Here is a 55,255-nt window from a genome sequence, read left to right on the forward strand (position 1 = left end):
ACCCTCGTTGTAGGGCGGATCCAGCTGGGCGAACATCATCAGTCCCAGGTAGACGCCGGAGATCGAGTTGCCGGCGTAGGAGTTGATGAAATAGGGAATCTGGGGCGGGCTGGAGATGCGGATGCTGCAGGTATCGCCCCGGATGTCGACCTGGGCGCCGATGGTCAGATCGCCGTAGCCGTGGCCGGCGTCTTCGAGCACCGCCTCGGCCCGGTAGCTGCCGTCCGGCACCGAACGGATGATGTCGCGCATGTGGCGGTCGGCCATGTCGAGCAGCTCGTCGATACAGGCCTGCACGGTCTCGGCACCGTACTTCCTCAGCAATGCGCTCAGGTTGCGCGCGCCTACGTTCACCGCGCCCAGTTGGGCCCTCAGGTCGCCTTCCTGGTCGCGCCGTGAGCGCATGTTGGTGAGCATGAAGTTGATGACGTCTTCCCTGGGCCTGCCCTTTTCCCAGAGCTTCACGGGCGGGATGCGCAGTCCCTCGGCGAAGATTTCCCTGGCGTCCGGGTTGTAGCCGGCCGGCACGGGGCCGCCGATGTCCGTCACGTGGCCCTTGCAGACCGCCCAGAAGACCAGTTGGCCCTCGTGGAAGACGGGTTTGTACATGCAGCAGTCGAGGATATGGCTGCCCATGTAGGCCGGATCGTTGTGGTAGATGATGTCGCCTTCGTGGATGTCGTCGCCGAAGTACGCGGCCACGGCCTTCATGGCGGGGATCAGGCCGCCCAGGTGGATGGGGATGTCCTGGCCCTGCAGGATCATTTCAGGCCGGTGGTTGAAGAGGGCGTTGCTGTAGTCGTGGGCCACGTTGAAGACGCTGGAGCGGGCGGTTTTCTCCAGCGTCATCGTCATTTCGCGCTGTGTGGTTTCGAGCGCGCCCCGGACGACGGCCAGGGTGATGGGGTCGAGTTGCTGGGTCATGCATGTCTCCAGGAGAGTTCTTGGTATGAGCAGCCGCACGATTCGTTTCCGCCGCGTGCGGCTCGGTACCTCCTAGGTTAAAGATTTGGTCCTGGAGAAAATTGGCGCCGGAGGAAGGACGGGTTGCCGCTGAAGGAACAGCCATGCGAAGACCTGTCCGGGCTATTCCCCTGCGGATCGGTTTCACCTATACTGTCCATATGGTTCTGTATTTAAACCATTTTAAATTATATTAATGGAGCCAATTTGGAATCCTTTGTTCTTTCGGAATGGCTGCAGCAGCACTTTGATCCTGCGGGCGATAGTCCTGCCTATCAGCGGCTCTATGCGTTGATCAGTAGGGCCATTCTCGAAGGCCGCATGGCGGCTGGCGCGCGGCTGCCGTCCACGCGCGACCTGGCGGCCGACCTGCGCATCGCGCGCAACACCGTGCTCCAGGTCTACGACCAGTTGACCGAAGAAGGCTACGTCCACGCCGGCGTGGGGCGCGGCACCTTCGTCCAGGACATCAGCCAGGACCTGGTCGAAGCGCCCGTGGCCCCCGAAGACGCCCGCGAAGAGCAGGCGCCGCACGGCGCGGGCCGCGACGCGCACCTGTCGCGCCGCGGCAGCCGGCTGCTGGCGCACCTGGGCTTTTCCAACCGCCAGTCGGGCGCCTTCATGCCCGGCATCCCGGACGTGCGCGAATTTCCGCTCAAGACCTGGGCGCGCATCCAGAACCGCCAGTGGCGCGAAGGTCCCTGGGACCTGATGCGCTACGCGCCGGCGGGCGGCTACGGGCCCTTGCGCCAGGCGCTGTCCGACTACCTCGGCAGCGTGCGGTCCGTGCGCAGCACGGCCGCGCAGGTCGTCATGACCACCGGCATCCACCAGGCCATCGACGTCACCGTCCGGCTGCTGTGCGATCCGGGCGACACCGTCTGGATCGAAGAGCCGGCCTACTGGGGCGTGCGCAACCTGCTGGCGTCGGCGGGGCTGAAGCTCGTGCCGATCCGGGTCGACGACGAGGGCCTGTGGCCCGGCGAGGCCGAGCGCGCTCAGCCGCCGCGCCTCATCGTCGTGGCGCCTTCGCACCAGTATCCGCTGGGGATGGTGATGAGCCTGGCGCGCCGGCGCATGCTGCTGGACTACGCGCGCCAGGTCTCGTGCTGGATCCTGGAAGACGACTACGACAGCGAATTCCGCTACGGCAGCCGCCCGCTGCCGTCCCTGCAGGGCATGGACGAGGACGGGCGCGTGCTGTACGCCGGCAGTTTCAGCAAGACCCTGTGCCCGGGCCTGCGCGTGGGCTTCCTGGTGGTGCCCGAGGCGCTGTCGGGCGCCTTCGCCAACGCGGTGGCGGAACTCTACCGCGAGGGCAACATGATGCTGCACTCGGTGCTCGCCGAATTCATCCGCGAGGACCACCTGAGCTCGCACATCCGCCGCGTGCGCCGCCGCTATGCCGAACGGCGCGCCTGCCTGATCGACGGGATCCGCCGCCATTTCGGCGACACGCTGGAGATCGTCGGCGACGCCGCCGGCCTGCACCTGGTGCTGGCCCTGCCCGAAGGCGTGGACGACGTCCTGGTCGAGCGCGACGCCCTGCAGCAGGGCGTGGTCACGCGCGCCTTGAGCACCTACTACATGGATCGGACGCATGCCCGGCCCGGCCTGCTGCTGGGCTACGCCGGCGCCACGCCCGAGGAGATCCGGCCGGCCTTCGACGCCCTGGCGCGCGTCATCCGCCGCTACGTCTGACGCCCCGCGGGGGGCGCGCCGCCCGGTTTGCCATATTGCCCGCACGGGTCCGCACAGGCCCGCGCGGGCCGCATCACCCGCATCACCCGCTTCACCCCCGCATCACCCGCATTGCCCGATCGATTGATTATTTCCACGGACGGAACTTGAAGGAAACCCTGACATGACGACGAACGAGACCCTGGCCCGCAACGACGTGGCCTATCAATTCCATTCCTACACCAACGCGCCGCGGCTGCGCGAGGAAGGCCCCTGCATCATGGCCCGGGGCAACGGGATCCACGTGTACGACACCGAGGGCAAGGAATACATCGAGGGCATGTCGGGACTGTGGAGCGTGGCGGTCGGCTTCAGCGAGCCGCGGCTGGCCGAGGCCGCGCGCCGCCAGATGGAGTGCCTGCCCTTCTATCACACCTTCAGCCAGAAATCGAACGTGCCCTCGATCGAGCTGGCCGAGAAGCTGATCGGCCTGACCGGCGGGCGCATGGCCCAGGCCTTCTTCACCAATTCGGGCTCCGAGGCCAACGACACCATCGTCAAGATGGTCTGGTACTACAACAACGCCCTGGGCCGCCCGGCCAAGAAGAAGATCATCGCCCGCAAGCGCGGCTATCACGGGGTGACGGTGGCCTCGGCCAGCCTCACCGGCCTGGAAGGCAACCACCGCAGCTTCGACCTGCCGCTGCCGCAGATCCGCCACGCGCGCTGCCCGCACTGGTACCGCGAGGGCCTGCCGGGCGAGACCGAGACCGCATTCGCCGACCGCCTGGCCGCCGAACTGGAGGCCCTGATCCTGGAAGAGGGGCCGGACACCGTGGCGGCCTTCATCGGCGAGCCGGTGATGGGCGCGGGCGGCGTGGTCGTGCCGCCCGCGACCTACTGGCCGAAGATGCAGGCGGTGTGCCGCAAGTACGACGTGCTGGTGATCGCCGACGAGGTCATCACCGGCTTCGGCCGCACGGGGAAGATGTTCGCCTCGGAGCTATACGGCATCGAGCCGGATTTCATGACCCTGTCCAAGCAGCTCACCTCCTCGTACCTGCCCCTGGCGGCGGTGCTGATGAACGAGCGCGTGGCCTCGGTGCTGGCGCGCCACAGCGGCGAGCTGGGCACCTTCGGCCACGGCTACACGGCCAGCGGCCATCCGGTGGCGGCCGCCGTGGCGCTGGAGAACATCCGCGTGATCGAGGAGCGCGGCCTGGTGGCCAATGCCGCCGCGGCCGGCGCCGTGCTGCAGCGCCGGCTGGGGGAGCTGGGGGATCATCCGCTGGTGGGCGAGGTGCGCGGCGTGGGGCTGATCGCGGCGGTGGAGCTGGTGGCCGACAAGGCGGGCCGTGCGCCGTTCGATCCGCCGGGCCGGGCGGGTGCGCAGGTCGTGCGCCGCGCCCAGGACAACGGCCTGATCCTGCGCGGCATCCAGGACAGCCTGGCCTTCTGCCCGCCGCTCATCATCACCGAGGCGCAGGTCGAGACGCTGGCGGACCGTTTCGCGCAGTCGCTGGAGGAGGCGGCGCGGATGCTTTGAACGCGCGCCCGGCCTGGCTTCCATGCTTCCGGACGGAGCCATCCGTCCGCCGCGGCCCCGAAAACGGCATGCGCCCCTTTGCAGGCGGGCGTGGGCTGTTTCCGGGGCCGTGCGTTTTTCGTTCGACGCGGGGGGTTATTCTGCGCCGGGTATTTTTCTCGCGCTCTTTTTGATTCGTCATGAAAAATCCGCCGATTGAAAAAGACTGGGCGCGATGGGCGATTGCCGCGAGGCCCGATGATCGAAGAGCGGTTTTGATGCAGGTCAATTCGCTCCAGGGAGAGCTTGTTGAATGCCGATGATTTACTGCATCGCCAGGCGGCGCATGCACGCAAATATGCAGCAATTTCCAGGTTTGAAACCCTGATGTTTTCCGGATCTTCCAGCCGAAAAAATATTTCCGATGTTGGCATGGGTTTTGCTTTGAATGATCGTGAAAGGAATCGTCCTCGTTCCTTGCCGTGCATCCGACCATCGGCGGCGCCTGCGATCATTTTGAGAGCGGGCGCCGCAGGATGCAGGGCCGTTTTCCCAACCAGTACATTGGAGACAATTCATGGCTCGCGATCCCAAATACGACATTCTCTTCGACCCCATCCAGATCGGCCCCAAGGTCTCGCGCAACCGGTTCTTCCAGACTTCGCACTGCGCGGGGCCGGGCTCGGAGCGTCCGGGGACCCAGGCGCATTTCCGCGCCATGAAGGCCGAGGGCGGCTGGGGGGTCGTATTCACCGAATACTGTTCGATCCACCCGGAAGCCGACGAATATCCCTATACGTCCGCCAGATTGTGGGACGAGGGCGACGTGATCAATCTGCGCTACATGTGCGATATGGCGCATCGGCACGACAGCCTGGTGGGCGTGCAGCTCTGGTACAGCGGGATCCATGCGCCCTGCCTCGAATCGCGGGAAGTCGGGCGCGCGCCCACCGGCCTGGTGTCCAATATGTTTCCGTCCCGCACGGTGTATGGCAGCGAGATGGATCATGACGACATCAAGGCCGTCATCAATATGTACGTGCTGGCCGCGAAACGCGCGGAGCAGGCGGGTTTCGATCTGCTGGAGGTGTCGGGCGGCGACAGCACCGTGCCGATCCAGTTCCTGGAACCCCGCTACAACCACCGCACCGACAAATACGGCGGCTCCCTGGAAAACCGGGCGCGCTTCTACATCGAGCTCATGACGGCGCTCAAGAGGGAACTGGGGCACTCCTGCGCCATCACGACCCGTTTCGAGGTCGATACCCTGCATGGTCCGGACGGCGGGATCGAGGCCAAGGAGGACGGGGTCCGCTTCATGGAGCTCATGCACCGCGAGGGAGTCTGCGATCTCTGGTCGGTCAAGATCGGTGATTACGAGGAATGGGGAGAGGACGCCGGCGTATCGCGCTATCGCAAATCGGGCTGGATGACGCCCTTCGTCAAGGACGCCAAGAGCGTGGTGGAGGGCGTGCCGGTGGTCGCCAACGGCCGGTTCACCAGCCCCGACGACATGGTCGCCATCATCCGCGGCGGCGTGGCCGACATCATCGGCGCCGCGCGTCCCTCGATCGCCGACCCGTTCCTGCCCAACAAGATCTCCGAGGGCCGGCTGGAAGATATCCGGGAATGCATCGGCTGCAACATGTGCGTCTCGAAGTTCAATCAGGTCGGGCAGCTGCAATGCACGCAGAACCAGACGGCGATGGAGGAATACCGGCGCGGCTGGCACCCGGAGAAATTCGAGCCGGCGCGGGATCCCTGTTCCGTGCTCGTCGTCGGCGCCGGGCCGGCCGGCCTGGAATGCGCGCGTGTCCTGGGCGAGCGCGGCTATACGGTGCATCTGCGCGAGGCCGAGGCCGAGCTGGGCGGACACTGGCGCTGGGTCAGCAAGCTGCCTCGCCTGAACGAGTGGAGCCGCGTCATCACCTATCGGGAAATCCAGCTGCGCAAGATGAAGAACGTGGAGATCCATCTGGGCGTCGGCAAGATGTCGGCCCAGGATATCCTGGAATACGGCGCGGACCGGGTGGTCGTCGCGACCGGTTCCCATTGGCGCACGGATGGGGTGGGGCCGGAGGGCCATCGGCCGATCCCGGGTGCCGACACTTCGCTGCCGCATGTCTTCACGCCGGAACAGATCGTGGCGGGCAAGCCGCTGGTGGGCAAGCGGGTCCTGGTGATGGATGCCGAGGGCCATTTCCTGGGCATCACGCTGACCGAAATGATGGCGGATCTCGGGATGCAGGTCACCTATGTCACGAACCTTTCGGAAATCGCCGACTACGGGCAGTTCACCCTGGAGGTTCAGAACAACAAGCGGATGCTCAATGAGAAAGGCATCCCCACGATCCGCAATCATTGGATCGACAGGATCGAGCCCGGCAAGGTGACGCTCGGCTACATGTACCGCCATGGCCCCGACCTCGCCGGCCCCACCACGGGCGCGGTGCCGCGCCGCCTGAATCCCGGAACGATGGAGGTCGAGGCGGATTCGGTCATCCTGCTCACGTCCCGCATCTCGGAGGACGCGCTGTATCGCGAACTGAAGCAGCGCAAGGCCGAGTGGGCGCCCAACGGCATCGAAGCCGTCTACCGGATCGGCGACTGCAAGGCGCCGATGCAGGCGCTCCAGGCGATGTTCGAAGGCCACCGCCTGGCGCGCGAGTTCGATGGCCCGCATCCGGAATATCCGCTGCCGTGGATTCGCGAGCGCCAGGTGTGGGGACACGACACCTTCCCGAAGCTGGGAGATCCGCGGCCCAAGGTCGAGGTCGATTGAGTCCGGCCGCCTGAGGGCCGCACCCCCGGGTCCGTCCCGTGACGGACCCGGCGACCTCCATCATTCGGAAAGAGAGCAATGGAAACCAGGGAGCTTTTTTGGGCGCTGCCGTCGTCCGGGCTGTTCTTTTTCTACCTCATCGGGATCGCCGCCATGGGTGCGGCGGTCCTGGGGGTGGCAAGGAGCATCCTGAAATATGCGCGCGGCAGGGCTTCGCCCGTACCGCTCGATCTGTGGCGAGGCGTCCGGCGCATGGTCGCGGACATGCTGACCCATCGCACGGTCCGCCGGCGCGACCGGTATGCGGGCATGGCGCACGCGGGCATATTCTTCGGCTTCGTGCTGCTGTTCATCGGCACGTCCGTCATCACGCTGGACTACGACATCGTCCGGCCTCTGTTCGGCGTGTCGTTCTGGAAGGGCGGGTTTTTCCTGGTCTTCAGCCTGGTCCTGGACCTGGCGGGCGTGGCGGTCGCCACCGGGCTGGCCATGATGATGGTGCGGCGCGCCCGGTTCGGCCTGCCCAAGCTGAATTATCTGCGCAGCTATGCCGGCGAGGACACGCTCAGGAAAGCCGCCGCCGCGTGGCGGATCGAGGACTGGATCTTTCTGAGCGCGCTGCTGGTCATCGTGCTGACGGGCTTCCTGCAGGAAGGCGTGCGCCATGCGATGGAGAGCCCCTCGTGGGCTGCATGGGAGCCGGTGGGCCGGGCGATCGGCGGGTCGCTGCGGGCGCTGGGCCTCGATGCCGGCGCCCTGTCGCGCCTGCGGGCCGTCAACTGGTGGGTGCACGGCGTGGCCGCGCTGGCGTTCGTCGCCACGATCCCCTGGTACAAGGCCAAGCACATGATCGCCGCCCTGGGTTCGCTGGCTTCGCGCGATCCCCTGGCGCTGCGCCGCCTGCCGAAGGTCGATCCCGGGGCGGCGGCGGTCGGGGTGGGCGACATCGCCGAGTTTTCCTGGAAGGACATGCTCGATCTGGACGCCTGCACCAAGTGCGGCCGCTGCCATGAGGCCTGTCCCGCCCGGACGGCGGGATATCCGCTCAGCCCCAGGGATTTCATCCTGGACCTGCGTCTGCACAATGACCGCGCCCAGTCCTGCACGCAGGAAAAGGGCCTGCTGGAAGGGGGTGTGATCCATCCCGACACGCTGTGGGCCTGCCGCATGTGCGGCGCCTGCCTGGAAATATGCCCGGTGGGCGTCGAGCATCCGGTGAAGATCCTGCAGATGCGCCGCCGGCTGGTGGAAAACGATCAGTTGGACCCCTTGCTGCGCAATGTCCTCAATACGATCGGCGTCTGCGGAAACAGCTTCGGGGAGCCCGCCCGCAAGCGGGGAGCCTGGACGGCGGAACTGGAATTCCATGTCAAGGACATCCGCAAGGAGCCGGCGGATTCCCTGTGGTTCGTCGGCGACCAGGCGTCGTTCGACCCGCGCAATCAGCGCGTCAGCCGCACGGTGGCGCGCCTGCTCAAGGCGGCCGGCTTCGACTTCGGCCTGCTGTACGACGGCGAGAGAACGGCGGGCAACGATGTGCGCCGGGTCGGCGAGGAAGGCCTGTTCGAGTCCCTGGTCGAGCACAACCTGGACCAGATGGCCAGGGCCAGGCCTTTCCAGCGGATCTTCACGACGGACCCGCATGGCTACAACACCCTGCGCAACGAATATCCGGAGTTCGGCAGGATGGCGCCGGTCCTGCACTACACGGAAGTGCTGTGCGAACTGTTCGAATCCGGCGCCCTGAAGGCGGTACGGCCGCTCGGGTTGCGCGTGACCTATCACGACCCTTGCCATCTGGGCCGCCTGAACAAGGTCTACGAGGCGCCGCGCCGGCTGCTTGGCCTGATCGGGTGCGAATTGGTGGAAATGCCGCGCCATGGCGACAACTCGTTCTGCTGCGGCGCCGGCGGCGGAAGGTTCTGGATTCCCGATCAGCCGGGCGCCGCCAAGCCGTCGGAGCTGCGCATGCGGGAAGCGGCGGAGCTGGGCATCCAGGTTTTTGCGACCTGCTGCCCGAAAGACCTGACGATGTTCGAGGATGCACGTAAAACGGCTGGATTGGAGGAGATGCTCGTCGTGGAAGACATTGCGGAACTGGTTGCCAGAGCCATCGATCTGGAGGAGTTCGACTTGCGGGACCTGCCCGTCCTGATGGAAAAAATCGCCGATTCGATGGCGGACCGGGTGATGGTATCGGTGCAGCACCGCCTGGATGCATGGCTCGAGCAGCATGCCGCGGGGCTGCTGGCCGCACCTCGTGCGGAAAGCATCGCGGCGGGGGAAGGGGCGGCCATGGCGGCCCCCGCGGCGCATGAGGCGTCTCCCCCGGAGGCGGCGCCGTGGCGCGTCGCGCCCGTCGAGCCGGTCGCCCTGCCCGGCTACCAGGCGCCCGCCAAGGAGGGATTGCGCATCGTCGTGCCCATCAAGCAGATCGGCAAGCTGAGCGATGATTTCCGGTTCTCCGGCGATGGCAGGACGATCACGCCCGAATCTTTCGAGTACCTGCTCAACGAATGGGACGACACGGCGCTCGAGCAGGCGCTGCTGTTCACCGAGCAACTGGGCGGCGGAGAGGTCGTCGTGGTGTCCGTGGGGGCGGAAGAGGCGGAGGATGGCCTGCGCAAGGCGCTGGGCAAGGGCGCGCACCGGGGCGTCCGGATCTGGGGTGAGGCGCTGGCGGGTGCCGATCCGATCACGATTGCCCGGGTGCTTGCCGGCTTCGTCATGGCCGAGACGCCCGATCTCGTCATCGCCGGGGCCCAGTCCGGGGATCTCGCACAGGGCTCGACGGGCATCGCGCTGGCCAGGCTGCTGGACATGCCTTCGGCGGCGCTCGTCGTCAAGGCGGAATGGGACGGCGGCGCGGAGATGGTCGTCACGCGGGAACTCGAAGGGGGCGTGGGGCATCGGGTCGGATTGCCCGTGCCCGCCCTGGTCACGATGCAGACCGGGGCCAATACCCCCCGGTACGCAACCATGCGCATGATCAAACTGGCCAAGGCCAAGCCAATATTAAATATCGATGTGGGGGCCGACGCCGTGGGCCAGGGCGCCGCGCTGGTTCACCGGCTGGTGGTGCCCGAGGCGAATCGCGCCGAAATGCTCGAAGGAAGCGCCGAGGAAGTCGCTTCCCGGGTGATCAGGATCATTCAGGAAAAGATGGGGGCCAAGGCATGAGCGGAATACTTGTCGTTGCCGAGCATACGCGCGGCGTGTTGTCGGATGTCAGCGGCGAGCTCGTCGGCGCGGCCCTGTCGGTCAAGGACGCCATCGGCGGTCCCGTGAGCGTGGCCATCGTCGGCCGGGACGCCGCATCGTTCGGGGCGCGGATGAATCTGCCGGGCGTCGACTCCGTCGTGCTGGCCGCGGCGGGCGATGAGCACTTCGATGCGGCGACCGCTGAACAGGCATTGTGTTCGATCATCGAGGCGGAGCGGCCCCGGCTGGTCCTGATCGGCCATTCGGCCAGCGGCCTGGGCATCGCCGCGGGCATTGCCGCGCGGCTGGGCAGCGGGTTCGCCGCGGATGTCTTCGGGATCGGTCTTGAAGAGGGCAGGCTGCGTGCCACGCGCAGCGGATACGCGGGCAAGGTGAACATCGAGCTCGAGTTTCCCGGCAAGCCCCTGGTGGTCATGACGGTGCGGGGCGCCACCTTCAAGGCGCCGTTCGGCGAGGGCGCCGCCGCAATCCGCGAGGCCGAGATCGATCTGGCGCCCGTGGCCGGGCGCCGGACCCGGCATCTGGATTTCGTCGAGGCGCCGGCCGCGGGCGTGGACATCGGCAAGGCCGAGTTCATTCTGTCGGTCGGCCGCGGCGTTCAGGATGAGAAAAATATCCCGCGGTTCCAGGCGCTGGCTGAAAGACTGGGGGCGACGCTGGGTTGTTCGCGGCCGGTGGCCGATTCGGGCTGGCTGCACAAGGCGCATCAGGTCGGTCTGACCGGGAAGGTGGCCGCGAGCTGCAAGCTGTATGTCGCCTTGGGGATTTCCGGGGCCGTGCAGCATCTGCACGGCATGAAGCATGTCGAGACGATCATCGCCGTCAATACCGATCCCAACGCTCCGATTTTCAACTTTGCTACGTACGGGGCGGTCATGGACGTGTTCGATTTCGCCGACGCCATGGAGAAACTGTCCTGATGCTGCGTGATCCCGCGACCGGGCGCAAACCCCGGCTTCAGTCCCGTTCGGCGTCGGCTGCATCCGGAAGGCCGGCGGCGCCTGCGATGGACGCATCCGTCCTGGTGCTGGAGATCGATGCCGATCTGGAAATCGTTGCCATGAACCGGACGGCGGCCGGCCTGCTCGGCGACGGGGTGCCCTGCCGGGCGATCGACGTCCTGGATGTGCGCTCGGCCTTCGACATCCGGGAGTTCATGCGGAATCGCGCCGCGGGCATGCGTTCCGCCTATCGGGTGCTGGGCCTGAGGTTTCCGGGAGAGGCGCGCCACGCCCGGCTGATCGGCCTGATCGAGAACGTGGGCGCCGGACCGGAGTATCGCCTGCGCGCGACTATTCCCCTGGGTGTGCAGGCCAGCCCCGAACTCGAAGAACTGATCCGTTCCGAGGAAATCAATCGGGAACTGGTCCAGGCGGCTTCGGAAGCCATGTGGTGCATCGATTTCTCCGAGCCGGTCGATCTGGGCCGGGGGATGCATGAAATCGTGCGGCAGGTCTTCGAGAACGAATGCCGCTGGTTCATGTGCAATGAAGCCATGGCCCGGCTGTACGACCTGCCGGAGGGCATGGATCTGAACGAACAGCCGGTCTCGCATTATTTTCCCCGCAATCAGGAAAACGAAGCGTTCGTCATGGAAATCATCAAGTCGGGATGTCATGTCGAGAATGCGCTGAGCATCGATACGGATCATGACGGCTCCATCATGTACATGGAAAACACCGTGCACTGCAAGATCCTGGACGGGTTCCTGATACGCATGTGGGGCACCACACGGGATGTCACCGGCTACCGCCGGACCAGGACCCGCCTGGCCCGGGAAGCCTCCGACGTGCGCAGCATCCTGGACGCCATGCCCGACGCCATCCTGGTGATCGACAGAGGCCGCCGGCTGCTGGCCGTGAATGCCGCCTTTCAGAAGCTGTTCGGCTGGTCTCCCTATGATTTCTTCGGGCAGGACATCCAGTCGATCGTGGATCTGAATACCCCGCTGCCAAATGACAGGAAGTGGTATGGCATCAACCATCAGCGGTGGGTCACGACCGTGCGGGTGCCCGATGGGTCGCGCATCGCTTGCAACGCCCAGAGTTTTCCCATCGGCGACGACGTACCGGATCGGTTCGTACTGATGCTGTGCCCGGCCGCCGTCTGACCGGTCCGCCGCCGGCGTGATCGGCGGACCGGGCGGCGGATGCGCGCCGCGAGCGGGAATACGGCGGTCGGATGGACTTGTGCAGGGCATCCCCTGCGTGGAGGGGAGATGAAATTTTTCAGCCTGAGAGACGCGTTTCCAAGCGCGGTCAGCGCGGAGGATCTGGATCAGTTTTTTGCCGACGACCGCCTGTGGGCCCTGTGCGACCAGATGCCCGACGGCCTGATCGTGGTCAACAATACCGGCCTGATCGCCTACATGAACACGGCCGCCGAGAGCATGAACGAGGTCTCGCGCAAGATGGCCGTGGGGCAGCCCTTGCGCAACCTGCTGTCCCAGAGCCAGATCATCTACGACGCCTTGATGGACGATGTCATCCAGGGTCTCAGGATCAGCCGGGAGGTATTCGATGCGGACGACCGCAGCTACACGCTGATCACTCGCGTCCTGGGCTCGCCGAACGACAACGGCAGGTATTTCCTGATCATCATCCAGAACAATGCCGGGCGGGTGTCCACGTCGCAAAAGACGTCGAAGCTGCTTGGCAGGGGCATGATCTCCGGTCTCAAGAAGGACGATGCCGGAGACCTGGAAATTCCGTTCGTCACCTGTCCCGATACCTCGCGCCTGCTGGAGCAAGGGTTGCGCGCGATGGCCCTGGGCAGCCGGCTTCTTCTGCTGGGCGAGTCGGGTGTGGGCAAATCGCAGCTCGCGGTGTATCTGCACAAGGCTTCCAGCCAGGGGGAAGGCCGTCCTTTCGTGCACATCAACTGCGGCGCGATCCCGGATACCCTGTTCGAATCCGAGATGTTCGGGTACGAAAGAGGATCGTTCACGGGCGCGTCGACTCGCGGCAAGAAAGGCCTGATCGAGGCCGCCGACGGCGGCACGCTGTTTCTCGACGAGGTCGGCGAGATCCCCCTGCAGTCCCAGGCCAAGATCCTGCAGGTCCTGGAGGAGGGCGTGGTGCAGCGTGTGGGGGCCACGGCGCCCCGGCACCTGCGGATGCAGGTCATCGCCGCGACCAATTGCGATTTGCGGGCTGCGGTCCGGGCCGGGGCGTTCAGGCGGGACCTGTATTACCGCCTCAACGTCATCACGCTGGTCGTTCCGCCGCTGCGGCAGCGGAAGAATCTGCTGGCGCTGCTGATCGATCATTTCCTGCGCGAAGTCAATGCCCGGCGGCCGGTGCCCCTGTGCCTGGACGAGGGCTGCCGGAATCGGCTGCTGTCGTATTCGTTCCCGGGAAACATCCGGGAATTGCAGAACATCATCGAATACCTGTCCGTGATGTGCGAGGAAGTGGCTTCCGCCGATTCGCTGCCGGAGCACCTGATAGACCTGGATGGTCCCCTCGACGAATTCGACGTGTGCCCCTGTCCGCCGTCCGGCCCGAAGCCCGCCGCGGCTTCTTTCGGCGAGGGTTTCGATTTGCGGCAGGCGGTTCGCGCCTACGAAAAGGAACTCATCGATTCGGCCATCCTCCAGGCGGGCAGCAAGCGGGGAGCGGCGAAACTGCTGAACGTGGATATCGCGACGATCGTTCGCAAGAGCAATGCCGACGGTTCTTGATGCGTGGATGCAGCGACCGTTGCATGACGCCATCGGGAATGGGGGTTTTGCGCGCTGAATCGTATTGATTCAAATCAAGAGTATAAATCCAGGCCTTTTATTTCATGGACTTAAGAGTTTCATCTTGAGTTGGCATGGGTCTTGCTTCTTTGGTAATGGAATAAGAACGATGACATCCATGAACCACAGGAGACAGGATGCTGCGAGATCGCATGAGGCGCGATTTGTGCGACGGGATTGCGCTGTCCATCGAAACCATCATGAATGAGGGCCCGGGTCCGGCGCCTGATCCGGACGGCGGCCTGGATCGCCTGGCGTGTTATCCCAGGCTGCACGGCGCGTTGAAGAAACTGCGGGCGCAATGGCAGGGCATCTCCCGGGCGTTCGGATCGGCCGTCGGGGAGGCGGCGCCCGCGGGAACGGAGGGGGCCGTCGATTTCGTTCGGGTGGTGGAGGGCCTGCGGGCCAGCGCAAGGCGGGAAATCCAGTCCCGCGAGGCGCTGGAACTGGAAATAAGGCGCCTCGGGGATGCCGCGCTTTCCCAGCAGGCGGAAATCGAGCGGCTGCAGGCCAGGAATGCGATGGCGGAATTGATGCGGCAGACGCTGACGGAAGGCTGCTACGAACTGGCGATCATCGGCGGGGATATCGATCATCCGGAGAACGAATTGCGCTGGTCCGATCAATTCAGGAATCTGATCGGGTATACCCGCGAGGAATTCACGGACAGTTGGGATGATTACCAGAGGATCGTGAATCCGGAAGACTACGAAAGGCTGATCCAGGCCATCCAGGATTATGTGGCCAGGGCCGACTGGTCGGATGCCTACACCATTGAATACAGGATGCGCCACAAGACGCGCGGCGACGTCTGGTACCGGGAGCGGGGCAAGGGATTCGTCGATGCCGGGGGAAAGCTGCGCTATCTCATCGGCGCCGTGCGCGACATATCGGATGAGAAGCGGGCCGCATGCCTGCACGACGAGGCCATTTCCTCGGTGCAGGAAAAGCATGGCCGGATTTCCCAGGTGATCGACGTGATCAAGAACATTTCGGATCAGACGAACCTGCTCGCGATCAATGCCGCGATCGAGGCCGCCCGCGCGGGACAGGCCGGCAGGGGATTTTCAGTGGTCGCGCGCGAGATCAAGACGTTGGCAGCCGAGTCCGTGGATGCCGCGAGAACCATTCAGAAGTTGTTGACCTGACAGGAGAAAGAGCACATGAAATCCCTTAAATACTGGCACGACATGGCGGCGGAAATCCGGCCCGAGACCCGATTGTTCATCGATGGGGCATTCGTCGATGCGGCACAGGGCCGGCGCTTCGAGAGCGTCAATCCGGCGACCGGGCGCGTCCTGGCCGAAATGGCGCAGGGTGGCGTGGAAGATATCGACCGCGCGGTGTCGGCCGCGAGGCGCGCCTTCAGGAGCGGCGTGTGGTCCCGGATGGCGCCCCGGGACCGCATGGCGGTGCTCTACCGCGCGGCGGCACTGATCGAAAAGCATGCCGACGAGTTCGCCGTGCTGGACTGCCTGGACATGGGCAAGCCGATCACCGAACTGGTGAGCGGCGACGTGCCTTTCTCGGCACTGACGTTCCAGTACTTCGGCGAGACGATCGACAAGATCGATGGCATGGTCACCAGCACGGACCCGTCCGCCTTGCACATGATCGTGCGGGAGCCGCTGGGCGTCGTCGCCTGTGTGACGCCCTGGAATTATCCCCTGATGATGGCCGCATGGAAGGTGGCGCCCGCTCTTGCGGCGGGGAATTCGGTGGTCCTGAAGCCGGCCGAGCAGACCCCGATGAGCGCGCTTCTCCTGGCCCGTCTGCTGGCGGAGGCCGGCATTCCGGAAGGCGTCTTCAATGTCGTCAACGGCTTTGGCGAGGAGATCGGGCGCCACCTGGCCCTGCATATGGACGTGGACAAGATCAGCTTCACCGGTTCCACCGAAGTCGGAAAGCTGATGATGATCTATTCCGGCCAGTCCAACATGAAAAGGGTGACCACCGAGTGCGGCGGCAAGAGCCCCCAGATCCTCATGCGGGATGCCGACCTGGATATGGCGGTCACGTATGCCGTCAATGGGATCTATACCAACCAGGGCGAAGTCTGCAGCGCAGGTTCCAGGCTGCTGGTGCATGAATCCATCTATCCGGATTTCGTCGAGAAATTCCTGCGCGAGGCGGGACGCTTCCAGCCGGGCGATCCTCTGGACCCCGAAACCACGATGGGGCCCCTGGTGACCAGGGAGCAGCAGACCCGGGTGCTCGGCTACATCGAAAGCGGCAGGGAGGACGGCGCCGAACTGGTTCTGGGGGGCGGGCGGCCGGACGGGTTGTCGGCGGGCAGTTATGTGCAGCCCACTCTGTTCAAGGATGTCACGCCCGACATGAAGATCGCACGCGAGGAGATCTTCGGCCCCGTGGGCGCGGTCATGTCATTCGAGACGGAGGAGCAGGCCATCGAAATCGCGAACGGAAGCATCTACGGCCTCGCATCCTCCATCTGGACCCGGGATCTCAATACCGCCCACCGGATGGCCAGGGACATCCAGGCGGGCATCGTCTGGGTCAATTGCTACGAGCATGGGGACATGACCCAGCCGTGGGGCGGGTACAAGCAATCCGGTCAGGGGCGGGACAAATGTTTCGACACGATGCTGGCGCACATGCAGACGAAATCGGTCTGGATCAATCTGGGGTGATCGGGGAGGGCGACGCCCGGGTGCGGGGGATCCCGTTCTTCGGAACAGGATCCGGTGCGTGCCTTTTGTGAGAAATCCGTGCGGCCGCGTGCGAATACCGGCCGTCGAGGAGCGTTTCCGGTATCGACTTTCTTGCTGTCTTCATAAGGAGCCTCTGAACAAGTCGAGCGGCAAGCAGATGCATGCGGCGTGATGACTTGTTCAGAGATTCCATAAAGAACCATCTTGCAAAAAGATGTCGTCAATTTCAAGGAGAACATGGTGGGACATAAAATCACGAGTGGTGTCATCGACAGTGACGCCGAGCAACTGGCAAGGCTGGGGTATAAATCCGAGTTCCGCAGGGAGATGACGCTCTGGGAAAACTTCGCGCTGGGATTCACCTACCTTTCGCCGGTGGTGGGTATCTATTCGCTGTTCTCGTCTTCGCTGGCCGTGGGCGGGCCGCCGATGATCTGGGCCCTGCTGGTCGCGGGGGCGGGCCAGTTCCTGGTGGCCCTGGTTTTCGGCGAGATCGTGTCCCAGTATCCGCTGGCCGGCGGGGTCTATCCCTGGGCCCGGCGCCTCTGGGGGCGGAAATGGGCGTGGATGACGGGCTGGATCTATATCATGGCCCTGTTCGCCACCATCGGCGGGGTGACGTATGGCGCGGCGCCCTACACCGCGATACTGGCCGGTTTCGAACCATCGACCGAAAACACGGTCCTGTTCGCCCTGCTGGTCATCCTGGTGGCGACCATCATCAACATGATGGGCACGAAGGTTCTGGCCCGTGCCGCCATGATCGGCTTCATCGCCGAAATCCTGGGCGCCATTTTCGTGGGCGGATATCTCCTGATCTTCGAGCGCCATCACGGCATCGGGGTCATTTTCGATACTTTCGGCGCGAACACCGATGGTTCGTATCTGGGGGCCTTCCTTGCCGCCAGCCTGATCGGCGTGTACCAGTATTATGGTTTCGAGGCGTGTGGCGATGTCGCCGAGGAAGTGCCCAATCCCGGACGCCGCATCCCGAAGGCCATGCGGCGGACGATCTATATCGGTGGCGTCGCCGCCACCTTCGTCTGTCTCGCCCTGCTGCTGTCCGTCGTCGACTATCGGGATGTCATCGAAGGCCGCGTCCAGGGGGATGTCGTCCCCATTCTCCTGAAGAATGCGTTTGGCGGCGTGGGCAGCTGGCTGGTCATCGGCGTGGTGCTGATCTCGTTCCTCTCCTGCGCGATGAGCCTGCAGGCGGCGGCGAGCCGCATGGTATACGCCTATGCCCGCGATCACATGATCTTTGGCAGCGGGATCTTTTCCCGCTTTTCCAACGCCAGGCACGTGCCGCCCTACGCCTTGATCCTGGCCGGCATCGTCCCCGGAATCGTGGTCCTGAGCGCCCTGGTTTCGACGGATGCGCTGGTGAAGATCATTTCTTTTGCCGCCGTCGGAATCTACATCGCTTTCCAGATGGTGGTCCTGGCTGCGCTGCGGGCGCGCTTGAAGGGCTGGCAGCCGTCCGGTGAATTCACCCTGGGCGGCTGGGGCCTGCTGGTGAATGTGCTGGCATTGGCCTATGGGGTGGCTGCCATCGTCAATATCGCATGGCCGCGTACGCCGGGCGCCGCCTGGTACGACAACTGCATCGTGCTGCTTTCGATGGCGATCGTCCTGGTCGTCGGGCTCTTCTACATGCTTACTCACCGGCCTTACTGCCGCAGCGGCGCAGCGTATGGGGACGCCATCTACTCGGTGCGGTGATGCCTGCGTGCGCAGGCAGGCTCGGATGCTGAGCCTCGGAGCGGCATGCGTTTTTCGCGCGTAAAGAAAAAGACCCGGCCGCCGGATGGCGGCTGGACATCGAAAAATTGATCTGGGAATGAACGAAATGAAGATTTCTGTTTATGCCGGGACCATCCTCGGGTGCCTGGCCCTTTCTTGGCCCATGGTGTCGGTTGCCGAATGGAGCGCGAATCTTGGCGTTGTGTCCTTGTACAAGGATCGCGGAGTCGACCAGGAGGGGCAGGACGACGCGATCCGGCCAGCCCTCCAGGGCGGGCTGGATTATGCCTTCGACAATGGCCTGTATGTCGGCAACTGGAACTCCACCGGCCAGTTCGGCAATGCGGGCATGGAGGTGGACCTGTACGCGGGATACCGTCTCGGGTTTGCCCAGGACTGGCTGTTCGATGTGGGCTACGTCCACTATATCTATCCCGGGGATGCTGCGTGGAACGCGGGCGAGATCTACGCGAGCATCGGTTATCAGAGGCTGACGTTCAAGGTCTATCGCGGCATGCGGGAAGAGGTCAACAAGAACGACGTGTACTACCGGCTGACCTACACGCATCCGATCATGGAGCGGTTGAACCTAAAGGCTGGCGTGGGTTACCTGGAATTCGACACCGCGGATTTGCGTGGGAAGTTCGACTACGGCATCGGCCTGGACTACTCCTTGAACAAGTTCCTTTCCCTGTCCGGGACGATCGCGGGGGCCAATCGAAAGGATGATGTGGAAGATCATTCCAGGGATACCCGCTTCATTCTCGGTCTGAATGCGGTCTTCTGAATCCGCCGATGAATCGTTTTCGTTCATTCATCCATGCGCCCCGTCCCGCGCTCGCCCGACCAGCCAGTCGCGGAAATGCGCCAGGGCGGGCAGGGTGGCCTTGCGTTCGGGGACGATCAGGTGGAAGGCCCGCTGGCCGGGGCCGCTGTGCGGGTTGAGCACGGCCAGGGCACCCTGGGCCAGCTCCTGCTGGATCAGGAACGGCGGAATCAGCGCCACGCCCAGGCCGTCGCCGGCCGCCTGGGACAGCATGGAGAACAGCTCCAGCCGCATGCCCGCCATGGCGTTGGGCGCCGCGATGCCGGCCGAGGCGAACCATTCGCGCCAGGCGGTGGGCCGGGTGCTCTGCTGCAGCAGAGGCAGGGCGGCGATGCCGGCCGCGTCCAGCGGCCCGCGCGCCAGTTTCGGGCTGCAGACCGGGACCGGATTCTCGCGCATCAGGAAGTGGGCCTGGGTGCCGGGCCAGCGCGGGTCGCCCGAGTAGATGGCGGCGTCGAACTCGGTGTCCTCGAACAGGAAGGGATGGGTGCGGGTGGACATGTTGACCTGCAGGCCGGGGCGCTCGGCGCGCAGCGCCGCCAGGCGCGGCAGCAGCCAGCGGGTGGCGAAGGTCGGCACCACGGCCAGCTCCAGCACGCCGCCGCCCTGGTGCGCCATGACCGCCTGGGTGTCGCGTTCGAGCGCGTCCAGCTGCCGGCGCACCAGCCGGCTGTAGCGTTCGCCCGCGTCGGTCAGGCGCACGCCCCGGCGCGCGCGCTGGAACAGCGGCACGCCGACCAGGGCTTCGAGGCCCGCGACCTGGCGGCAGATCGCGCCCTGGGTCAGGGACAGTTCCTGGGCGGCGCGGGTGAAGCTCTCGTGCCGCGCGGCGGCCTCGAAGGCCTGCAGGGCCTGGGTGCTGGGCAGTCGTTTGCGCATGTCCGGAGTGATTGAAAGTCACAGATAACGCAGTTTATATCGTTTGTGTCCTGGAAAATATCCCGATAGGATGCGTGAATATCACTCATACAGAACTTTTCTTTTCCGGAGACTCCCATGTCCGCATCCCGTGCCCAGTTCCAATGGCTCGATCCCCTGCTGCTGGACCAGCAGCTCACCGACACCGAGCGCATGGTGCGCGACGCCGCGCGCGCCTATGCCCAGGACCGCCTCCTGCCCCGTGTGCAGGAAGCCTTCCGCCATGAAAAGACCGATCCGGCGATCTTCCGCGAGATGGGCGAACTCGGCCTGCTGGGCGCCACGATTCCCGAGCAGTACGGCGGCGCGGGCATGAACTACGTCTGCTACGGGCTGATCGCCCGCGAGGTGGAGCGGGTGGATTCCGGCTACCGCTCGATGATGAGCGTGCAGAGCTCCCTGGTCATGGTGCCCATCGACGCCTTCGGCACCGCCGCGCAGAAGGAAAAATACCTGCCGAAGCTGGCCTCGGGCGAATGGATCGGCTGCTTCGGCCTGACCGAGCCCGACCACGGCTCGGACCCGGGCTCGATGGCCACGCGGGCGAAGAAAGTGCCGGGCGGCTACAGCCTGACGGGCGCCAAGACCTGGATCACCAACAGTCCGATCGCCGACGTGTTCGTGGTCTGGGCCAAGGACGAAGCCGGCGACATCCGCGGCTTCATCCTGGAAAAGGGCTGGAAGGGCCTGTCGGCGCCGGCCATCCACGGCAAGGTCGGCCTGCGCGCCTCGATCACGGGCGAGATCGTGCTGGACGAGGTCTTCGTGCCGGAAGAAAACATCTTCCCCGACGTGCGCGGGCTGAAGGGGCCTTTCACCTGCCTGAATTCGGCGCGCTACGGCATCGCCTGGGGCGCCCTGGGCGCGGCCGAGGCCTGCTACGAGACCGCGCGCCAGTACGTGCTGGACCGCAAGCAGTTCGGCCGCCCGCTGGCCGCCAACCAGCTCATCCAGAAGAAGCTGGCCGACATGCTGACCGAGATCACCCTGGGCCTGCAGGCCGTGCTGCGCGTCGGCCACCTGAAGGACGAGGGCCAGGCGCCGGTGGAGATCACCTCCATCATCAAGCGCAATTCCTGCGGCAAGGCTCTGGACATCGCCCGCACGGCGCGCGACATGCTGGGCGGCAACGGCATTTCCGACGAATTCTGCATCGCCCGCCACCTGGTCAACCTGGAAGTCGTCAACACCTACGAGGGCACGCATGACGTGCACGCCCTGATCCTGGGGCGCGCCATCACCGGCATCGCCGCCTTCGCCAACTGAGGAGCGCGGCCATGGCGCAAGAGACTCCCGCCGCGCCGGGCCCGGACGGACAGGCCGCCGGCCCGGCCGGGCCCGGCGCCGGATCGGATGCCGGCCTGGGCGCCGCCCCCCGCGGCGCGCTGTCGCACATCCGCGTCCTGGACCTGTCGCGCATTCTCGCCGGCCCCTGGGCCACGCAGATCCTGGGCGACCTGGGCGCGGACGTGATCAAGATCGAGCGCCCCGGGGAGGGCGACGACACGCGCGGCTGGGGGCCGCCGTGGATGCCCGACGACCACGGCGGCGAGTCGCGCGTCGCGGCCTATTACCTGTGCGCCAACCGCAACAAGCGCTCGGTGACGGTGGACATGGCCACTCCCGAGGGCCAGGACCTGATCCGCCGGCTCGTGCGCCAGTCCGACGTGCTGGTGGAAAACTTCAAGGCGGGCGGGCTGGCGCGCTACGGCCTGGACTACGACAGCCTGCGTGCCATCAACCCGCGCCTGGTGTACTGCTCCATCACGGGGTTCGGCCAGACGGGGCCCTACGCGGCGCGCGCCGGCTACGATTTCCTGATCCAGGGCCTGGGCGGCCTGATGAGCGTCACCGGCCGGCCCGACGGCGAACCGGGCGGCGGGCCGATGAAGGCCGGCGTGGCGCTGACCGACATCCTGACCGGCCTGTACGCGGCCAACGCCATCCAGGCCGCGCTGGCCGCGCGCGAGCGTACGGGCGCTGGCCAGCACGTGGACATGGCGCTGCTGGACGTGCAGGTCGCCTGCCTGGCGAACCAGGCCATGAACTACCTGGCCACCGGCCGCAGCCCCGGGCGGCTGGGCAACGCGCATCCCAGCATCGTGCCCTACCAGGACTTTCCCACGGCCGACGGCTACATGATCCTGGCGATCGGCAACGATGGCCAGTTCGCCCGCTTCTGCGAGGAAGCCGGCCGGCCGGACCTGGCGCGGGACCCCCGCTTCGCCACCAACCGCGCGCGGGTGGAGCACCGCGACGCGCTGATCCCCATCCTGCGGCACCTGACCACGGCCCGCACCACGGCCGCCTGGGTCGCGGCGCTGGAATCCCGCGCCGTGCCCTGCGGCCCGATCAACGCCATGGAGCAGGTGTTCGACGACGCCCAGGTGCGCGCCCGCGGCCTGCGCATCGAGATGCCGCATCCGGAGACCGGCGCGGTGCCGCTGGTGGCGAGCCCCATCCGCCTGTCGGACACCCCGGTGGACTACCGCCTGCCGCCCCCGCCCCTGGGGGCGCACACGGCCGACGTGCTGCAAGAAGTGCTGGGACTGGCGCCGGCCGAAATCGAGGCCCTGCGCGCGCGCGGCGTGGTCTGACCGCGCCTGCCCGGGCGCAAGCCCCACCCTGCGGGGCGAGCCCGGGCGCGGTCCTTTCCCCCGCGGGCCTGGCCGGCGCGGCGCCCGCGTCCCGGCGGGTTTGATCCGTATCAAGGTCCGGGCCCATCGGCGCCCGGATCGCCCCCGTGTTCATCTGGCGTCAATGTTGCCATCCCTACGATGGAAGCATGGATGGCCGCCGCCCGGCGGCCGGATGAATGGGGAACCCCACCATGAAGAAATCCTGGAATGCGCTCGGCGCCTGTCTGCTGGCCGCGTCGCTGGGCCTGGCCGCCGCGCCGGCCGCGGCCGGCGACGATTGCGACGTGCCCATCGAGCGCTGGCAGACCCGCGAGGCCGTCACCCAGATGGCCCGCCAGAAAGGCTGGAACCTGAAGCGCGTCAAGATCGACGACGGCTGCTACGAGGTCCGCGGCGAGGACGCCCAGGGCCGCGCCTTCAAGGCCAAGCTCGATCCCGCGACGCTGGAAATCGTGAAGATCAAGTACCGCGACCACGATGGCCATGACCGCGAACGCCGCCGCGACCGGGACCGCGATCACCGCGATTCACGCAATTCCCGCGATGCGGCGCCGGGCGCCCTGCCGTCCGCCGCCCCGGCGGCCGGGGCGGGCAAGCCGTCCGCCGCGGTGTCCGTCTCCGGCGCCCGGATCGAGTGATCCGTCCCCGGCTGAAATTTCCACAGGAGCATAGTCCATGAAAACCTCGCAACCCATGAAGACCTGTTCGATCGCGGCCCTGCTGGCCGCCACCGCCCTGGCCGTTCCCGCCCTGGCGCAGGGCCGCACGGTGACCCTGTCCACGACCCTGAAGAACTACGGCGGCGACGGCGCCTACCTGGCGGTCTACCTGACCGACGCCCAGGGCGCCTACGCGGGCACCCTGTGGGTGGCCGGCGGCAAGGCCAAGTACTACAAGCACCTGAGCGACTGGAACCGGCTGTCGGCCGGCGACGCGGCGCGGCTCGACGGCGTGACCGGCGCCAGCGTGGGCGAGGGCCGGACGCTGAAGGTGACCGCCGATCTGGCCGACGCCCTGTTCGACGCCGGCTACGAGATCCGCATCGACGCCGCCGTGGAGGACATGCGCGACAGCCCGTCCGAAATCCGTGTGCCGTTGACCGCGGCCGGCGCCGGCCAGTCCACCGCCGGGCGCCAGTTCATCCAGTCCTTCAGCTATCAGGCGCAGTGATCGTCATGCAATGGCGGCAGATTCATCGCTGGCTGGGCCTGTGGGCCGGCGCCCTGGCCCTGCTGGTCGGTCTCACCGGACTGATCCTGGCTTTCTTCCCGGTGCGCGACACCTGGCGGGCCGTCCAGGCCGAACCCGGCCTGCCGGTGGCGGTCCTGGCGCAGCGGGCGGCGGCCCAGGTGCCCGGGATCGAGGAAATCCGCCGCCTGCCCTCGGGCGACATCGTCGCGTACTCCTTCGACGGCGGCCAGGCACGCGCCAGCCGGATCGACCCCGCCAGCGGTCAGGTGCTGGGTGACTACCAGGCGTCCGCCGTCGAACGCTGGGTGCGCAATCTGCACCGCTCCTTCATGCTGGACGATGCGGGCCGCCTGGGCGCGGCCGGGGTCGCGCTGGCCATGCTGCTGCTGACGCTGTCCGGAACCCTGATGCTGGCCCGGCGCCTGGGCGGCTGGCGCCGCCTCGTGTCCAGCCGCATCCGCGGGACTCCGGTCCAGCGCCTCCACGGGATCGGCGGCCGCGTCCTGGTGCTGGTCCTGGCCCTCTCCTCGCTGACCGCGCTCTACATGAGCGCGACGACCTTCGGCCTGATTCCGGCCGATGCGGACGCGGATCCGGACGCCGTCTCCGCGCCCGGTGAACGGCCCGACCGGACGGCGGACGCCCTGCCGCTGCTGCAGGCCCTGTCGGCCGACGGCCTGCGCAAGCTGAACTTCCCGGCGGCGGACGATCCGGAGGACGTCTGGACCGTGTCCACCGACGCCGGCGACGGCTGGATCGACCGGCGCAGCGGCCACGTGCTGGCTTGGCAGCCGGCCCCCGCCGCGCGCGTCCTCTACGACTGGGTCTACGCCCTGCACACCGGCCAGGGCCTGTGGGCCTGGGCGCTGATCCTGGGTCTGGCGGGCCTGTGCATTCCGGTGTTCTGGATCACCGGCTTTCTGATCTGGCGGCAGGGCAGGGCCCAGGCGCCGCGTCTGGAAAACAACGGGCCGGCGCGGCGGGCCGACATGCTGATCTTCGTGGCCAGCGAGGGCGGCACGACCTGGGGTTTCGCCAAGGCGCTGCACGACGCCCTGGCGCGCAACGGCCATGCGGTCCACACCGCGCCGCTGGAACAGTTCCAGGCGCCCGGATCGGCCCGCCAGATATTCATCCTGGCCGCGACCTACGGGGACGGCCAGGCCCCAGCGCATGCCGCCCGGGCGCTGGAGCGGATCGCCGGCCAGACGGCCGGGACCGCGCCGGTGACGGTGCTGGGCTTCGGCGACCGCCAGTTCCCGGCCTTCTGCGGCTACGCCGAGGCGCTGGAGCGTGCCCTGCGGGATGCCGGCTGGCCGCAAACCCTGCCGCTGGAATGCATCCATCAGCAGTCGGCGCAGCAGTTCGGCCGCTGGGGCGCGGCCTTGTCCGAAGCCCTGGGCGAGGCGCTGGTGTTGGACTACGTGCCGCGCATTCCGCCGACCTTTTCCCTGGAACTGGCGCAACGGCTGGATTATGCGGGCGGCGCCGCCGGCCCGGCCGCCATCCTGCGCCTGCGCTGGCGGGACGATGGCCCGCTGGCGCGGCTGCGGGGCCGCGGCATGCCGCATTTCAAGGCGGGCGACCTGGTGGGCATCGTGCCGCCCGGCAGCCCGGTGCCCCGCTACTATTCCCTGGCCTCGGGATTTCACGACGGCTTCGTGGAAATCTGCGTGCGGCGGATGCCTGGCGGAGTCTGTTCCGGCTTCCTGCACGGCCTGCAGCCCGGCGATCCTGTCCAGGCCTTCATCAAGCCCAATCCGGGCTTCACCCTGGATGCCGCGCGCCGTCCCGTCGTGCTGATCGGCGCGGGCACCGGCGTCGCTCCCCTGGCGGGCTTCATCCGCGACAACGTCCGCAAGACGCCCATGTTCCTGTATTTCGGGGCGCGCAATCCGGACGAGGATTTCTATTTCGGCGCCGCCCTGCGCCGCTGGCTGGACGAAGGGCGGCTGTCCGCGCTGCGCACGGCCTTTTCCAGGATCAAGGAGGGCGGCGGCTACGTGCAGGACGCCCTGCGCCGCGATGCGGACCGCCTGCGGGCGCTGGTGGCCCAGGGCGCCGTGCTGCGGGTCTGCGGCAGCCGGCCCATGGCGGCCGGGGTCGCCGAGGCGCTAAACGAGATCCTGCGCCCGCTCGGCCTGGACGTGCGGGGACTGCGGGAAAGGGGGCGCTATGCCGAAGACGTATTCTGATCCGGCGGCCGCCGCGCCCGCCGTCCGGCCCGCAGCGGCGCGCGGCGCGGCGCCGCCGGCCCGCTCCGCGCCGACCGCGTTTTCCGAATCCACCCTGAGCGGTCCGGCCATGGGCACGCGCTGGTCGGCGCGCTATCAGGCGCCGCCGGACTTCGATCATGGGGCGCTGTCGCGCGGCCTGGCACGGGCCGTGGAATCGGTGGATGCGCAGATGTCGCCCTGGAAGCCGGACAGCGACCTGATGCGCCTGAACCGCGCCGAGCCGGAGCACTGGGTGTCCCTGCCGGCGGCCTTGATCGAAGTGCTGGCGCGGGCGCTGGACGTCGGCGTCCTGAGCGGCGGCGCCTATGATGCCGCCGTCGGCGGACTGGTCGATGCCTGGGGGTTCGGCGCGGCGGCGGACACGCCCGATCCCGCCGCCATCCGGCACGCCGCCGCGGACCATCGCCCCGCCCATCTCTGGCTGGACCTCGACCGGGAGCAGGGCCGCGCGCGCAAGCGGGCGCCCCTGACCCTGGACCTGTGCGGGATCGCCAAGGGCTACGCCGTGGACCGGATGGCCCAGGTCATGGCGCTGCATGGCGTGGGCCACGCCCTGGTCGGCCTGGACGGCGAACTGCGGGCCTGCGGCGCCCGCGCCGATGGCCGGCCCTGGGCCGTGGCCCTGGAAAGCCCGCAGGAGGGACGCCGCGCGGCGCACGGGGTGATCGAACTGGCCGACCTGTCGGTGGCGACCTCGGGCGATTACCGCCGCTGGGTCCGGATCGGCGGCGAACGCCTGGCGCACACCATGGATGGCCGCCGGGCGGCGCCGGTGCGCAATCCGGTGGCCTCCGTCACGGTGCTGGCGGCCGAGTGCATGGACGCCGACGCCTGGGCCACGGCCCTGCTGGTGGCGGGGCCGGACGAAGGACCGGCCCTGGCGCGGCGCATGGGACTGGATGCCTTGTTCCTGCTGCGCCGCGGCGGCCGGCTGGTGGAGTTCGGGCTGGGCCGCTTCGCGTCTTAGGGCGGCCGGGCCCCGGAACGCCGGGTCATCGAGGCGATTATGACTATTTTGTCATTGCATATAACTGTAATTCAGTTGACTTCCATTAAGGATGCGGATGGTCTTTTCCGTTAAATTTTTGACATATAGCTTCACGCTTCAAACTCCACGGGCATGCAGGGGATCGCGCTCGTGACCTCAGAATCCTCCATGCTCCGCTCGTTCCGGCCGTCCGCTTCTCCCTTTTCCTCCCGCGTTCTGCTGATCTCCGGCGGGCTCGCCTCGGCGGGCCTGCTCATGGTCGTGCCGGCGTTCTGCCACGGGACGCCGTATCTGTGGCTGGCGATCCTGCCGGCCTGCGGCTTCCTGGCCCTGTTCGTGTTCCGGGAGCGGGCGCGCGAGGCATGCCGCGCGAAGTTCGCCGCCCTGCGCGCGCGCAACGACCGCCAGCGCAAGCGCGTCCACTCCCTGCGCGGCCAGGCGCGGGTCCTGCGCGCCATCTCCCGGCGCCGGCCGCTCGACGAATCCATGGGCATCCTGTGCCGCTTCGTGGAGGACCGGATCCCGGGAGCGCGGTGCTCGGTCCTGATGCTGGGCCCGGAGGGCAGGACGGTGGGGAAGTCCGTCGCTCCCGGCCTGCCCGAGCCTTACAACCAGGCCCTGCTGGGGCTGGAGATCGGCCCGGCGGTGGGCTCGTGCGGCGCCGCCATGCATCTGCGCAAGCCGGTGTTCATCGATGACGTCCTGCGCCATCCGAACTGGGCGCCGTTCCGCGACCTGGTGCTGACCACGGGGATGCGGGCCTGCTGGTCCAGCCCGATCCTGGACGACGACGGCCAGGCCGTGGGGGCCTTCGCGGTCTACAACGAGCAGCCCCGCCTGCCGGTCCGCGGCGAGCGCCTGACCATCCACGTCGCGGTCGAGATGGCCCGGGTCGCCGTCAACATGGCGGCCGTGTACCGCCAGCTCATGCACCAGTCGCTGCGCGACGAACTGACCGGGCTGGCGAACCGCCGCGGCATGAAGGACTGGCTCACGCGGCGCCTGGAGGCGGGCGGCCGGGTGGGGGTGCTCCTGCTGGACCTGGACGATTTCAAGCCGGTCAACGACACCTTCGGCCACGATGGGGGCGACAAGGTGCTGCGCGTGGTGGCCGGGCGGCTGCGGGACCTGGTGGGCCGCGACGCGATCGCCTCCCGCCTCGGCGGGGACGAGTTCACCCTGGGCGTGCCGACGGCCGATCCCGCCGCCCTGGAAGACATCGCCCGGCGGGTCATCGAAGCGGTCGGCCGGCCCGTTTCCATCGACCGGCGGCACCGGGCGCGGGTCCGCTGCAGCATCGGCATCGCCCGCCACCCCGAGGACGGCGAGACGGTCGAGGAACTGATGACGCATGCCGACCTGGCCATGTACGAGGCGAAGAAATCCGGCAAGAACCGGTATCGCCGCTGGAGCGGCCCGGCCGGGGACGGGGCGGAAATGTCCGCATGACGGGGCGGGCCGAGGCCCGCTTGAAGCAGGCGGTCGCGCGCAACGGCGGACGGCCCGACGGGGTGCTGGCGCGCAACGACGTCCTGGCGGCCTCCCCTGCGCGCGCCGTTCTGTTCGTCCCCGGGGGCGTCTTTTGAGGAAGCTTCAGCCGAAGACGTCGATCGCCTTGCGGATGACGACGAACAGGGCCACCAGGAAACCGGTGCCCAGCAGGATGATGCCGGGGTTCCGGTCGCGGAAACCGAAGCCGATGAACATCGCGATGATCCCCAGGATGAAGAGGACCAGGAGCAGGTTGCTGTGGAAGAACATGGCGTCGCGCTCGATGGGGGCTGATGAGGGGATCATAGGCAATTCGGGGCGCGCCGGTGTTGAGGCAGGACAATGCGGGCTTCAGTCGAAGGGCCGGCCTTCGCCCGCCTCCTCGTGGGTGGCGCCGTCGCGGATGCGGTAGATCCGCTTGAAGGTCGGGATGATCTTTTCGTCGTGCGTCACCACGATGATGGCCGTCCGGTATTGCCGCGCCATGTGGTGCAGGATGCGCACGACCGCCATGGCGCGCTCGCTGTCCAGCGGCGCCGTCGGCTCGTCGGCCAGGATGACCGGCGGGCGGTTGACCAGCCCGCGCGCGATGGCGACCCGCTGCTGTTCGCCGCCGGACAGCTGCGGGGGCATGGCCTGGGCGCGGTGTCCGACTTCCAGCGAGGCCAGCACTTCCAGCGCGCGGGCGCGGGCCTCGCGCTTGCCCGCGCCCGCCAGCATCGGCAGCAGGGCCACGTTGTCGGTGACGTCCAGGAACGGGATCAGGTAGGGCGCCTGGAAGATGAAGCCGATCCGGTCGCGGCGCAGCGCGCGCAGGTCCTTCACCCGCCAGCCCTCGTCGTAGATGAGCTCGCCGCCCAGCGTCATGCGCCCGCCGGTCGGGTCGATCACGGCGCCCAGGCACTTCAGCAGCGTGCTCTTGCCCGAGCCCGAGGGGCCGATCAGGCCGACGACCTCGCCGGGCGCGACCGACATGTTGACGTCGCGCAGGGCCAGCACGGCCGTGTCGCCCTGGCCATAGCGCTTGCTCAGGCCCTCGATCAGGATGCCGGAACCGGTCATGGCGTTCATCCGATGGCGTTGGCGGGATCGACCCGCAGGGCGATGCGGATGGCCACCAGGCTGGCCAGGGCGCAGATCAGCAGGATGGCGGCCAGGCCCGCGATGGAATCGGCCGGCGTCAGCAGCACGTACTTGGGGAAGACGGGGGCGGAGAACGTCGCCGCGATCTTGCCCGCCATGAAGCCGATCAGGCCCAGGGCCAGGGACTGCTGCAGGATCATGCCGGCGATGGTGCGGTTGCGCGTGCCGATCAGCTTGAGCACGGCGATCTCGCGGATCTTGTCCATGGTCAGGGTGTAGATGATGAAGGCCACGATGGCCGCGCTGACCAGGGCCAGTATGGCCAGGAACATGCCGATCTGCCGCGCCGACGAGGCCACCAGCTTGTCCACCAGGATGGTTTCCATCTGGGCGCGCGTGTAGACGGACAGGCGCGTCCAGCGCTGGATGCGGGCGGCGGCCTCGGCGGCGTCCGCGCCCGGAGCCAGCGTCACCAGGACGGCGTTGACGTAGGGATTGGCCGCCTGGCTGTCGAGCACGGCCCGCAGGGCTGAATCGTTGCCGGGCCGGTTCAGCCCGGGATTGGCGGCGGCGCGCCGGCGGCTCTGCCGGATGGCGTCGTTGTCCTTCTGGAATTGCGCCTGCTGCGCGTCCTTCAGGGGGATGAAGACCATCGGGTCGCCGCTGGAGGACACCGTGCGCCGGGTCAGGCCGACGATGGCGTATTCGTGGCGGCGGATGGTGATCCGGTCGCCCAGGGCGAAGCCGGCCGCCACGTCCGACACGGCCTCGTAGTGGCCCAGGACGATCTGGCGGCCGGCCACCAGGCCGGGCGGCCAGCCCGGCGTCGCGCCCGGCGTGCCCGGGGCCACGCCCACCACCATGATGCGCACGTCGCGGCCGCGATGGTGCGCCTGCATGGTCAGGTAGGTGACGTTGGCCGCCTGGCCCACGCCCTCCAGCCCCAGGATGGCGCGGTAGGCGTCGTCGGGCAGGCTGGAGTTCTCGGCATAGGGTCCCTGGGTGTCTTTCTGTACGACCCACAGGTCGGCGCCGCTGTTGTCCAGCAGGGCCCGCGCATCGGCCACCAGGCCCCGGTAGACGCCCGCCATGATCAGCGTGACGCCGATCAGCAGCCCCAGGCCGATGCCGGTGAAGAGGAATTTCCCCCAGGCATGCAGGATGTCGCGTCCGGCCAGGCTGATCATGCCGCTGGCTCCGCCTGCGCCGGACCGGTGGCGCGGACCCGGCTGCGGGCGGTCAGCGGGCTGGCGCTGTGGACGATGACGAGGTCGCCGGCGTTCAGTCCGTCCAGCACCTGGACCATGCCCCGGGCGTCGGCGGCGCCGACGCGGATGGGGACGAAGACCGGCCGCCCGTCCTGGATGCGCCAGACGCCGGGCCGTCCGTCCTGGTGGCGGAGGGCGGCGTTGGAGACGACGGGGCCCGGCGGGGTGGGCGGCAGTTCCACCGTGGTTTCGGCCAGCTCGCCCAGGGCGGGCGGCGGCGCGGGCGGGGCGTCGAAGGCGATCTTGGCCAGCAGTTCCTCGGTGATGGCGTCGGCGACCGGCTCGATGCGGACGATCCGGCCCTCGACCGGCTCCCGCCCGCGGGAGCGCAGCACGATCCGGGCCGCCAGCCCGGCGGACAGGCCGGCGGAGCCGGCCTGGTCGAAGCGCGCGTCGATCCAGAGCGCGCCGGGCGCGATCACCTGGACGATGGCCTGCCCGGCTATCAGGATCGTGCCCGGGTCCGCGTCGCGGGTGAGGACGAAGCCGTCGATGGGCGAGACCAGCGCCAGGTTGCGCCGCTGCGCGCGCAGCGCGGCCAGTTCGGCCTGCAGCCGTTCGGCCTCCCGCGTGGCGGCCTCCAGGGCGGCCTGCGCCAGCTTCAGCTCGTGGCGCTTGTCGCTGGCGGTCTCCTCGCTGATGGCCGAGGCCTTCAGCAGCGTTTCGTAGCGGCGCAGCTGGACTTCGGCCCGGTCCTGGCGGATGCCCGATTCCCGCGCCAGCACGCGCGCGCGGGACAGCGCCGCCACCTGGGCCTGGATGCGGTCGTCGAGGTCCACGGGATCGATCTCGCCCAGCACCTGGCCGGCCCGCACGGCATCGCCCACTTCCACGTCCAGCCGCAGCAGCCGGCCCGTCAGGGCCGGGCCGATCCGGTGGATCTGGCGGGCCTCGACGGTGCCGATGCCGAAGCGCACCGGACGGATGGAGGCTTCCTCAACCCGGGCCGTGGTGACCGGGATGCGGGCCAGCGGCCCGGATTGCAGGGCGACGTACAGGAACAGCCCCAGCAGGACCAGGGCCAGCGCGGCCAGCAGCACGCGTTTCCTGTCGATGCGCGGGGCTTTCATGGGCGGGCTCCGATGCCCTGGAGGAACAGGGCGAACAGGGCGGGCGCCTGGCGCTTCATGCGCCGGATGTCGCCGGCCAGCATGGACTGGATCACCAGGCCCTGGATCATGCCCACGAACAGTACCGGCAGGGCGTCCGCATCCGGCGTGTCCTGCAATTCCCCCCGGTCGATGCCGCGGCGGACCTGCTCCAGCAGCCGTTCGCGGTAGTGCTCCAGCAGGGCCAGCACGCGGGTCTTCGCGGGCGTCTCCCGGTCGTGCTGCAGTTCGGCGAACAGGATGCGCGGCACGCCCGGGTGGCTGGCGATGAAATCCACGTGGGCGTGGAACATGGCCTCCAGCGCCGCCCGCGGGCCGACGGCCCGCGCGGCGGCCGCGTCGATGCGCGCCAGCAGCGTCTCGCTGGTGTGGGCCATCACCGCGTCCCAGATGGCTTCCTTGCTGGGGAAATGCCGGAACAGCGCGCCCTGGGTGAGCCGCATGTGCTGGGCGATGGCGGCCGTCGTGATGTCGGCCGGGTTGCGGTCGGCGGCCAGCTCGATGACCGCCCGCACGGTGGCCGCCCGCCGTTCGTCCGCCGGCAGGTGTTTCGGAGTGGATTGCGGCATCCCGTTTCTCGCAAAGAGAGTAATTGATTACTATCTTATCACGGGAAGCGCGGAGTGGCGATGGTCCCGTCTGCCGCGCGGACGCGCCGCGGACCGGAATCAGCCGCGGAACACGTCGTCCAGGGTGTCGTCCAGGGGAGCCCCGGCCCCGCCGGTGCTCAATGCACCCTGCGCATCACCGCGCGGGCCTTTGATCCGTCAGGTATTCCTGCAGGCGGTTCAGCACGGTGCAGGGTTCGCGGAAGTTCCACTCCGGCCCGGTTTCTGGCCTGCCCAGGAAATGGCCCTGGGCGGCCTGGGCGCCGGCGTATCGCACCAGGTGCAGGTCGTCGGGGCTTTCCACCCCTTCGATGACGACGCAGGGACTGCGATGGGCGCAGGCCCGCGTGACCCATTTCAGGGTTTCCCGTCCGGCGGGGCCCTGGCGCGCCTGCCGCAGCAGGGACTGGTCGATCTTCACGGCGTCGTAGCGTGCGCCGTTCAGGGCCGACAGTTCGGCGTGTCCGCTGCCCATGTCGTCCAGCACGATGCGCACCCCGGTGTCCTGCAGTTCGCGCATCAGCCGCAGGGCGGATCCCGGGTGGGCGATGGGCTGGTTTCGGTCAGTTCGATCAGCAGGCGCGATGCCACGGCGCGCCGGCCGCACAGGTAGCGGACCAATTCGCGCCACCAGGCGTTGGGCCGCAGGGTCAGCGCCGAAATGTTGCACGCCAGTTCACGGTCGGGATGGATTTCCAGCAGGCCGATGACGGTCCACAGGACGCTCCAGTCCAGCCGCCCGATCAGCCCCTGGCGCTCCAGCGCCTGGATGGCGGCGGCGGGGGATTCCGCGGGATCCTCCGCCCGGCGCAGCAGCGCTTCCTGGTACAGGCAGGCGCCGTCCCCGGGATCGATCCGCAGGACCGGCTGGAATGCCAGCTGCAGCTGTCCGGCGCGCAATTCGTCCAGCCAGCGCGCGCACAGCGCGATGTCGTTGCGCAGGAGCGGGGTGGCCTGGCAGGGGGCGAACGCCGGATCGGGATCGAGGGGGTCGAGGCTGTCCTGGGGCACTTCGTGCAGGCTCAGGCCCGACAGGGCGATGTGCAGGAGCGGATAGAAACGGTCGTCCCCGCAATCGATGGGCGCGTCGCCCAGGTCGGCGCACAGCGTGCGCCAGAACTGATCGGCCAGGGAGACCGAGTACACGCTGAACGGCCAGATGCCGGCCAGATCGACTTCGATGGCATTGCCCGCGAACCGGATGGATCCGCGCGGGACGCGCGCCGTGATCAGGTGATCGCGCAGCGCCCGCATCACCTGCGCGGGCGGGCCGCCGCCGCGGGCCTGGGCCAGCTGGTGCAGGTTGCCGACCCGGATCTGCGCCCGCGCGCCGCTCATCACCGGGGAATCCAGCGGGGAGCGGGCCGTGCCGCCGCTCTCCATGTGTTCAAAAGGGTTCCCTTTTGAAAGTTCTTGGCATGAAGAAACGATGTTTTTTGGCAACATATAGAGAAAACAATTGTCGATTTGGTGCATCCAGGAAAATTAAATAGAAACTATTTAGGTTTCAAATAATTATCCGATCGACCCGTGTCGGAATGAGGCCCTTCGCCCCATCATCGGGATGGGCGCCGGGTCGCCGTTGGCGGAAAGAAACTTTTTCTCATAAGTGGCGCCGCTGTCCCGGCCCGTGCTGCCCTATAGTTCGCCCGCTTTCTGCTGGACGGGAAGGCGAATGGAAGTCAAGGTAGCGAGTCATGGCGATCGGCAAGACGCAGGGCGCGGGTGCGGCCCGCAGGGTGTTCGGCTATGCCCGGGTATCGACCGACGAGCAGCACATGGGCCTGCAGATGCGCGCGCTGAGGAATGCGGGCTGTGACCCGATCTTCGTGGATCGCGGGGTGTCGGGCGCGACGATGCGCCGGGAAGGTCTGGATCGGCTGCTGCGCTCGCTGCGCGCCGGCGACCGGCTGGTGGTCTGGCGGCTGGACCGCCTGGGGCACTCGCTGTCGGGGCTGATCCAGCTGCTGGACAGCCTGGGAGAGCGGCACATCGGCTTCTGTTCCCTGTGCGAGCAGATCGACATCGGCACGCCCGGCGGCAAGCTGGTGTTCCACATGATGGCGGCGCTGGCCGAATTCGAGCGTGCCCTGATCAGCGAACGGACCCGGGCGGGGATGGCGGCGGCGCGGGCGCGGGGCCAGCGCATCGGCCGCCCGCCTTCGCTGACGCCGCAGCAGCGCCTGGCGGCCCGGGCGCTGCTCGACCAGGGCCAGCCGGCGGCGCGGGTCGCCGATCAGTTCGGCGTGTCGGTCGCCACGCTGAGGCGGCTGGCCGCTTCCCCTTCGGTGTAGCCGGCCGTCCGCCCGGCGCACCGTCTCAGCCCAGCAGGTCCAGGGCGTGCCGGGCGGCGATCCATTCCTCGTTGGTGGGCTCCATGGCGACCCGTACGGCGCTGTCCGGCGTCGACAGCGTCGTGGCCTGGGCCGCGTTGGCCTCCGGGTCCAGCGCCACGCCCAGCCAGGCCAGGCCTTCGCAGACGCGCCGGCGCAGCTCGACGCTGTGCTCGCCGATCCCCGCGGTGAAGACCAGCATGTCCAGTCCGCCCAGCACCGCCGTCAGCGCGCCGATCTCGCGCACGATGCGGCGCACGTACAGGTCCAGCGCGAGGCGCGCGCGGGGCGCGCGGGCCTCGGCGGCCAGCAGGTCGCGCGGGTCGGGCGAGATGCCCGAGACGCCCTTGAGGCCGGATTCGTGGTACAGGATGCGGCCGACTTCCTCCAGGCTGAGCCGCTCGATCTCCATCAGGTAGAGCACGGCGCCCGGGTCCAGCGAGCCGGTGCGGGTGCCCATCATCAGGCCGTCCAGCGCGGAAAACCCCATGGTGGTGGCCTGGCTGCGCAGGTCGCGCAGGGCGCACAGGCTGGCGCCGCTGCCCAGGTGGGCGGCGATGACGCGGCCGCGCGCCCGGTCGCCGTGGCGCTCGGGCAGGGCGATGGACAGGTATTCGTAGGACAGGCCGTGGAAGCCGTAGCGGCGCAGGCCGCGTTCCCAGGCGTCGTAGGGCAGCGGCAGCATCTGCTCGACCTGCGGCACGGTATGGTGGAAGGCGGTGTCGAAGCAGGCGATCTGGGGCAGGCCGGGCCGTTCGCTCAGCAGGATGTCGATGGCCTCCAGCGCGAAGGGCTGGTGCAGCGGCGCCAGGGGGACGTAGCCGCGCAGATCCTCCAGGACGCCGGCGTCGATGCGCACCGGCGCGAAGTACTTGCTGCCGCCGTGAACGACGCGGTGGGCGACGGCCACCAGGCGCCCGTCGCCCAGCCGGGCGTGCACGCGCCGCAGGATCAGGTCCAGGGCGCAGCGGTAGGGCGCCTGGGGATCCAGCCGGACGGCGAACGGCGCCACGCCGGTCTCGCCGAAGTCGGGCCGCTCGCCGCCGATGCCCTGGACCTTGCCGTTCCAGGCCGGGCGGCGCGGCAGCGGATCGGCCGAGGTGTCGAACAGCGCGAACTTGATGCTCGAGGAGCCGCAGTTCAGCACCAGGATCAGGGCTTGCCCGGACGTGGAGGTCTGGCCGATGGTCATAGGGGGGTGCTCCGGTAGTGGCGCGCCAGCAGCAGGGCCAGGGCGCACGAGGCGATGCGGGATTCGTAGGTGTCGGACCGGCTGGTCAGGATGATGGGCACGCGGGCGCCCAGCACCAGGCCGGCGCTGGCGGCATCGCCCAGGTACATCAGCTGCTTGGCCAGCATGTTGCCGCTTTCCAGGTCGGGCGTCACCAGGATGTCGGCCAGGCCGGCGACTTCCGAGCGGATGCCCTTGACGTGGGCGGCCGCCAGCGACACGGCGTTGTCGAAGGCCAGCGGCCCGTCCAGGCGCCCGCCGGTGATCTGGCCGCGGTCGGCCATCTTGCACAGGGCGGCGGCGTCCAGCGTGGCGGGCATGGCGGCGCTGACCGTTTCCACCGCGGCCAGGATGGCCACGCGCGGTTCGGCCACGCCGATCGCGTGGGCCAGGTCGATGGCGTTGCGGATGATGTCGGCCTTCTGGTCCAGGGTGGGGGCGATGTTGATCGCGGCGTCGGTGATGATGAAGGGGCGCGGGTAGCGCGGCGTCTGCATCAGGTAGCAGTGGCTGACGCGGCGCTTGGTGCGCAGGCCGTCGCCGGCCACCACGGCCGCCATCAGTTCGTCGGTGTGCAGGCTGCCCTTCATCAGGGCTTCGACCTCGCCGGCGCGGGCCAGCGCCACGGCCTGGCCGGCGGCCGCGTGGCTGTGGGGCACGTCGCGGATGTCCAGGCCGTCGAGCGTGGCGCCCAGGGCCTGCGCGGTCCGTTCGAGCCGGGCGCGCGGGGCGACCAGGATCGGGTCGATCAGGCCTTCCCGCCGCGCATCCAGGGCGGCCCGCAGGCTGATCTCGTCGCAGGAATGCACCACCGCCACCCGGATCGGCTCCAGGCCGCGCACGTGGGCGAGCAGCGTGTGCAGGCCGCCGTGGGCGGGATCCTGGATGTGGATCTCGGGCAGCGTGGTGCGGGCGCACTCGATGGATTCCAGCGGCGCCTGCACCAGCGCCTCGCCCTCGATGGCGACCGTGCCGTCGGGCAGGGTGCAGGCGCAGGCCAGGCGCACGTGCCGGTGCTGCGGTTCGAGCGCCGTGATCCGGACCTCGACGGCCACGGTGTCGCCGACCCGGACGGGCGCCCGGAACGTCAGGCTCTGGCTCAGGTAGAGGGTGCCCGGGCCGGGCAGCTGCGTGCCCAGCACGGCGGAAATCAGCGAGGCGCCCCACATGCCGTGGGCGATGATGCCCTGGAAGGGCGTGTGGGCGGCGTAGTCCGGATCCAGGTGCTGTGGGTTGACGTCGCCCGAGACCGCGGCGAACAGCTGGATGTCGCGCAGGCCCAGGGTGCGTTCGATGCGCGCGCGGTCGCCCACGGCCAGTTCGTCGAAGGTGCGGTTGCGCAGGGGCGCGAGGGAAGAGGAATCGCTCATGGGGTGCGCGCCTCAGTACATGTGCTGGCCGCCGTTCATGGCCAGGTTGCTGCCCGTCATGAAGGCCGCCAGGTCGCTGCAGACGAAGGCGACCAGGGCGCCGACCTCCTCGGGGCGGCCCAGCCGGCCGACCGGGATCTGGGAAATGATCTGGCTCTCCAGCACGTCGGGCGGCACGGCGGCGACCATGGCCGTGTCCATGTAGCCGGGCGATACCGTGTTGACGGTGATGCCCTTGCGCGCCAGTTCCAGCGCCAGCGATTTGGTGAAGCCGTGGATCCCGGCCTTGGCTGCGGCGTAGTTGGTCTGGCCGAACTGGCCCTTGCTGCCGTTGATCGAGGCGATGTTGACGATGCGGCCCCAGCCGGCCTCGGCCATGTCGTCGACGAAGGGATGGGTGACGTTGAACATGGAGTCCAGGTTGGTGCGCAGCACGCTGTCCCAGGCGGATTTCCGCATCTTGCGGAAGGTGCCGTCGCGCGTGATGCCGGCGTTGTTCACCAGGATGTCCACCCGGTGGCCGTCGGCCCGGATGCGTTCGGCCATGGCCAGGCACGAGGCTTCGTCGGCCACGTCGGCGCCGTAGGCGTGGAAGGTGTAGCCGTCGCCGGCCTGGGCCTGCAGCCAGGCGGGGACGTGGTCGTTGCCGGGGGAGTGGGCGACCAGGACGGTGTGGCCCTGCTCGTGCAGGGCGCGGGCGATGGCCTGGCCGAGTCCGCCGGTGCCGCCGGTGACCAGTGCGGTATGGGAAGAGGACATGGTGGGCTCCTTGGTGGGGTGGGAAATCAGGCCATGCTGCCGATGGTCGAACGGAACCGCCGCAGCGAGAGATGGAACATGATGGAACCGATGACCAGCAGCGCGGCGAACGAGGGCCAGACGACCTCGAAGCCGGCGCCCCGGTACAGGATCGCCTGCCCCAGCTCGACGAAGTGGGTGGTCGGCGCGGCCAGCATCAGGTCCTGGACGAACCGCGGCATGCTCTCGCGCGGCGTGGTGCTGCCCGAGAGCATCTGCAGCGGCAGCAGGATGAGGATCATCAGCATGCCGAACTGCGGCATGTTGCGCGCCAGGGTCGCCAGCCAGATGCCCATGGCGGTCATGGCGAACAGGTGCAGCGTGGCGCCGGTGAAGAACAGCGGCAGCGAGCCTTCGATCGGCACCTGCAGCAGGCCGCGCACGATGCCGTTGAGCGACAGGGCGGCGGCGGCCAGCACCACCAGGCTCATGGACCAGACCTTGGAGAGCATGATCTGCGCCGGCGTGACGGGCATGACCAGCAGGTGCTCGATGGTGCCGTGCTCGCGTTCGCGGATCAGGGCGGCGCCGGTCAGGATCAGCGACAGCATGGTGATCTGGTTGATGATCTCCATCAGGCCGCCGAACCAGGACTTTTCCAGGGCGGGATTGAAGCGCGCGCGCAGCACCAGGTCCACCGGCGGGGCCATCGACGGATTGCGCCCGCGCAGGAAGGTCTCGATCTCGTCGAGGACGATCCGCTGGATGTTGCCGTTGCCGGTGAAGGCCTGGCTCATGCGGGTGGCGTCCACGTTGATCTGGATCTCGGCCGCGCCGCCGGAGAGCACGTCGCGCTGGAAGTTCGGCGGGATGTTCAGCACGAAGGAATAGCGGCCGATGTCCATGCTGGGGTCCACTTCCTCGTGGCCGATCATGGCGGGCGGGATGAACTGGGGCGGATAGAAGGCGGCCGTGATCTGCTGGGACAGCGGGGAATGGTCCTCGTCCACGATGGCGATGGCGACGTGGTGCAGGGTCTCAGGCACGGCCGTGGCGGCGGTGTAGACCGAGACGGTGAAGGAAAAGGCGATCAGCACCAGCATGACGGGGTCGCGCCACAGGCTCCAGAGCTCCTTGATGCCCAGCCGCCAGATCGTGCCGAGGGAAGATTGCAGCCTCATGTCAGCGGTCCTGTTTGCGCAGAAGGGCGATGGCCGCGCCCAGGATGACCGGGATGGACAGCATCATCGGCCAGATCGAGGGCCAGAGGTCGCGGAATTCCAGCGCCTTGTTGAAGACGCCCCGGCTGATGGTGAACATGTAGGCGGCCGGGTAGGTCTGGCCGACGATCCGGCCCAGGCCCTCCAGCGAGCTGACCGGGTCCATCAGGCCCGAGAACTGGATGGCCGGGATCAGGGTGGCGATCATGGTGAAGAACATGGCGGCGATCTGGCTGCGCGTCATGGCCGAGGCCAGCAGGCCCAGGCCGGTGGCGGCGACGCAGTAGAGCACGCCGGTCAGCGCCAGGGTGGCGACGCTGCCCTTGATCGGCACGTCGAAGACCGTGACCGACAGCAGGCACATCGCCGCGAGGTTCAGCAGCGCCAGGCCGATGTAGGGGATCTGCTTGCCCAGCAGGAATTCCGTCCGCGTCACCGGAGTGACGTACAGGTTGATGATCGAGCCGATCTCCTTTTCGCGCACCACGGCCAGGGCCGTGAGCATGGCCGGCAGCATCATCAGCAGCAGCGGGATGACCACCGGCACCATGGCCGGCAGGCTGCGCACGTCCGGGTTGTAGCGGAAGCGCGTCTCCAGGTCGGCCGCCGAGGCGACCGGCACGCCCAGGCGTTCCCGCGCCTGCTGCGCCAGCCATTGCTGGTGCATGCCCTGGACATAGCCCTTGAGGGTCTCGGCGCGCTGCGGCATGGCGCCGTCGATCCAGGCGCCGATCTCGGCCGTGCGCCCGTGCAGCAGGTCGCGGCCGAAGCCGGGAGGGATCTCGATCGCCAGGGACAGCTCGCCGCTGCGCATGCGGCGGTCCATGTCGGCCTCGTCGAGGATGGGGGGATGCTCGACGAAGTAGCGCGAGCCCGACAGGTTCAGCGCATAGTCGCGGCTGATCGTGCTGTTGTCCCGGTCCAGCACCGCGAAGCTCAGGTTCTCCACGTCCATGCTGATGCCGAAGCCGATGACGAACATCAGCACCAGCGAGCCCAGCAGGGCCAGCGTGCCGCGCACCGGGTCGCGGCGCAGTTCCATGGATTCGCGCCGCATGGTGCTGAACAGGCGGCCCGGGCTGAAGGAGGGGATGCGCGGCGCCCGGCGGGGCGCGGGGACGGGGGTTCCGGGGTTCGCGCCCGCGCCCGCGGCGGGGGTCGCCGGCGCCTCGGGCGTGGCGGTCCCAGGTGCGGCGGTCCCAGGTACGCTGGTCCCAGGCGCGGCGGCCTCGGGCGCGACGGTCCCCGGGGACGGCGCGGGCTCGCCGCTGGCTTCCAGCAGATAGCCGATGAAGGCCTCTTCCAGCGTCCGGGCGCCGCGCTTGCGCACCAGCTCGGCGGGCCGGTCGCTGTCGAGCACGCGGCCCGCATGCATCATGGACATGCGGTCGCAGCGCTCGGCCTCGTTCATGAAGTGGGTGGAAATGAAGATCGTCACCCGGTCGCGCCGCGACAGGGCGATCAGCAGGCGCCAGAACTCGTCGCGGGCCACCGGGTCCACGCCCGAGGTCGGCTCGTCCAGGATCAGCAGCTCGGGCTCGTGCACCATGGCCACGGCCAGCGACAGGCGCTGGCGGATGCCCAGCGGCAGGCTGTCGGGCAGCATGTCCAGCGCCTCGCCCAGGCCGAAGCGCGCCACCATGGTCCGGACGCGCTCGTCGATGCGCTCCGGCGGGACGTGGAACAGGCGGGCGTGCAGGACCAGGTTCTGGCGCACCGTCAGCTCGCCGTAGAGCGAGAAGGACTGCGACATGTAGCCGACCCGGCGGCGCACGTCCAGGTCGTCGGGATCGATCTCGCGGCCGAACAGCCAGGCGCGGCCTTCGCTGGCGGGCAGCAGTCCGGTCAGCATCTTCATGGTGGTCGACTTGCCGCAGCCGTTCGAGCCGAGGAAGCCGAAGATCTCGCCGCGGCGGATGCGGAAGCTGACGTGATCGACGGCGACGAAATCGCCGAAGCGCATGGTCAGGTCGTGGGCCTCGATGGCGATGTCCTGCTCGCCGTCTCCGGGCAGCGGCGGAATCTCCACGGGGGCGTAGCCCTCGCGCCGGGCGGCCGGCAGCAGGTGGATGAAGGCCGACTCCAGCGTCGCCTGGCCCGTGGTCCGCAGCAGCTCGGCCGGCGTGCCGGTGGCGAGGATGCGGCCCGCGTCCATGGCGACCAGCCAGTCGAAGCGCTGCGCCTCGTCCATGTAGGCGGTGGCGACGACCACGCTCATCGCCGGCTGGCCGGCGCGGATGCGGGCGATCAGCTCCCAGAACTGGGCGCGGGCCAGGGGGTCCACGCCGGTCGTCGGCTCGTCCAGGATCAGGAAGTCCGGGTCGTGGATCAGGGCGCAGCACAGGCTGAGCTTCTGCTTCATGCCGCCCGAGAGCTTGCCGGCCGGCCGCGCCAGGAAGGGGTGCAGGCCGGTGCTGCGGGTCAGGTCGTCGATGCGGCGGCGCCGCTCGGCGGCCCCGTGGCCGAACAGGCGGGCGAAGAACTGCAGGTTTTCCTCGACCGAGAGAGTGGGGTAGAGGTTCTTCCCCAGCCCCTGAGGCATGTAGGCGATGCGCGGGCAGGTGCGCTTGCGGTGGGCGCGCCGCGCCATGTCGCCGCCCAGGACCTCGGCCCGGCCTTCCTGGATGACGCGGGCTCCGGCCAGGATCGACAGCAGGGTGGATTTGCCCACGCCGTCCGGGCCGATCAGGCCGACCATGCGGCCGGCCGGGATGTCGAGGTCGATGCGGTCCAGCGCCCGGGTCTTGCCGTAGCGGTGGCTCAGCCCCTGGATCCGGGCGACGGAAGCGTCCTGCGTCATGGGCTTACCCGGGCAGGCGGACGGTCAGGGTGTCGGGCCAGGGCCGGGAGGCGTCGGTGCGCACCCAGGCGACGCCGGGCAGGCCGGTCTTGACCTGCTCCAGGTGCTTCTGCAGCAGGTCCCGGGGGATGCGCGCCTTGATGCGGAACATGAGCTTCTGGCGCTCGCTGGCCGTCTCCACCGTCTTGGGCGTGAACTGCGCCTGGCTGGCGACGAAGGCGACTTCGGCGGGGATCACGTACTGCGGGGCGGCATCCAGGACGATGCGGACTTCGCTGCCCAGCGCCATGCGGCCGGCGACCGCCTCGGGCATGAAGAAGGTCATGGTCACGTCGGACAGGTCCAGCATGTTGAGCACGCGGCCGCCGGCGGCCAGGACTTCGCCCGGCTGGGCCACGCGCAGCTGGATGCGGCCGTCGCGCGGGGCCTTCAGGCGGCTGTCCTCCAGGTCGGCCTGGATGCGCGCCACCGTGGCGGCGGCGGCCGCCACGGCGGATTCGGCGCCCACCTGGTCGGCCCTGGCCGCCGCCACGCCGGCCTGGGCCGACACCACCTGGGCGCGGGCGGCGGCCAGGCCGGCTTCGGCACTGTGCAGCCGGGCCTGGTCGTCGTCCAGCTCCTGCTGCGAGGCGGCGCCGCGCTTGACCAGCGAGCTGGAGCGGTTCAGGCGCTGCCGGGCGGCGAACAGGTCGCTCTCGCGCTGCCTGACGACGGCCTGCGCGGTGGCGACGTCGCTTTCCCGCAGGGCGACCTGGGCCTGGGCCGCGACCACGGCATGGCCGGCCTGTCGCTGGCGCGCCTGGGCTTCCTCGAACTGGGCCTGCAGGGAATCCGGGTTCATGAGGGCCAGGGTCTGGCCGGCCTGGACGAAGTCGCCCTCGTCGACCAGGATCCGGTCGACCCGGCCGGGCAGCTTGGTGGCGATGTCGATCTCGGTGGCCTCGATGCGGCCGTTGCCCTGCATGAAGCCGGGGCCGGGGCCGCGGTCCTGGGACCAGAGCCAGGCGCCGTAGGCGCCGGCGGCCACGGCGGCGAGCAGGACCAGCGGCAGGGATTTCTTGATTGTGTCGGTGAGGTTCATGTGGCTCAGGGATCGGGATGGGGGATGGAGGCGGGGCGGCCCGCGGCCGGCGCGGCGGCGTCCGGCGCCTGGCCGGCGCCGCCGCCCAGGGCGGCGTACAGGGCCACCTGGCTCGACAGCCAGGCGCGGCGGACCTGCACCAGCTGCTGCTGGGCCGTCAGCAGGTCGCGCTTGGCGTCCAGGACTTCCAGGTAGGGCGCGGCGCCGCTGTCGTAGCGCAGCTGGGCCAGGTCGGCGCGTTCGGCCTGGGTGCGCGCCATGCGGGCCTGGATCTCCATCTGCCCGGCCAGGCCCTGGCGGGCCGACAGGGCGTCGGCCACCTCGCGGAAGGCGGTCTGGATGCTTTTCTCGTAGGTGGCTACCGCCATGTCGCGGCGCACCTCGGCCACGTCCAGGTTGGCCCGCAGGCGGCCGGCCGTGAAGATCGGGACTTCGATGACCGGCGCGAAAGTCCAGGCCTTGCTGCCGTCGCCGAACAGCCCGTCGAGCTCGGCGCTGGCCGTGCCGAAGCCCGAGGTCAGCGCGATGCGCGGCAGGAAGGCGGCGCGCGCGGCGCCGATGCGGGCGTGCGCGGATCGCAGCTGATGCTCGGCGGCGCGGATGTCCGGCCGGGCCAGCAGGACCTCGGAGGGCAGGCCGGGTTCCAGCCGGGCCAGCCGGGTGGCTGCCAGGTCGATGCCGCGGGTCGGCGCGATGCCGGGGTCGGTGCCCGCCAGCAGCGTCAGTGCGTGCGCGGCGGCGGCCCGCTCCTGCTTGAGCTGGGCCTGCAGGGATTCGGCCTGGATCAGCAGGGTGCGCACCTGGGTCAGTTCCAGCTCCGAGGACGAGCCGACCGCCTTGCGCTGCTGGAAGATGTCCAGGGACTGGCGCCGGTTGCGCACGGCCTCGTCGGCCAGGAAGGCGCGCTGGTCCAGTTCCCGCAGGGCCAGCACCGAATCGGCCACCTGGCGCACCAGCGCCACCTGCACGGCCTGCCGGGCCGCGTCGGTCGCCAGCCAGTCGTCCAGCGCGGCGTCCTTCAGGTTGCGGATCCGGCCCCAGAGGTCGATTTCCCAGCCGGTCAGGCCGATGCTCGCCTGGTGCTGCGACTGGATCTGCGGCTGGCCGGTCAGGGTGAGGTCGCCGGGCACGCGGCTGCGTTCGATGCTGCCCTGGGCGCCGACCGACGGCGCCAGGTCGGCGCGCTGGATGCGGTAGGCGGCCTCGGCCTCGCGCACGCGCAGCACGGCCAGCCGCAGGTCGCGGTTGTGCTCCAGCGCCAGGCCGATCAGCCGGCGCATGTCGGGATCCTGGAAGTAGTGCGCCCAGTCCAGGTCGTGCAGCGCGCGGACGGTGGCCGTGTCCGTGTCGGCGGGCCAGGCGTCGGCGACCGGCGGGGGCGGCAGGCGGGTCTCGGGCGCCAGGCTGACGCAGGCCGACAGGGCCAGCAGGCCGGCGGCGCCCAGGGCGCGCAGCAGGAGCCGGCCGCCGGCGATGCCGGCCCCGGAGGTGCGCGCGCCGCGCGGGGAGGGGCGGTGCGGAGTCTGCCGGGACATGGCTCAGGTCTCCCGCACGTAGCGCCCGGGGGCGTCTTCCAGGGCCGGCCGGCCGGGGATGCCCAGGGGCGGCGGGGCCTCGGGCTCGCCCGAGCGCTCCGCCAGCCACTGCGACCAGGCGGTCCACCAGGACCCGTCGTTGACCGGGGTGGAGGCCATCCATTCGTCGGGTGGCAGGAAGGGGTCGCCGGGCTGGCGGACGCGGATGCGGTACTGGCGGCGGGGATGGCCGGGCTCGTTGACGATGCCGGCGTTGTGGCCGCCGCTGGTGAGCACGAAGCTCAGCTCGCCCGGGAAGAACTGGTGCAGCTTGTAGACCGAGCGCCAGGGGGCGACGTGGTCGGTGACGGTGCCCACGGCGAACATCGGCAGCCGGATGTCGCCCACGGACACGGGCCGCCCGCCCACCGGGTAGCGGCCGGCGCTCAGGTCGTTGTTCAGGTACAGCCGCCGCAGGTACTGCGAATGCATGCGGGCGGGCATGCGGGTGGCGTCGGCGTTCCAGGCCATCAGGTCGTTCATGGGCCGGCGCTCGCCCAGCAGGTATTCGTGGATGGCGCGCGACCAGAGCAGATCGTAGGACCGCAGCATCTGGAAGGCGCCCGCCATCTGCTCGGCGCTGAAGTAGCCGCGCCGCCCCATCTGGGCTTCCAGCATGTGGACCTGGGCTTCGTCGATGAACAGGCCGATTTCCCCCGGTTCGCTGAAATCGACCTGGGCCGTGAACAGGCTGATGCTGGCGAGCCGCTTGTCGCCGTCGCGCGCCATGGCGGCGGCCGCGACCGCCAGCAGCGTGCCGCCCAGGCAGTAGCCGGTGGCGTGGACGCGGTGCTTCGGCTGGATGCGCCCGATGGCGTCCAGGGCGGCGAAGAAACCGTCGCGCAGATAGTCGTCCATGCCCAGGTCGGCGTCCTCGTCGGTGGGATTCTTCCAGGAGATGCAGTAGACGGTGTAGCCCTGGTCGCGCAGGAAGCGGACCAGCGAATTGTGCGGCGACAGGTCCAGGATGTAGTACTTCATGATCCAGGCGGGCACCAGCAGGACCGGTTCCGGGCGCACGGTTTCGGTCGTGGGGGCGTACTGGATCAGCTCGATCAGCCGGTTGCGCAGGACCACCTTGCCCGGGGTGACGGCCACGTCGCGCCCGACACGGAACTTGTCCGCCCCGGCGACCGGCATCTCGGCCTGGTGGCGGACGATGTCCTCCAGCAGATAGCCGCCGCCGCGCAGCAGGTTCATCCCGCCTTCCCGGACCGTGCGGTCGAGGGCGACCGGATTGGTCCAGAGCTGGTTGCCCGGCGACATCATGTCCAGCCACTGCCGCGCCCAGAACGAGACCTGCTGCAGGTGATGCGGATCGGTGCCGTGCAGGTCGGACGTGGCTTCCTCCCACCAGGCCTGGGTCAGCAGGAAGCCCTGGTGCAGCAGGTTGTACGGCCAGCGGCACCAGGCCGGATCGCTGAAGCGGCGGTCGGTCTCGGGCGGCGTGACGCAGACCCGCGACGGATCGCCGGACGCCCGCAGGCAGTCGTACAGATAGTGCGCCAGTTCGCCCTGGTGGCTGGCGGCCAGGCGCAGCAGTTCGGTCTGCTTGCCGGGCGAGGCCGCCAGGTGCAGGGCCCAGTCCAGCCACGCCAGGCTGAGCGAGGCGGGCGAGAGCGACGCGAAGGCGCGCGCCTGGCTGGCGTGGAAATATTGATCGGTGGCCCGGGCGGCGGCCCGGGAATCGATGGTGCGGCCGTTGGAAGATGGTGGCATGGCGGTCCCCCTTAACGACTTTTTAGTCGATAATTCACCTGCCAGTCCTGATGCAGATCAATGGCGCCGCCGAACTTTTCTTCCAGAATCAATCGCCATGCCGAACACGCCGCCCTCGAATCCGCCCGCCGCTGGCCAGCCGCCGGGCGCCGCGCCGCCCCCCGCCGGCCGCCAGCCCAGGAACCGGCGCCTGCCCGCCCACGAGCGCCGCGACCAGATCCTGGACGCGGCCCTGCACGAATTCTCGGAGCGCGGCTTCGGCGCGGCGCGGATGGACGACATCGCCGCCCGCGCCGGCCTGTCCAAGGGCGGCCTGTATGCGCACTTTGAAAGCAAGGACGCCGTGTTCCAGGCGCTGATGCAGCGCATGCTGCTGCCGGACCTGCTGTTCGGCGAGCGGCCGCCCGAGCGGGCTCCCCAGGGCGATGCGCGGCAGCCGCAGGCCGCGCTGGCGGACCTGGTGGACGGTTTCCTGGATCGCGCCTATGCGCGGCTGGAGGACGATCGCTTCATCCGTACGCTGCACCTGCTGATCGCCGAAGGGCCGCGGATGCCGGATGTCCTCGGCGGCTGGCGCGACAACCATCTGCGCCTGCTGCAGAGCCAGCAGGCCCTGATGCGGCGCGCGGTGGAAAGCGGCGCGCTGCGCGACAGCGCGCTGACCGACATGGTGCAGCTGATCCACGCCCCCGTCCTGCTGGGCGCCGTGCTGAGGATGCTGCAGGACGACGAGCACGTGCGCGCCGTGCTGCCGCGTCTGCGGGCGGCCCATCGCCGCCTGCTGCTGGAACTGCTGCCGCCCGATCCCGCCTGAGGCCGGCCGGGCTGCTTGCCGTCCGCCTCGCGGCCCGCATCCGCGTCGCGGCGTGCCGGCACGGGACGGCCCGCCGGGGACCGTCCCGTATGCGGACTCAGCCCTTTTTCAGCCGCGCGAAGGCTTCGGCCATGGCGCCCTGGGGCGCGGCGGCGGGCCGGTCGGGCCGTCCGCCGCGCGGGCCGCCGCGCCCGCCCGGCCGGCCGTTGCCGGCGGCGGCGCCGGCCGCGCCGCCCGCGGCGCGCGGCTCCGGATCGTCCTTGCGCATGCTCAGGGCGATGCGCTTGCGCGCCACGTCCACCTCCAGCACGCGCACCTGCACCGTCTGGCCCACGCGCACCACGTCGCGCGGGTCCTTGACGAACCTGTCGGCCAGGGCGGACACGTGCACCAGGCCGTCCTGGTGCACGCCGATGTCCACGAAGGCGCCGAAATTGGCGACGTTGCTGACCACGCCTTCGAGGACCATGCCGGGCGCCAGGTCCTTGATGTCGTGGATGCCTTCCTTGAATGTCGCCGTCTTGAACTCGGGGCGCGGGTCGCGGCCTGGTTTTTCCAGTTCCGCGAAGATGTCGCGCACCGTGGGCAGGCCGAAGCGCTCGTCGGTGAAGTCCGCCGGGGACAGGCCTTTCAGGGAATCGGCATGGCCCATCACCGCCGTGGCGGGCCGGCCGATCTTGTGCAGGATGCGCTCGACCACGGGGTAGGCTTCCGGGTGCACGGCCGAGGCGTCCAGCGGATTGTCGGAGCCCGGGATGCGCAGGAAGCCGGCCGCCTGCTCGAAGGCCTTGTCGCCGAAGCGGGGCACGTCGCGCAGCGCCTGGCGGTTGCGGAAGGCGCCGTGCGCCTCGCGCCACTGGACGATGTTGCGCGCCAGGGACTGGTTCAGCCCGGACACGCGCGTCAGCAGCGGCGCCGAGGCCGTGTTCACGTCCACGCCGACGGCGTTCACGCAGTCCTCGACCACCGCGTCCAGGGAGCGCGCCAGCTCGCGCTGGTTGACGTCGTGCTGGTACTGGCCCACGCCGATGGCCTTGGGCTCGATCTTCACCAGTTCGGCCAGCGGATCCTGCAGGCGGCGGGCGATGGAGACCGCGCCGCGCAGGCTGACGTCCAGCTCGGGGAATTCCTGGGCCGCCAGCTCGGAGGCCGAATAGACCGAGGCGCCGGCCTCGGACACGACCACGCGCTCGAAGGCCAGTTCGGGGTGGCGCTCGCGCAGCGTGGCGACCAGGCGCTCGGTCTCGCGCGAGGCGGTGCCGTTGCCGATGGCCACCAGCCCGATGCGGTGGCGCGCGACCAGCGCGGCCAGGGTGCGCAGGCTGCCCTCGACGTCGCGGCGCGGCTCGAAGGGGTAGATCGTGGCGGTCTCCAGCAGCTTGCCGGTGGCGTCGATGGCGGCGGCCTTGACGCCCGTGCGGATGCCGGGGTCCAGGCCCAGCACGGCCTTCGGGCCGGCGGGCGCTGCCAGCAGCAGGTCCTTCAGGTTGGCGGCGAACACGCGGATCGCCTCGGCCTCGGCCGTTTCGCGCAGCCGGCCGATCAGCTCGGTCTCGAAGCCGGTCAGCAGCTTGACCCGCCAGGTCCAGCGGCAGACTTCGGCCAGCCAGTGCTGGCGCGGGGTGGCGCGGGCGTCGAAGCGCGCGTCCAGGTCCAGGATGTCGGCCACGCGCGCCACGAAGGGGTGCGGGGTTTCGGCCTCGCGTTCGGGGTCCAGCCCCAGGCGCAGGTCCAGGATGCCCTGCTGGCGGCCGCGCAGCAACGCCAGGATGCGGTGCGAGGGCAGGGTGCGCAGGCTTTCGCTGAAGTCGAACCAGTCGCGGAAGTTCGCGCCCTCGGTCTCCTTGCCCGCCACGACCTGGGCGGTGATCCGGCCGGTGTTCCAGAGCTCCGTGCGCAGCGTGTCGAGCAGCGTGGCGTTTTCCGCGAAGCGCTCGGCCAGGATGTCGCGCGCGCCGTTCAGGGCCGCGCGCGCGTCCTCGAAGCCGGCCTCGGGGTTCAGGTAGCCGGCCGCCAGGACCTCGGGTTCGGCCGCGGGATCGGCCAGCAGGGCGTCGGCCAGGGGCTCCAGGCCCGCCTCGCGGGCGATCTGGGCGCGCGTGCGCCGCTTCGGCTTGTAGGGGGCGTACAGGTCCTCCAGCCGCTGCTTGCTGTCGGCCTCCAGGATCTGCGTGCGCAGGGCGTCATCCAGCTTGCCCTGTCCGGCGATGGAGTCCAGGATCGCCACACGGCGGCCTTCCAGCTCGCGGATGTAGAGCAGGCGCACTTCCAGCTGGCGCAGCACCGTGTCGTCCAGCCCGCCGGTGGCTTCCTTGCGGTAGCGGGCGATGAAGGGCACCGTGGCGCCGGAGTCCAGCAGGTCCACGGCGGCCGCGACCTGGGCGGGCCGCGCGTCGAGTTCCGCCGTCAGCAGCCGCAGGATGCGGGCGGGATCGACGGCATGGGTCTGGGAGTCGGGGCTGGTCTGAGTCATGGATATCGCAAAGCAAAGTACCGGTACAAGCGGCGCATTTTGCCACACCCGGCCCGCCGGACCGGGATGCGTGGCGTATCATCCGGGGGTCGAACCCTATCCACGCCGTGCCCGCGCCATGTTTTCCGATGACCTCGCCGACCTCTTCGGCCCCGACGGCCCGCTGGTCCGCCAGCTGCCGGGCTACGTGCCGCGCGCGGCCCAGCTGGAGCTTTCCGAGGCCATCCGCGACACGCTCGACAGCGGCGGCGTGCTGATCGCCGAGGCCGGCACCGGCACGGGCAAGACCTGGGCCTACCTGGCGCCCGCCTTCCTCTCGGGCGGCAAGGTGCTGGTGTCCACCGGCACCCGCACCCTGCAGGACCAGCTGTTCCGCCGCGACATCCCGCGCCTGCGCGCCGCGCTGGCCCTGCCGGTGGACGTGGCGCTGCTCAAGGGGCGCGGCAACTACGTCTGCCACTACCACCTGGAACGCCTGGAGCAGGACGAGCGCGCCCTGAAGTCGCGCGACGAGATCTCCCAGCTGCGCGCCATCCGCCGCTTCGTGCGCGAGAGCGGCAGCGGCGACCGCGCCGACCTGCCCGAGGTGCCGGAAACCGCCGACATCTGGAGCCGCGTGACTTCCACCCGGGAAAACTGCCTGGGCCAGGACTGCCCCCACGTGCGCGACTGCTTCCTGCTGAAGGCGCGCCGCCATGCCCAGGAGGCCGACGTGGTGGTGGTCAACCACGCCCTGTTCATGGCGGACCTGGCGCTGCGGGAAGAAGGCATCACCGACCTGCTGCCCGAGACCCGGCTGGTGGTCTTCGACGAGGCGCACCAGCTGCCCGACACCGCCACCCGTTTCCTGGGGCAGAGCCTGTCGCTGCACCAGGTGCTGGACTGCGCCCGCCAGGCGGAAGCGGCCGGGCTGGCCCATGCGCGTGAAACCGTCCGCTGGAGCGAGCTGTGCCAGGCCCTGGACGCCGCCGCGCGCGACCTGCGCCTGGTCAGCGCCCCGGTGGGCAAGCTGCCGGGCGGCCGGGCGACCTTTGATCAGATCCCCGAGCCCGAGGCCTTCGACCAGTCCCTCGACCGCCTGGCGCAGGCGCTGGACGGGCTGACCGAATCCCTGGGCACCCAGGAGGAGCGCCACCCGGACCTGGCGGCGGCCGCCCGGACCGCCCGCACCCTGCGGGCCCGCCTGTGGCAATGGGCCCATCCGGCCCGCGGCGAAGCGGAAACCGAGGACCAGGCCGCCGTGCGCTGGATCGAGCACAGCGCGCACTCGGTGCGGCTGCAGCGCGCGCCCCTGTCGGTGGCGCGCATCTTTTCCGGGTTCCGGCGGCCGGGCCAGTCCTGGGTGCTGGCCTCGGCCACCCTGTCGGTGCGCGGCGATTTCCAGCATTTCCAGCGCCAGCTGGGGCTGGCGGACGCCGAGACGCGCAGCTGGGCCTCGCCCTTCGACTATCCGGCGCAGGGGCTGCTGTACGTGCCGCGCGCCTTGCCCTGGCCGGGCGACCCCGGCTTCACGGACGCGTTCGCGCGCGCCCTGCTGCCGCTGGTGGACGCCTGCGCGGGCGGCGTGCTGGTGCTGTGCACCACCCTGCGCGCGGTCGACCGGGTGGCCGACGTCCTGCTGCGCGGCATGCTGGCCTCGGACCGGCCGGTGATGCGCCAGGGCGAGGCCTCGCGCGGCGTGCTGCTGGAACGCTTCCGCGCGGCCGGCAACGCGGTGCTGGTGGGCAGCACCAGTTTCTGGGAAGGCATCGACGTGCCGGGCGACGCGCTGACCCTGGTGGCGATCGACAAGCTGCCGTTCGCCCCGCCCGACGATCCGGTGCTGGAGGCGCGCCTGAACGCCTGCCGCGCCGAGGGCGGCAATCCCTTCATGGAATACCAGCTGCCGCAGGCGGCGCTGCTGCTCAAGCAGGGCGCCGGGCGCCTGATCCGGTCCGAGACCGACTGGGGGGTGCTGGTGGTGGGCGACGGGCGCCTGGTGGACAAGCCCTACGGGCGGCTGCTGTGGCAGGGGCTGCCGCCCTTCGCCCGCACCCGGGACGCCGAGGTGGCCCTGGATTTCCTGGGCCATCCGCCCGGCCGGCGGGAGCCGGCCGGGCAGGATGTCGCGGGGGCCTGAGCCGCGCCCGGCGGCGGGCCGGCGTCAGAACCAGTGGCTTCGCGTCAGAACCAGTTGATGGGGTTCCAGCGGTTGACGGGCTCGTCCAGGCCCTGCTTGTAGTACTTGCTGTCCGGGAAATTCTTGTCCAGCACGCGCTTGGCGTCGTCGCGCAGTTCCGGCAGGTTGAGCTTGTCGTAGCTCAGCATCATCAGGTAGAGGGCCTTTTCCGCGACGGGCACGCCCTCGAAGTCGGTGACCACGGTCTGGGCGCGGTTGGCCGCCGCCACGTAGGCGCCGCGCTCGTAGTAGTACTGGGCGATGTGGACTTCGTTTTCGGCGATGGTGTTGACCAGCCAGGCGGCGCGCTTGCGGGCGTCGGGCGTGTAGCGGCTGTCGGGGTAGCGCTTGATCAGTTCGTTGAAGGCTTCGTAGGATTCGCGCAGGCCCTTGGGATCGCGTTCGCTGGGGTCCTGGCGCGTGAAGTTCGACAGCACGGCGCTGGGCGGCGTGAAGGTGATCATGCCCTTCAGGTACAGCATGTAGTCCGTGCCGGGATGGTTGGGGTACTGCTGCATGAAGCGGTCGATCGCGGCCTTGGCCTGCTCGGGTTCCTCGTCCTTCCAGTTGACGTAGGCCTGGTCGATCAGGGATTGCTGCGCATAGATGCCGAAGGGATAGCGGGCTTCCAGGGCTTCCAGATTCTTGCGGGCTTCGGACCAGTTGCCCGAACTGATGTCCGTGCGGGCCTGGCTGTAGAGGCGTTCCGCGCTCCAGCCGGCGGTCGGGTCGACGTTGGTCTTGGTCGAGCTGCAGCCCGCCGCGAGGGCCATGCACAGGCAAGCCAGGATCAGCCGGACATGGGTTGACAGGGCTTTCGGGAAAACGGGGGCATGCGCGGCCACGGGGCGTCCTTGGTCAAGGTGTTAGCATTGTCGGCAGATTATATGATTAGTCGCCATGCCGTACACGGATATCGCCACCGAAGACACTGGCCCCGACGCGCCCGAGGTTTTCCAGCTGCCGCTGGACGTCCTGCCGGACCGGCTGGACAAGACGCTCGCCCGCCTGATGCCGCAGCATTCGCGCAGCCGCCTGCAAGCCTGGATCGAGGACGGCCACGTCGAGGTCGATGGCGCCGTGGGCAAGGTGCGCACCCGGGTGGGGCCCGGCGCCCTCATCCGGGTCTGGCCCCAGCAGGCCCCCGAGGACCAGGCCTTCGTGCCCGAGGACGTCGCCTTCCGCGTCGTGGCCGACGCGCCCGACTGGATCGTGGTGGACAAGCCCGCCGGCCTGGTGACGCACCCGGGCGCGGGCAACTGGCACGGCACGCTGCTCAACGGCCTGCTGTTCCGCTACCCCGAACTGGCCCGCGTGGCGCGCGCGGGCATCGTCCACCGGCTGGACAAGGACACCTCCGGCCTGCTGGTCGTGGCCCGCACCGAGACCGCCCAGACGCAACTGGTGCGCCAGCTCCAGGCGCGCACGGTCAGGCGCGAATACTGCGCGCTGGTGCACGGCGCGCTGGCGGGGCGCGGCACGGTGGATGCGCCCATCGGGCGCGACGCCCGGGTGCCGGTGCGCATGAGCGCCGACCGCCCGGTGGCGCCCAAGCCCGCCGTCACCCACTACGAATCGCTGGGCGTCGGCCATTGCGGCGGGACCGTCGTGTCCCGCGTGCTGTGCCGCCTGGAAACCGGCCGCACCCACCAGATCCGCGTCCACATGGCCCGCTTGCGCCATCCCTTGCTGGGCGACACCCTGTACGGCGGCCGGCACGAAGCCGGCGCCGGGCGCCAGATGCTGCATGCGCGCGCCCTGGGCTTCGACGACCCCGCCAGCGGACGGCCCTGCGCCTTCACGGCGGAGCCGCCGGACGACTTCCGCCGCGTGCTCGACGGCATCCTCTGGGACGGCGATGGCGACGAGCGTGCTTGAACCGGCCCCCGGCCTGCGCGGCGTCACGGGCGAGCCCTGGCCCGGCGTGCGCTATTTCTCGACCTGGCGCGTCGGCGGCGTGAGCCTGCCGCCCCGCGACAGCCTGAACCTGGGCCTGCACGTCGGCGATGATCCGCTGGCCGTGCGGGAAAACCGCCTGCGGCTGCGGCGCGCCCTGCCGGGAGATCCGCTCTGGCTGGAGCAGGTGCACGGCACCGACGTGTTCGACGCCGATGCCGCGCCGGAGGACGCCGCGGCCGGACCCGCCCCCCGCGCCGACGCCGCCGTGACGACCCGGCGCGGCCGTCCCCTGGCGATCATGACCGCCGACTGCCTGCCGGTGGTGCTGGCCGACGAGGCCGGCACCGTGCTGGGCGTGGCCCACGCGGGCTGGCGCGGGCTGGCGGCCGGGGTGCTGGAAAATACGCTGGCCGCGATGCGCCGCCGGGCGCCTGCGGCGCACGGCTGGCGCGCCTGGATCGGCCCGGGCATCGGTCCCGCCGCCTTCCAGGTCGGCGCGGAAGTGCGGGACGCCTTCCTGGACCAGGACCCGGGGCTGGCGGCCTGCTTCGTTTTCCAGCCGGATCGCGGTCTTTTTGCCGCTGGGCCGCCCCAAGGCAAAAAGCGCCCCTCCGGGGGAATGGGCCTGGACGCGGAGCAGTCTCTGCGGACTGGCCTGCGCCTGGTGAATCCGAGCGGCATGCAGGCCGCGAGGTGGATGCAAGCGGCCGAAGGCTGCGCGGCGTGGGGGCCTCGATGGCTGGCCGACCTGGCCGGCCTGGCGCGCGCCCGGCTGCTGCGCGCCGGCGTCGAACGGGTGGAGGCGAGCGGAGAATGCACCTGGACGCGGGCGGACCGGTATTTTTCCCATCGCCGCGATCCCGGATCGGGCCGCCAGGCGACGCTGGCGTGCCTGACGGATCCGGGTGCCTTGCAAGGCGCGAGGTGGACATAGAGGAGGGCCGTTATTTTGACCCACGCCGGCTCCGGCATGCGCTCTATTCGGGCTAGCGACTTACCCGAATTGACGCAATTTGCCACAATGACAGAATAGACGAACGAAAGGTCCCGGGTCGTTTCGGGGTGTCAGGCGACATGACAAACTGACCCCCTGGCGACATGGAGAACTGACCCCTTCATGATCACATCAGGAGGGATCATCCATGCAAGAAGCCGAGT

The 55,255-nt window shown here is 69.1% G+C and carries 41 protein-coding genes and 1 pseudogene (1 of these 42 only partly in view); 24 read left to right on the forward strand and 18 right to left on the reverse strand.

All coding sequences use genetic code 11. From position 1 onward, the window contains the following. Window positions 1-924: the 5' portion of a caprolactamase subunit beta gene (capB, locus tag HNR28_RS05700; protein WP_151024268.1), read on the reverse strand. It extends 849 nt beyond the left edge of the window; only the first 924 of its 1,773 coding nucleotides appear in the window; it begins with the start codon at window positions 922-924; the stop codon falls past the left edge of the window. 246 nt (window positions 925-1,170) lie between these two features. Here capB and pdxR point away from each other — a divergent pair, with 246 nt between their 5' ends. The 11 genes from pdxR (at window position 1,171) to HNR28_RS05755 (ending at window position 19,116) form a co-directional block, all read left to right on the forward strand. Further along, complete coding sequence (pdxR, locus tag HNR28_RS05705) at window positions 1,171-2,664, forward strand: MocR-like pyridoxine biosynthesis transcription factor PdxR (RefSeq protein WP_151024269.1); 1,494 nt, start codon at window positions 1,171-1,173, stop codon at window positions 2,662-2,664. Between the two features lie 163 nt (window positions 2,665-2,827). Beyond that, entirely contained in the window at window positions 2,828-4,189 is a 1,362-nt protein-coding gene (locus tag HNR28_RS05710; protein ID WP_151024270.1) for an aspartate aminotransferase family protein, read from the forward strand. A 556-nt stretch (window positions 4,190-4,745) separates the two neighbouring features. Then, entirely contained in the window at window positions 4,746-6,950 is a 2,205-nt protein-coding gene (locus HNR28_RS05715) for an oxidoreductase (RefSeq protein WP_151024271.1), read from the forward strand. A gap of 78 nt (window positions 6,951-7,028) precedes the next feature. After that, window positions 7,029-10,130, forward strand: a complete 3,102-nt coding sequence (locus HNR28_RS05720; protein ID WP_151024272.1) for a heterodisulfide reductase-related iron-sulfur binding cluster — start codon at window positions 7,029-7,031, stop codon at window positions 10,128-10,130. Next, window positions 10,127-11,092, forward strand: a complete 966-nt coding sequence (locus HNR28_RS05725) for an electron transfer flavoprotein subunit alpha/FixB family protein (protein ID WP_151024273.1) — start codon at window positions 10,127-10,129, stop codon at window positions 11,090-11,092. The genes HNR28_RS05720 and HNR28_RS05725 overlap by 4 nt, the downstream gene beginning before the upstream one ends. Further along, window positions 11,092-12,282, forward strand: a complete 1,191-nt coding sequence (locus HNR28_RS05730) for a PAS domain-containing protein (RefSeq protein WP_084330673.1) — start codon at window positions 11,092-11,094, stop codon at window positions 12,280-12,282. Before HNR28_RS05725 ends, HNR28_RS05730 begins: the two co-directional genes overlap by 1 nt. A gap of 108 nt (window positions 12,283-12,390) precedes the next feature. Further along, window positions 12,391-13,854: a sigma-54 interaction domain-containing protein gene (locus tag HNR28_RS05735; RefSeq protein ID WP_043683562.1), complete on the forward strand. Its 1,464-nt coding sequence runs from the start codon at window positions 12,391-12,393 to the stop codon at window positions 13,852-13,854. Between the two features lie 197 nt (window positions 13,855-14,051). Further along, on the forward strand, window positions 14,052-15,062 hold the full coding sequence (locus tag HNR28_RS18665) for a methyl-accepting chemotaxis protein (RefSeq protein WP_280528017.1): 1,011 nt from the start codon (window positions 14,052-14,054) through the stop codon (window positions 15,060-15,062). Window positions 15,063-15,104: 42 nt separating this feature from the next. Next, on the forward strand, window positions 15,105-16,565 hold the full coding sequence (locus HNR28_RS05745; protein ID WP_244978191.1) for an aldehyde dehydrogenase: 1,461 nt from the start codon (window positions 15,105-15,107) through the stop codon (window positions 16,563-16,565). A 225-nt stretch (window positions 16,566-16,790) separates the two neighbouring features. Beyond that, window positions 16,791-18,308 carry an APC family permease gene (locus tag HNR28_RS05750; protein WP_211369286.1) on the forward strand — a complete coding sequence of 506 codons (1,518 nt, stop codon included), beginning with the start codon at window positions 16,791-16,793 and terminating at the stop codon, window positions 18,306-18,308. Between the two features lie 118 nt (window positions 18,309-18,426). Continuing rightward, window positions 18,427-19,116, forward strand: a complete 690-nt coding sequence (locus HNR28_RS05755) for a TorF family putative porin (protein ID WP_170288436.1) — start codon at window positions 18,427-18,429, stop codon at window positions 19,114-19,116. A 27-nt stretch (window positions 19,117-19,143) separates the two neighbouring features. On the opposite strand, the gene HNR28_RS05760 is transcribed toward HNR28_RS05755, so the two are convergent. Then, entirely contained in the window at window positions 19,144-20,034 is an 891-nt protein-coding gene (locus HNR28_RS05760; protein ID WP_151024276.1) for a LysR substrate-binding domain-containing protein, read from the reverse strand. Between the two features lie 117 nt (window positions 20,035-20,151). On the opposite strand from HNR28_RS05760, the gene HNR28_RS05765 reads away from it, so the two are divergent. From HNR28_RS05765 to HNR28_RS05800, 8 genes are all read left to right on the forward strand, one after another. Further along, window positions 20,152-21,339, forward strand: a complete 1,188-nt coding sequence (locus tag HNR28_RS05765) for an acyl-CoA dehydrogenase (RefSeq protein ID WP_043683543.1) — start codon at window positions 20,152-20,154, stop codon at window positions 21,337-21,339. Between the two features lie 11 nt (window positions 21,340-21,350). Beyond that, window positions 21,351-22,670: a CaiB/BaiF CoA transferase family protein gene (locus tag HNR28_RS05770; protein WP_151024277.1), complete on the forward strand. Its 1,320-nt coding sequence runs from the start codon at window positions 21,351-21,353 to the stop codon at window positions 22,668-22,670. Between the two features lie 233 nt (window positions 22,671-22,903). Then, the gene (locus HNR28_RS05775) at window positions 22,904-23,350 is read left to right on the forward strand and encodes a PepSY domain-containing protein (protein WP_151024278.1); all 447 of its coding nucleotides are present in this window, start codon (window positions 22,904-22,906) and stop codon (window positions 23,348-23,350) included. A 55-nt stretch (window positions 23,351-23,405) separates the two neighbouring features. Beyond that, window positions 23,406-23,882, forward strand: a complete 477-nt coding sequence (locus tag HNR28_RS05780) for a DUF2271 domain-containing protein (protein WP_043683537.1) — start codon at window positions 23,406-23,408, stop codon at window positions 23,880-23,882. 5 nt (window positions 23,883-23,887) lie between these two features. Further along, window positions 23,888-26,098 (forward strand): PepSY domain-containing protein, encoded by a 2,211-nt coding sequence (locus HNR28_RS05785; protein WP_151024279.1) that lies wholly within the window; start codon window positions 23,888-23,890, stop codon window positions 26,096-26,098. Then, complete coding sequence (locus tag HNR28_RS05790) at window positions 26,079-27,107, forward strand: FAD:protein FMN transferase (RefSeq protein ID WP_184142573.1); 1,029 nt, start codon at window positions 26,079-26,081, stop codon at window positions 27,105-27,107. Before HNR28_RS05785 ends, HNR28_RS05790 begins: the two co-directional genes overlap by 20 nt. 189 nt (window positions 27,108-27,296) lie before the next feature. Continuing rightward, a complete protein-coding gene (locus HNR28_RS05795) occupies window positions 27,297-28,577 on the forward strand; it encodes a sensor domain-containing diguanylate cyclase (protein ID WP_170288487.1) in 1,281 nt (426 codons plus the stop codon). After that, a complete protein-coding gene (locus HNR28_RS05800; protein WP_170288486.1) occupies window positions 28,574-28,714 on the forward strand; it encodes a hypothetical protein in 141 nt (46 codons plus the stop codon). The genes HNR28_RS05795 and HNR28_RS05800 overlap by 4 nt, the downstream gene beginning before the upstream one ends. 7 nt (window positions 28,715-28,721) lie before the next feature. On the opposite strand, the gene HNR28_RS05805 is transcribed toward HNR28_RS05800, so the two are convergent. From HNR28_RS05805 to HNR28_RS18335, 6 genes and pseudogenes are all read right to left on the reverse strand, one after another. Beyond that, complete coding sequence (locus tag HNR28_RS05805; protein ID WP_151024923.1) at window positions 28,722-28,925, reverse strand: hypothetical protein; 204 nt, start codon at window positions 28,923-28,925, stop codon at window positions 28,722-28,724. A 45-nt stretch (window positions 28,926-28,970) separates the two neighbouring features. Continuing rightward, window positions 28,971-29,681 carry an ABC transporter ATP-binding protein gene (locus HNR28_RS05810; protein WP_043683534.1) on the reverse strand — a complete coding sequence of 237 codons (711 nt, stop codon included), beginning with the start codon at window positions 29,679-29,681 and terminating at the stop codon, window positions 28,971-28,973. Window positions 29,682-29,686: 5 nt separating this feature from the next. Continuing rightward, window positions 29,687-30,889: an ABC transporter permease gene (locus tag HNR28_RS05815; protein WP_151024922.1), complete on the reverse strand. Its 1,203-nt coding sequence runs from the start codon at window positions 30,887-30,889 to the stop codon at window positions 29,687-29,689. Next, window positions 30,886-32,040, reverse strand: a complete 1,155-nt coding sequence (locus HNR28_RS05820; RefSeq protein ID WP_151024921.1) for an efflux RND transporter periplasmic adaptor subunit — start codon at window positions 32,038-32,040, stop codon at window positions 30,886-30,888. The genes HNR28_RS05815 and HNR28_RS05820 overlap by 4 nt, the downstream gene beginning before the upstream one ends. Beyond that, window positions 32,037-32,648, reverse strand: a complete 612-nt coding sequence (locus tag HNR28_RS05825; RefSeq protein ID WP_043683526.1) for a TetR/AcrR family transcriptional regulator — start codon at window positions 32,646-32,648, stop codon at window positions 32,037-32,039. The genes HNR28_RS05820 and HNR28_RS05825 overlap by 4 nt, the downstream gene beginning before the upstream one ends. 175 nt (window positions 32,649-32,823) lie before the next feature. Next, window positions 32,824-34,163 (reverse strand): annotated as a pseudogene (locus HNR28_RS18335) (EAL domain-containing protein). Window positions 34,164-34,384: 221 nt separating this feature from the next. On the opposite strand from HNR28_RS18335, the gene HNR28_RS05840 reads away from it, so the two are divergent. Beyond that, window positions 34,385-34,981 carry a recombinase family protein gene (locus HNR28_RS05840; RefSeq protein ID WP_052355829.1) on the forward strand — a complete coding sequence of 199 codons (597 nt, stop codon included), beginning with the start codon at window positions 34,385-34,387 and terminating at the stop codon, window positions 34,979-34,981. A 25-nt stretch (window positions 34,982-35,006) separates the two neighbouring features. Here the strand turns inward: HNR28_RS05840 and HNR28_RS05845 are convergent, their stop codons facing one another. Genes HNR28_RS05845 through HNR28_RS05880 form a run of 8 tightly spaced genes read right to left on the reverse strand, consistent with a single transcriptional unit; the run spans window position 35,007 to window position 46,753 of the window. Beyond that, on the reverse strand, window positions 35,007-36,212 hold the full coding sequence (locus HNR28_RS05845; RefSeq protein WP_043683525.1) for an acetate/propionate family kinase: 1,206 nt from the start codon (window positions 36,210-36,212) through the stop codon (window positions 35,007-35,009). Then, window positions 36,209-37,621: a bifunctional enoyl-CoA hydratase/phosphate acetyltransferase gene (locus HNR28_RS05850; protein WP_043683522.1), complete on the reverse strand. Its 1,413-nt coding sequence runs from the start codon at window positions 37,619-37,621 to the stop codon at window positions 36,209-36,211. The genes HNR28_RS05845 and HNR28_RS05850 overlap by 4 nt, the downstream gene beginning before the upstream one ends. 12 nt (window positions 37,622-37,633) lie before the next feature. Continuing rightward, window positions 37,634-38,380 carry an acetoacetyl-CoA reductase gene (phbB, locus tag HNR28_RS05855; RefSeq protein ID WP_043683519.1) on the reverse strand — a complete coding sequence of 249 codons (747 nt, stop codon included), beginning with the start codon at window positions 38,378-38,380 and terminating at the stop codon, window positions 37,634-37,636. Window positions 38,381-38,406: 26 nt separating this feature from the next. Beyond that, window positions 38,407-39,540 carry an ABC transporter permease gene (locus HNR28_RS05860; protein ID WP_043683516.1) on the reverse strand — a complete coding sequence of 378 codons (1,134 nt, stop codon included), beginning with the start codon at window positions 39,538-39,540 and terminating at the stop codon, window positions 38,407-38,409. A gap of 1 nt (window position 39,541) precedes the next feature. Next, window positions 39,542-42,379: a ribosome-associated ATPase/putative transporter RbbA gene (gene rbbA / locus HNR28_RS05865; RefSeq protein WP_043683514.1), complete on the reverse strand. Its 2,838-nt coding sequence runs from the start codon at window positions 42,377-42,379 to the stop codon at window positions 39,542-39,544. Between the two features lie 4 nt (window positions 42,380-42,383). Continuing rightward, window positions 42,384-43,460: an HlyD family secretion protein gene (locus tag HNR28_RS05870; RefSeq protein ID WP_043683511.1), complete on the reverse strand. Its 1,077-nt coding sequence runs from the start codon at window positions 43,458-43,460 to the stop codon at window positions 42,384-42,386. Between the two features lie 5 nt (window positions 43,461-43,465). Then, complete coding sequence (locus HNR28_RS05875) at window positions 43,466-44,995, reverse strand: efflux transporter outer membrane subunit (protein ID WP_084330668.1); 1,530 nt, start codon at window positions 44,993-44,995, stop codon at window positions 43,466-43,468. 3 nt (window positions 44,996-44,998) lie between these two features. Next, the gene (locus tag HNR28_RS05880) at window positions 44,999-46,753 is read right to left on the reverse strand and encodes a PHA/PHB synthase family protein (RefSeq protein WP_043683508.1); all 1,755 of its coding nucleotides are present in this window, start codon (window positions 46,751-46,753) and stop codon (window positions 44,999-45,001) included. A 97-nt stretch (window positions 46,754-46,850) separates the two neighbouring features. Here HNR28_RS05880 and HNR28_RS05885 point away from each other — a divergent pair, with 97 nt between their 5' ends. Beyond that, a complete protein-coding gene (locus HNR28_RS05885; RefSeq protein WP_151025627.1) occupies window positions 46,851-47,567 on the forward strand; it encodes a TetR/AcrR family transcriptional regulator in 717 nt (238 codons plus the stop codon). Window positions 47,568-47,664: 97 nt separating this feature from the next. Here HNR28_RS05885 and HNR28_RS05890 read toward each other — a convergent pair whose 3' ends face one another. Beyond that, window positions 47,665-50,040, reverse strand: a complete 2,376-nt coding sequence (locus HNR28_RS05890) for a Tex family protein (RefSeq protein ID WP_043683504.1) — start codon at window positions 50,038-50,040, stop codon at window positions 47,665-47,667. A 118-nt stretch (window positions 50,041-50,158) separates the two neighbouring features. Here HNR28_RS05890 and HNR28_RS05895 point away from each other — a divergent pair, with 118 nt between their 5' ends. Continuing rightward, a complete protein-coding gene (locus tag HNR28_RS05895) occupies window positions 50,159-52,159 on the forward strand; it encodes an ATP-dependent DNA helicase (protein ID WP_043683501.1) in 2,001 nt (666 codons plus the stop codon). Between the two features lie 44 nt (window positions 52,160-52,203). Here the strand turns inward: HNR28_RS05895 and HNR28_RS05900 are convergent, their stop codons facing one another. After that, on the reverse strand, window positions 52,204-52,986 hold the full coding sequence (locus HNR28_RS05900) for an outer membrane protein assembly factor BamD (RefSeq protein ID WP_173424593.1): 783 nt from the start codon (window positions 52,984-52,986) through the stop codon (window positions 52,204-52,206). 112 nt (window positions 52,987-53,098) lie between these two features. On the opposite strand from HNR28_RS05900, the gene HNR28_RS05905 reads away from it, so the two are divergent. Both HNR28_RS05905 and pgeF read left to right on the forward strand, forming a co-directional pair. Further along, on the forward strand, window positions 53,099-54,076 hold the full coding sequence (locus tag HNR28_RS05905; protein ID WP_043683495.1) for an RluA family pseudouridine synthase: 978 nt from the start codon (window positions 53,099-53,101) through the stop codon (window positions 54,074-54,076). Next, the gene (pgeF, locus tag HNR28_RS05910; protein ID WP_052355828.1) at window positions 54,057-55,031 is read left to right on the forward strand and encodes a peptidoglycan editing factor PgeF; all 975 of its coding nucleotides are present in this window, start codon (window positions 54,057-54,059) and stop codon (window positions 55,029-55,031) included. Before HNR28_RS05905 ends, pgeF begins: the two co-directional genes overlap by 20 nt. Window positions 55,032-55,255 lie beyond the last annotated feature (224 nt).

Origin of the sequence: Castellaniella defragrans (assembly GCF_014203015.1) — a bacterium.
In the GTDB taxonomy this organism is placed as follows: domain Bacteria; phylum Pseudomonadota; class Gammaproteobacteria; order Burkholderiales; family Burkholderiaceae_B; genus Castellaniella; species Castellaniella defragrans.

Coding starts and splice junctions, on each gene's coding strand:
- HNR28_RS05710 (WP_151024270.1), top strand. CDS start 2,828: ATGACGACGAACGAGACCCTGGCCCGCAACGACGTGGCCTATCAATTC.
- HNR28_RS05715 (WP_151024271.1), top strand. CDS start 4,746: ATGGCTCGCGATCCCAAATACGACATTCTCTTCGACCCCATCCAGATC.
- HNR28_RS05720 (WP_151024272.1), top strand. CDS start 7,029: ATGGAAACCAGGGAGCTTTTTTGGGCGCTGCCGTCGTCCGGGCTGTTC.
- HNR28_RS05725 (WP_151024273.1), top strand. CDS start 10,127: ATGAGCGGAATACTTGTCGTTGCCGAGCATACGCGCGGCGTGTTGTCG.
- HNR28_RS05730 (WP_084330673.1), top strand. CDS start 11,092: ATGCTGCGTGATCCCGCGACCGGGCGCAAACCCCGGCTTCAGTCCCGT.
- HNR28_RS05735 (WP_043683562.1), top strand. CDS start 12,391: ATGAAATTTTTCAGCCTGAGAGACGCGTTTCCAAGCGCGGTCAGCGCG.
- HNR28_RS18665 (WP_280528017.1), top strand. CDS start 14,052: ATGCTGCGAGATCGCATGAGGCGCGATTTGTGCGACGGGATTGCGCTG.
- HNR28_RS05745 (WP_244978191.1), top strand. CDS start 15,105: ATGGCGGCGGAAATCCGGCCCGAGACCCGATTGTTCATCGATGGGGCA.
- HNR28_RS05755 (WP_170288436.1), top strand. CDS start 18,427: ATGAACGAAATGAAGATTTCTGTTTATGCCGGGACCATCCTCGGGTGC.
- HNR28_RS05760 (WP_151024276.1), bottom strand. CDS start 20,034: ATGCGCAAACGACTGCCCAGCACCCAGGCCCTGCAGGCCTTCGAGGCC.
- HNR28_RS05765 (WP_043683543.1), top strand. CDS start 20,152: ATGTCCGCATCCCGTGCCCAGTTCCAATGGCTCGATCCCCTGCTGCTG.
- HNR28_RS05770 (WP_151024277.1), top strand. CDS start 21,351: ATGGCGCAAGAGACTCCCGCCGCGCCGGGCCCGGACGGACAGGCCGCC.
- HNR28_RS05775 (WP_151024278.1), top strand. CDS start 22,904: ATGAAGAAATCCTGGAATGCGCTCGGCGCCTGTCTGCTGGCCGCGTCG.
- HNR28_RS05780 (WP_043683537.1), top strand. CDS start 23,406: ATGAAGACCTGTTCGATCGCGGCCCTGCTGGCCGCCACCGCCCTGGCC.
- HNR28_RS05785 (WP_151024279.1), top strand. CDS start 23,888: ATGCAATGGCGGCAGATTCATCGCTGGCTGGGCCTGTGGGCCGGCGCC.
- HNR28_RS05790 (WP_184142573.1), top strand. CDS start 26,079: ATGCCGAAGACGTATTCTGATCCGGCGGCCGCCGCGCCCGCCGTCCGG.
- HNR28_RS05795 (WP_170288487.1), top strand. CDS start 27,297: ATGCTCCGCTCGTTCCGGCCGTCCGCTTCTCCCTTTTCCTCCCGCGTT.
- HNR28_RS05800 (WP_170288486.1), top strand. CDS start 28,574: ATGACGGGGCGGGCCGAGGCCCGCTTGAAGCAGGCGGTCGCGCGCAAC.
- HNR28_RS05805 (WP_151024923.1), bottom strand. CDS start 28,925: ATGATCCCCTCATCAGCCCCCATCGAGCGCGACGCCATGTTCTTCCAC.
- HNR28_RS05810 (WP_043683534.1), bottom strand. CDS start 29,681: ATGACCGGTTCCGGCATCCTGATCGAGGGCCTGAGCAAGCGCTATGGC.
- HNR28_RS05815 (WP_151024922.1), bottom strand. CDS start 30,889: ATGATCAGCCTGGCCGGACGCGACATCCTGCATGCCTGGGGGAAATTC.
- HNR28_RS05820 (WP_151024921.1), bottom strand. CDS start 32,040: ATGAAAGCCCCGCGCATCGACAGGAAACGCGTGCTGCTGGCCGCGCTG.
- HNR28_RS05825 (WP_043683526.1), bottom strand. CDS start 32,648: ATGCCGCAATCCACTCCGAAACACCTGCCGGCGGACGAACGGCGGGCG.
- HNR28_RS05840 (WP_052355829.1), top strand. CDS start 34,385: ATGGCGATCGGCAAGACGCAGGGCGCGGGTGCGGCCCGCAGGGTGTTC.
- HNR28_RS05845 (WP_043683525.1), bottom strand. CDS start 36,212: ATGACCATCGGCCAGACCTCCACGTCCGGGCAAGCCCTGATCCTGGTG.
- HNR28_RS05850 (WP_043683522.1), bottom strand. CDS start 37,621: ATGAGCGATTCCTCTTCCCTCGCGCCCCTGCGCAACCGCACCTTCGAC.
- phbB (WP_043683519.1), bottom strand. CDS start 38,380: ATGTCCTCTTCCCATACCGCACTGGTCACCGGCGGCACCGGCGGACTC.
- HNR28_RS05860 (WP_043683516.1), bottom strand. CDS start 39,540: ATGAGGCTGCAATCTTCCCTCGGCACGATCTGGCGGCTGGGCATCAAG.
- rbbA (WP_043683514.1), bottom strand. CDS start 42,379: ATGACGCAGGACGCTTCCGTCGCCCGGATCCAGGGGCTGAGCCACCGC.
- HNR28_RS05870 (WP_043683511.1), bottom strand. CDS start 43,460: ATGAACCTCACCGACACAATCAAGAAATCCCTGCCGCTGGTCCTGCTC.
- HNR28_RS05875 (WP_084330668.1), bottom strand. CDS start 44,995: ATGTCCCGGCAGACTCCGCACCGCCCCTCCCCGCGCGGCGCGCGCACC.
- HNR28_RS05880 (WP_043683508.1), bottom strand. CDS start 46,753: ATGCCACCATCTTCCAACGGCCGCACCATCGATTCCCGGGCCGCCGCC.
- HNR28_RS05885 (WP_151025627.1), top strand. CDS start 46,851: ATGCCGAACACGCCGCCCTCGAATCCGCCCGCCGCTGGCCAGCCGCCG.
- HNR28_RS05890 (WP_043683504.1), bottom strand. CDS start 50,040: ATGACTCAGACCAGCCCCGACTCCCAGACCCATGCCGTCGATCCCGCC.
- HNR28_RS05895 (WP_043683501.1), top strand. CDS start 50,159: ATGTTTTCCGATGACCTCGCCGACCTCTTCGGCCCCGACGGCCCGCTG.
- HNR28_RS05905 (WP_043683495.1), top strand. CDS start 53,099: ATGCCGTACACGGATATCGCCACCGAAGACACTGGCCCCGACGCGCCC.
- pgeF (WP_052355828.1), top strand. CDS start 54,057: ATGGCGACGAGCGTGCTTGAACCGGCCCCCGGCCTGCGCGGCGTCACG.